This is a genomic window from Dactylosporangium thailandense (assembly GCF_059739745.1).
The window spans coordinates 2,107,030-2,164,700 of sequence record NZ_AP029195.1 but is presented as its reverse complement, the minus strand read 5'-3'; the positions used below and the strand labels follow the sequence as shown (position 1 = coordinate 2,164,700).

At 73.2% G+C, this 57,671-nt stretch carries 49 protein-coding genes (1 of these 49 running past the window's edge); 18 read left to right on the top strand and 31 right to left on the bottom strand.

Features of this window, described 5'->3' with window-relative positions:
* Positions 1-227 precede the first annotated feature (227 nt).
* From AC6JBM_RS09440 to AC6JBM_RS09430, 3 genes are read left to right on the top strand one after another with little or no spacing between them, the layout of a single operon-like run.
* Positions 228-1,352 carry an LCP family protein gene (locus tag AC6JBM_RS09440; protein WP_497983211.1) on the top strand — a complete coding sequence of 375 codons (1,125 nt, stop codon included), beginning with the start codon at positions 228-230 and terminating at the stop codon, positions 1,350-1,352.
* Positions 1,349-1,978 carry a polysaccharide deacetylase family protein gene (locus tag AC6JBM_RS09435; protein ID WP_497983210.1) on the top strand — a complete coding sequence of 210 codons (630 nt, stop codon included), beginning with the start codon at positions 1,349-1,351 and terminating at the stop codon, positions 1,976-1,978. Before AC6JBM_RS09440 ends, AC6JBM_RS09435 begins: the two co-directional genes overlap by 4 nt.
* 3 nt (positions 1,979-1,981) lie before the next feature.
* Positions 1,982-2,167 carry a hypothetical protein gene (locus AC6JBM_RS09430; protein ID WP_497983209.1) on the top strand — a complete coding sequence of 62 codons (186 nt, stop codon included), beginning with the start codon at positions 1,982-1,984 and terminating at the stop codon, positions 2,165-2,167.
* A gap of 51 nt (positions 2,168-2,218) precedes the next feature.
* Here AC6JBM_RS09430 and AC6JBM_RS09425 read toward each other — a convergent pair whose 3' ends face one another.
* Complete coding sequence (locus AC6JBM_RS09425; protein WP_497983208.1) at positions 2,219-2,341, bottom strand: hypothetical protein; 123 nt, start codon at positions 2,339-2,341, stop codon at positions 2,219-2,221.
* A 229-nt stretch (positions 2,342-2,570) separates the two neighbouring features.
* A complete protein-coding gene (locus AC6JBM_RS09420; protein ID WP_497983207.1) occupies positions 2,571-4,808 on the bottom strand; it encodes an FUSC family protein in 2,238 nt (745 codons plus the stop codon).
* 59 nt (positions 4,809-4,867) lie between these two features.
* Here AC6JBM_RS09420 and AC6JBM_RS09415 point away from each other — a divergent pair, with 59 nt between their 5' ends.
* From AC6JBM_RS09415 to AC6JBM_RS09405, 3 genes are all read left to right on the top strand, one after another.
* The gene (locus AC6JBM_RS09415; protein ID WP_497983206.1) at positions 4,868-5,512 is read left to right on the top strand and encodes a biliverdin-producing heme oxygenase; all 645 of its coding nucleotides are present in this window, start codon (positions 4,868-4,870) and stop codon (positions 5,510-5,512) included.
* Positions 5,513-5,528: 16 nt separating this feature from the next.
* Positions 5,529-5,834: a DUF2470 domain-containing protein gene (locus tag AC6JBM_RS09410; protein ID WP_497983205.1), complete on the top strand. Its 306-nt coding sequence runs from the start codon at positions 5,529-5,531 to the stop codon at positions 5,832-5,834.
* A 177-nt stretch (positions 5,835-6,011) separates the two neighbouring features.
* Positions 6,012-7,175: a site-2 protease family protein gene (locus tag AC6JBM_RS09405; protein WP_497983204.1), complete on the top strand. Its 1,164-nt coding sequence runs from the start codon at positions 6,012-6,014 to the stop codon at positions 7,173-7,175.
* A 73-nt stretch (positions 7,176-7,248) separates the two neighbouring features.
* Here AC6JBM_RS09405 and AC6JBM_RS09400 read toward each other — a convergent pair whose 3' ends face one another.
* The 3 genes from AC6JBM_RS09400 to AC6JBM_RS09390 are packed head-to-tail and all read right to left on the bottom strand — an operon-like array spanning position 7,249 to position 9,941.
* A complete protein-coding gene (locus tag AC6JBM_RS09400; protein ID WP_497983203.1) occupies positions 7,249-8,322 on the bottom strand; it encodes an ABC transporter permease in 1,074 nt (357 codons plus the stop codon).
* Complete coding sequence (locus AC6JBM_RS09395; protein WP_497983202.1) at positions 8,319-9,212, bottom strand: ABC transporter ATP-binding protein; 894 nt, start codon at positions 9,210-9,212, stop codon at positions 8,319-8,321. Before AC6JBM_RS09395 ends, AC6JBM_RS09400 begins: the two co-directional genes overlap by 4 nt.
* A 48-nt stretch (positions 9,213-9,260) precedes the next feature.
* Positions 9,261-9,941 carry a response regulator gene (locus AC6JBM_RS09390; RefSeq protein WP_497983201.1) on the bottom strand — a complete coding sequence of 227 codons (681 nt, stop codon included), beginning with the start codon at positions 9,939-9,941 and terminating at the stop codon, positions 9,261-9,263.
* Positions 9,942-9,969: 28 nt separating this feature from the next.
* Between AC6JBM_RS09390 and AC6JBM_RS09385 the strand changes: the two genes are divergently transcribed.
* From AC6JBM_RS09385 to AC6JBM_RS09375, 3 genes are all read left to right on the top strand, one after another.
* Positions 9,970-11,580 carry an amidohydrolase gene (locus AC6JBM_RS09385; RefSeq protein ID WP_497983200.1) on the top strand — a complete coding sequence of 537 codons (1,611 nt, stop codon included), beginning with the start codon at positions 9,970-9,972 and terminating at the stop codon, positions 11,578-11,580.
* A 74-nt stretch (positions 11,581-11,654) separates the two neighbouring features.
* A complete protein-coding gene (locus AC6JBM_RS09380) occupies positions 11,655-12,071 on the top strand; it encodes a cellulose binding domain-containing protein (RefSeq protein ID WP_497983199.1) in 417 nt (138 codons plus the stop codon).
* Positions 12,072-12,377: 306 nt separating this feature from the next.
* On the top strand, positions 12,378-14,453 hold the full coding sequence (locus AC6JBM_RS09375) for an ATP-binding protein (RefSeq protein WP_497983198.1): 2,076 nt from the start codon (positions 12,378-12,380) through the stop codon (positions 14,451-14,453).
* Between the two features lie 4 nt (positions 14,454-14,457).
* Here the strand turns inward: AC6JBM_RS09375 and AC6JBM_RS09370 are convergent, their stop codons facing one another.
* The gene (locus AC6JBM_RS09370) at positions 14,458-14,601 is read right to left on the bottom strand and encodes a hypothetical protein (RefSeq protein ID WP_497983197.1); all 144 of its coding nucleotides are present in this window, start codon (positions 14,599-14,601) and stop codon (positions 14,458-14,460) included.
* Here AC6JBM_RS09370 and AC6JBM_RS09365 point away from each other — a divergent pair.
* On the top strand, positions 14,585-14,866 hold the full coding sequence (locus AC6JBM_RS09365) for a hypothetical protein (protein ID WP_497983196.1): 282 nt from the start codon (positions 14,585-14,587) through the stop codon (positions 14,864-14,866). The genes AC6JBM_RS09370 and AC6JBM_RS09365 overlap by 17 nt on opposite strands.
* Before the next feature lie 46 nt (positions 14,867-14,912).
* Positions 14,913-17,510 (top strand): ATP-binding protein, encoded by a 2,598-nt coding sequence (locus AC6JBM_RS09360; protein ID WP_497983195.1) that lies wholly within the window; start codon positions 14,913-14,915, stop codon positions 17,508-17,510.
* A gap of 16 nt (positions 17,511-17,526) precedes the next feature.
* Here AC6JBM_RS09360 and AC6JBM_RS09355 read toward each other — a convergent pair whose 3' ends face one another.
* The 3 genes from AC6JBM_RS09355 to AC6JBM_RS09345 are packed head-to-tail and all read right to left on the bottom strand — an operon-like array spanning position 17,527 to position 20,620.
* Positions 17,527-17,844 (bottom strand): Rieske (2Fe-2S) protein, encoded by a 318-nt coding sequence (locus AC6JBM_RS09355; RefSeq protein WP_497983194.1) that lies wholly within the window; start codon positions 17,842-17,844, stop codon positions 17,527-17,529.
* A complete protein-coding gene (nirB, locus tag AC6JBM_RS09350) occupies positions 17,841-20,273 on the bottom strand; it encodes a nitrite reductase large subunit NirB (RefSeq protein ID WP_497983193.1) in 2,433 nt (810 codons plus the stop codon). The genes AC6JBM_RS09355 and nirB overlap by 4 nt, the downstream gene beginning before the upstream one ends.
* A complete protein-coding gene (locus tag AC6JBM_RS09345) occupies positions 20,270-20,620 on the bottom strand; it encodes a molybdopterin oxidoreductase (protein WP_350624109.1) in 351 nt (116 codons plus the stop codon). The genes nirB and AC6JBM_RS09345 overlap by 4 nt, the downstream gene beginning before the upstream one ends.
* A 110-nt stretch (positions 20,621-20,730) precedes the next feature.
* On the opposite strand from AC6JBM_RS09345, the gene asnB reads away from it, so the two are divergent.
* Positions 20,731-22,497 (top strand): asparagine synthase (glutamine-hydrolyzing), encoded by a 1,767-nt coding sequence (gene asnB / locus AC6JBM_RS09340; RefSeq protein ID WP_497983192.1) that lies wholly within the window; start codon positions 20,731-20,733, stop codon positions 22,495-22,497.
* Between the two features lie 214 nt (positions 22,498-22,711).
* Entirely contained in the window at positions 22,712-27,613 is a 4,902-nt protein-coding gene (locus AC6JBM_RS09335) for a WD40 domain-containing protein (RefSeq protein WP_497983191.1), read from the top strand.
* A gap of 6 nt (positions 27,614-27,619) precedes the next feature.
* On the opposite strand, the gene AC6JBM_RS09330 is transcribed toward AC6JBM_RS09335, so the two are convergent.
* A complete protein-coding gene (locus tag AC6JBM_RS09330; protein ID WP_497983190.1) occupies positions 27,620-28,387 on the bottom strand; it encodes a hypothetical protein in 768 nt (255 codons plus the stop codon).
* A gap of 89 nt (positions 28,388-28,476) precedes the next feature.
* The gene (locus AC6JBM_RS09325; protein ID WP_497983189.1) at positions 28,477-29,181 is read right to left on the bottom strand and encodes a GNAT family N-acetyltransferase; all 705 of its coding nucleotides are present in this window, start codon (positions 29,179-29,181) and stop codon (positions 28,477-28,479) included.
* A gap of 64 nt (positions 29,182-29,245) precedes the next feature.
* Between AC6JBM_RS09325 and AC6JBM_RS09320 the strand changes: the two genes are divergently transcribed.
* Positions 29,246-29,902: a flavodoxin family protein gene (locus AC6JBM_RS09320; RefSeq protein ID WP_497983188.1), complete on the top strand. Its 657-nt coding sequence runs from the start codon at positions 29,246-29,248 to the stop codon at positions 29,900-29,902.
* Here AC6JBM_RS09320 and AC6JBM_RS09315 read toward each other — a convergent pair.
* The 6 genes from AC6JBM_RS09315 to AC6JBM_RS09290 are packed head-to-tail and all read right to left on the bottom strand — an operon-like array spanning position 29,845 to position 34,943.
* Positions 29,845-30,381, bottom strand: coding sequence for a hypothetical protein (locus AC6JBM_RS09315; RefSeq protein ID WP_497983187.1), 537 nt, complete (start codon positions 30,379-30,381; stop codon positions 29,845-29,847). The genes AC6JBM_RS09320 and AC6JBM_RS09315 overlap by 58 nt on opposite strands.
* On the bottom strand, positions 30,371-30,763 hold the full coding sequence (locus tag AC6JBM_RS09310) for a carboxymuconolactone decarboxylase family protein (RefSeq protein WP_497983186.1): 393 nt from the start codon (positions 30,761-30,763) through the stop codon (positions 30,371-30,373). The genes AC6JBM_RS09315 and AC6JBM_RS09310 overlap by 11 nt, the downstream gene beginning before the upstream one ends.
* Positions 30,764-30,766: 3 nt before the next feature.
* Positions 30,767-31,975: an MFS transporter gene (locus AC6JBM_RS09305; protein ID WP_497983185.1), complete on the bottom strand. Its 1,209-nt coding sequence runs from the start codon at positions 31,973-31,975 to the stop codon at positions 30,767-30,769.
* A 7-nt stretch (positions 31,976-31,982) separates the two neighbouring features.
* Complete coding sequence (locus AC6JBM_RS09300; RefSeq protein ID WP_350624091.1) at positions 31,983-32,495, bottom strand: aromatic-ring-hydroxylating dioxygenase subunit beta; 513 nt, start codon at positions 32,493-32,495, stop codon at positions 31,983-31,985.
* Positions 32,492-33,781 (bottom strand): aromatic ring-hydroxylating oxygenase subunit alpha, encoded by a 1,290-nt coding sequence (locus AC6JBM_RS09295; RefSeq protein ID WP_497983184.1) that lies wholly within the window; start codon positions 33,779-33,781, stop codon positions 32,492-32,494. Before AC6JBM_RS09295 ends, AC6JBM_RS09300 begins: the two co-directional genes overlap by 4 nt.
* A complete protein-coding gene (locus tag AC6JBM_RS09290; RefSeq protein WP_497983183.1) occupies positions 33,753-34,943 on the bottom strand; it encodes a glycosyltransferase in 1,191 nt (396 codons plus the stop codon). Before AC6JBM_RS09290 ends, AC6JBM_RS09295 begins: the two co-directional genes overlap by 29 nt.
* Before the next feature lie 215 nt (positions 34,944-35,158).
* Here AC6JBM_RS09290 and AC6JBM_RS09285 point away from each other — a divergent pair, with 215 nt between their 5' ends.
* The 3 genes from AC6JBM_RS09285 (at position 35,159) to AC6JBM_RS09275 (ending at position 37,732) form a co-directional block, all read left to right on the top strand.
* A complete protein-coding gene (locus tag AC6JBM_RS09285; protein ID WP_497983182.1) occupies positions 35,159-36,433 on the top strand; it encodes a serine hydrolase domain-containing protein in 1,275 nt (424 codons plus the stop codon).
* Between the two features lie 83 nt (positions 36,434-36,516).
* On the top strand, positions 36,517-37,545 hold the full coding sequence (locus tag AC6JBM_RS09280) for a radical SAM protein (protein ID WP_497983181.1): 1,029 nt from the start codon (positions 36,517-36,519) through the stop codon (positions 37,543-37,545).
* The gene (locus AC6JBM_RS09275) at positions 37,523-37,732 is read left to right on the top strand and encodes a radical SAM-modified peptide, FtsH ternary system-associated (RefSeq protein WP_350624081.1); all 210 of its coding nucleotides are present in this window, start codon (positions 37,523-37,525) and stop codon (positions 37,730-37,732) included. The genes AC6JBM_RS09280 and AC6JBM_RS09275 overlap by 23 nt, the downstream gene beginning before the upstream one ends.
* A gap of 54 nt (positions 37,733-37,786) precedes the next feature.
* Here AC6JBM_RS09275 and AC6JBM_RS09270 read toward each other — a convergent pair whose 3' ends face one another.
* Genes AC6JBM_RS09270 through AC6JBM_RS09205 form a run of 14 tightly spaced genes read right to left on the bottom strand, consistent with a single transcriptional unit; the run spans position 37,787 to position 56,689 of the window.
* A complete protein-coding gene (locus AC6JBM_RS09270; RefSeq protein ID WP_497983180.1) occupies positions 37,787-41,137 on the bottom strand; it encodes a hypothetical protein in 3,351 nt (1,116 codons plus the stop codon).
* Positions 41,137-44,433, bottom strand: a complete 3,297-nt coding sequence (locus AC6JBM_RS09265) for a WD40 repeat domain-containing protein (protein WP_497983179.1) — start codon at positions 44,431-44,433, stop codon at positions 41,137-41,139. Before AC6JBM_RS09265 ends, AC6JBM_RS09270 begins: the two co-directional genes overlap by 1 nt.
* Positions 44,430-45,119 (bottom strand): hypothetical protein, encoded by a 690-nt coding sequence (locus AC6JBM_RS09260; protein WP_497983178.1) that lies wholly within the window; start codon positions 45,117-45,119, stop codon positions 44,430-44,432. The genes AC6JBM_RS09265 and AC6JBM_RS09260 overlap by 4 nt, the downstream gene beginning before the upstream one ends.
* Positions 45,120-45,136: 17 nt before the next feature.
* Positions 45,137-46,798 (bottom strand): DUF8588 domain-containing protein, encoded by a 1,662-nt coding sequence (locus AC6JBM_RS09255; RefSeq protein WP_497983177.1) that lies wholly within the window; start codon positions 46,796-46,798, stop codon positions 45,137-45,139.
* The gene (locus tag AC6JBM_RS09250) at positions 46,795-47,403 is read right to left on the bottom strand and encodes a hypothetical protein (RefSeq protein WP_497983176.1); all 609 of its coding nucleotides are present in this window, start codon (positions 47,401-47,403) and stop codon (positions 46,795-46,797) included. Before AC6JBM_RS09250 ends, AC6JBM_RS09255 begins: the two co-directional genes overlap by 4 nt.
* Positions 47,400-47,675: a hypothetical protein gene (locus tag AC6JBM_RS09245; protein ID WP_497983175.1), complete on the bottom strand. Its 276-nt coding sequence runs from the start codon at positions 47,673-47,675 to the stop codon at positions 47,400-47,402. Before AC6JBM_RS09245 ends, AC6JBM_RS09250 begins: the two co-directional genes overlap by 4 nt.
* Positions 47,676-47,695: 20 nt before the next feature.
* A complete protein-coding gene (locus tag AC6JBM_RS09240) occupies positions 47,696-48,469 on the bottom strand; it encodes a molecular chaperone DnaJ (RefSeq protein ID WP_497983174.1) in 774 nt (257 codons plus the stop codon).
* Between the two features lie 15 nt (positions 48,470-48,484).
* Positions 48,485-49,645 (bottom strand): AAA family ATPase, encoded by a 1,161-nt coding sequence (locus AC6JBM_RS09235; protein WP_497983173.1) that lies wholly within the window; start codon positions 49,643-49,645, stop codon positions 48,485-48,487.
* Positions 49,642-51,615, bottom strand: coding sequence for an ATP-binding protein (locus tag AC6JBM_RS09230; RefSeq protein WP_497983172.1), 1,974 nt, complete (start codon positions 51,613-51,615; stop codon positions 49,642-49,644). Before AC6JBM_RS09230 ends, AC6JBM_RS09235 begins: the two co-directional genes overlap by 4 nt.
* On the bottom strand, positions 51,615-52,571 hold the full coding sequence (locus AC6JBM_RS09225; protein ID WP_350624061.1) for a hypothetical protein: 957 nt from the start codon (positions 52,569-52,571) through the stop codon (positions 51,615-51,617). Before AC6JBM_RS09225 ends, AC6JBM_RS09230 begins: the two co-directional genes overlap by 1 nt.
* The gene (locus AC6JBM_RS09220) at positions 52,559-53,566 is read right to left on the bottom strand and encodes a JAB N-terminal domain-containing protein (RefSeq protein WP_497983171.1); all 1,008 of its coding nucleotides are present in this window, start codon (positions 53,564-53,566) and stop codon (positions 52,559-52,561) included. Before AC6JBM_RS09220 ends, AC6JBM_RS09225 begins: the two co-directional genes overlap by 13 nt.
* Positions 53,567-53,574: 8 nt before the next feature.
* On the bottom strand, positions 53,575-55,041 hold the full coding sequence (locus AC6JBM_RS09215) for an effector-associated domain EAD1-containing protein (protein ID WP_497983170.1): 1,467 nt from the start codon (positions 55,039-55,041) through the stop codon (positions 53,575-53,577).
* Positions 55,020-56,087 carry a ThiF family adenylyltransferase gene (locus tag AC6JBM_RS09210; protein WP_497983169.1) on the bottom strand — a complete coding sequence of 356 codons (1,068 nt, stop codon included), beginning with the start codon at positions 56,085-56,087 and terminating at the stop codon, positions 55,020-55,022. The genes AC6JBM_RS09215 and AC6JBM_RS09210 overlap by 22 nt, the downstream gene beginning before the upstream one ends.
* On the bottom strand, positions 56,084-56,689 hold the full coding sequence (locus AC6JBM_RS09205) for a hypothetical protein (RefSeq protein ID WP_497983168.1): 606 nt from the start codon (positions 56,687-56,689) through the stop codon (positions 56,084-56,086). The genes AC6JBM_RS09210 and AC6JBM_RS09205 overlap by 4 nt, the downstream gene beginning before the upstream one ends.
* 132 nt (positions 56,690-56,821) lie before the next feature.
* Between AC6JBM_RS09205 and AC6JBM_RS09200 the strand changes: the two genes are divergently transcribed.
* Positions 56,822-57,671: the 5' portion of an effector-associated domain EAD1-containing protein gene (locus AC6JBM_RS09200; protein WP_497983167.1), read on the top strand. It continues 101 nt past the right edge of the window; the window shows 850 of its 951 coding nt (coding positions 1-850); it begins with the start codon at positions 56,822-56,824; the stop codon falls past the right edge of the window.

Below are 57,671 nucleotides of genomic sequence, written 5' to 3'. Positions count from 1 at the left end.
GTCTGCGCAAATCGCGCCCGAATCGCGGCTGCGGCACAAAAGCGGCGGCCGACGAGCCACGGCTGCGGCGCAAGGCAGAGGCGCAAGGCAGAGGCGGCCGGCCGCGTCAAGGTCGGCCGACACCGGCTGAAGTGCGGGAAACCCGTAGCAACTGTGCGGCTTAGGGCGGTCACCCGAGCCCGCCGCTGCGGCGACGCTGGGACGTCGGTCGCGGCGAAGGGAGCGCAATGCGCGGCAGGAGCCCGTTGTGGGCGCGGCTGTGCCTGATCGCCGGTGCGCTGCTCCTCACGGCCAGCGCCGGCTCGCTCGTCGGCGGCAGCGTCCTGCTGGCGCACTACGGCGGCCAGGTCACCCACCCCGGCGGCCTCGGCTCGGCGGCGGCCGGTCACGACATCGACGGGCCGCTCGACCTGCTGCTCGTGGGCATCGACGAGCGTGACGGCAACGCGGCGATGGGCGCGCGAGCCGACTCGATCATCATCGCCCACGTGCCGGCGAGCCACGACATGGTGTACCTGACGAGCATTCCCCGCGACACCAGGGTCGTCATCCCGGCGGACGCCCGCACCCAGTACCGCGGCGGCACCGACAAGATCAATGCCGCCTTCGAGTTCGGCTACCAGCACGGCGGCGGCCGCGACGAGGGGCTGACGCTGCTCGCCGAGACGGTCAGCGGCCTCGCCGGGGGCCTGAAGTTCAGCGGGGCCGCGATCGTCAACTTCGACGGGTTCAAGGACCTCGTCGACGCGCTCGGCGGCGTGCACATGTGCGTGGACGAGCGCACCACGTCGATCCACACCGGATGGAACACGCGGACCGGGCAGGAGGGGGAGCCGTACAACTTCAACGCCGCCGGCATCCCGACCACCCTGAAGCCGAACATGCGCCCGCAGGTGTACGAGCCCGGCTGCTCGGACATGGCCAGCTGGCAGGCCCTCGACTACGTGCGGCAGCGCGACAAGCTCGCGGACAACGACGGCGACTACGGCCGGCAGCGCCACCAGCAGCAGTTCATCAAGGCGATGCTGACCAAGGCCACCAGCGCCGGCGTCCTCACCAACCCGCAGAAGGTCGACCACATGCTCAACTCGATCGGCAAGGCGGTCTCGTTCTACAACAACGACATCCCGCTCGCCGACTGGATCCTCACGCTGCACGGCATCACGCCGGAGCACCTGGTGACGCTGAAGGCCAACGGCGGCCACTTCAACAGCGAGGTCGTCGACGGCCAGTCGTACGAGGTCCTGGACGCCACCACCAAGGCGCTGCTCGCCGCCATCGGCCAGGACCGGGTCGCCGAGTTCGTCGCCGCCCACCCCGAGCTCGTCGGCGACGCCCCGGGCACCGCGTGAGCGCGAAGGTCTCCCGGCGCTCGCTGCTGCTCGCCCTGGGCGGGATCGGGCTGCTGGCCGGGTGCGGCGAGGACCACGCGAGCTGGCACGGCGGCGACATACCCGGCGACTCGCGCCCGGCCGACGCCGCCTCGCCGGACCCGTCCGGTTCGCCGCTGGTCATCCCGCCGGCGAACCCGCCGACGCCCGGGGTGTGCCCGTCGCCGGGCGGGCTCGGGCCCAAGGGCCCGCAGTACACCCTCCCCTGCCACGGCACCGAGATCGCCCTCACCGTGGACGACGGGCCCGACCCCGCCTACACCCCGAGGATGCTGGCGCTGCTCGCCCAGCAGGGGATCCGCGCCACGTTCTGCATGATCGGCCGCAGCGCCGCCGCGCACCCCGATCTCGTCCGGCGGGTCCTCGACGGCGGCCACCACATCGCCAACCACACGTTCAGCCACCCGATGAACATCGCGAAGCTGCCGGCGAGCGCCGTGCGCGCCGAGATGGCGAAGGCCACCGACGCGATCGCCAAGGCGTCGGGCAACGGATACCGGCCGACGCTGTTCCGCGCCCCCGGCGGCGCCTGGTCCCAGACCGTGCTGGCGCAGTGCGGCACCCAGGGACTGCGCGCGCTGGACTAGACCGTGGACCCGCGGGACTGGAGCCGCCCCGGCGTGCAGCACATCGTGTCCACGATCCTGAAGCAGACCCATCCGGGCTCGATCATCCTCGAGCACGACGGCGGCGGCAATCGCGAGCAGACTCTCACCGCGCTGGGTGTCGTCCTGCCCCGGCTCCGTGACGCTGGGTACACCTTCGCCCAGCCGTGAGGGGGACGTGCGGCCGGCACCGGCGTGCCGGCCGCACCCTTTCCCGGACGCCTAGAAGTGGAAGTCCTGCGTCGTCACCTTGCCCGAGCCCATCGACGCGACGGCCGGCGCCCCGACCGACATCATCACGGCGAGCAGCGCGGCGGCCGCGATCCGGACCAGCTTGCGTTGCACGTGTACCTCCTTCTCGTGCGCGTTGCCGAGCCCGCAGCGTGCGACGCCCCGCTTAGCGGCGAGTTGGAGGCCACTTGCAGCAGACCTGGCGCCGTGCTCCGGCCGGGGCCTCACCCGTCCGCCAGGTCGCGGCACCCGTCCCGGTCGTAGGGTGTGTATCCACGGCCCGCCCCAGGGCATGAAACAGCGTGGCGAACCGGTCCGCGTCGGCCTCGATCACGGCGCGAGCCTAGCTGTCCGCCGCCTGCATCGATTCGTCCTGGTCGAGGGCGGTCACGGTCAGGCCGAGCTGTTCGGCGATCACCGCGAGCGAACCGTCGATCAGCTGCAGGTCGCGCAGGGCCAGCTGCGGCGCCGCGGTGTCGGGCAGGGGCAGGGCCGCGGCGAGGGCGGCGAAGCGCGACGCCGAGCGCACGTACGGGCCCGGCGAGTCCCGCCGCAGCGCGGCGACGAGCGCCTCGATCGAGGCCTGCAGCGTGTCCGCCGCGAGCCGCAGGGCCTCGGGCGGCAGGGCGGCGGGAGTCGCGTCGGCCAGGAGGTTGCGGGCGTAGTTGCGCGAGGCCGAGAGGCTGTTGGCGAACAGGATGCGCGCCGACGGGACCGGCAGCAGCGGCACGCCGAGCGCCGCCAGGGTCGCCGTCAGCGCCTGGTAGGCGGCGTCCAGGCGGCGCACCCCGGCCCGCAGGTCGGAGCCGGTGCTGAGCACTCGCGCGTCGGAGCCGGTGCTGAGCACCCGTGCGTCGGAGCCCGTGCCGAGGAGCTGCGGGTCGGAGCCGGTGCCGAGGAGCTGCCGCACCGCGGAGTCGACCACGCCGGACAGCGCGGTCAGGTACTCGCGCGTCGCGACCCGCACGACCCGGCCGGTGCGCAGGGGCATCACGGCGAGCACGGTGAGCAGCGCCACCGCGGCGCCGATGGCCGTCTCGCCGAGGCGCAGCAGGAGCAGGTCGTCGGAGTACTCGCCCAGCTCGACGTAGAGCTGGGAGACCGCGATCGTCACGGCCATGACGAACCACGCGTAGCTGGAGCGCATCAGGTAGAGGCCGAGGAACAGCGCCGCCACGATGACCGCCAGGGCGGCGTACACGTGCGGGCCGATCGCGTGCGCGAGCAGGGCGCCGACGAGGACGCCGGCCACGGTGCCGATCACGCGCAACGAGCCCTTGCGCAGCTGCTCGCCGGCGTTGTGCGCGCCCATGAACGTGACGAAGGCGGCGATGACGGCCCAGTACCACCGCCTATGGTCGACCGCGTAGCCCAGGACGAGCGCGACGGTCGCGGCCACGGCCATCTGCCCGGCGACCCGCACGTTCGGGGGGATTCCAGACCGGCCGATGCGCCGGACGGTCTGCGGCTCCTCGGAGGCGGTCTGGCTGACCCCGGCCGAGCCCGGCAGGAAGCCGCCCGCGAGCTCGGCGGCGGCGGCGAAGAGCACGTCGGGCTCGTCGGAGGGGAGCCCGCGCAGGCCGTACAACGCCTCCGCCACGGCGCGCAGACAGCCGCCGAACCGGTGCGCGACGATGCGCTGCGGCCCCTCGGGCAGCTCCTCCAGCACGGCGCGGCCGGCGGCGTCGGCGCGGGCGGCGTCGAGCTCGCCGACGGCCGCGAGCCCCTCCCGCACCAGGTCCCGCAGCGCGGGCGGCAGGTCGGCGCCGGCGAGGGTGACGGCGAAGCGGGCCAGGTTGGTGACGGCGAGCTCGAGGTCGAACAGGCGCTGGTGCACGATGCCGGGGCTGGTCCCGGCCGGCAGCGCGCCGGGGCGCTCGAGGTAGGCGTCGGCCATGAGCGCGGCCTCGTTGAACGCCAGGGTGCGCCGGCGCAGGCGCCGGACGAGCCGCTCCCGGCGGCGGGGGGCCGGGGACTCGGTGAGCGCGAGCGCGGCAGCCGCCACCGCGCGGGAGCGGGCGCCGAAGGAGCGGCGCAGCCGGGCCAGGGTGCGGTCGTTGCGGATGCGGAACAGGGTGAGCTGCAGGCCGACGGTGACGGTGACGGCGAGGACGACCTCGACGGCCAGCCAGCCGAGGGACCGCAGCGTGATCACGCCGTGCAGGAAGAGCCCGAAGAAGGTCCCGATGAACGCGAAGCTGCCCCCGAAGAAGCCGCGGGGGCCGAACCGCCGCAGGTAGGCGCCACCGGTGAGCACGACGATCACGGCGACGAAGCCCCAGAGCTGGTACGGGGCCAGGGCCAGGCCGAGCGCCATGCCGCCGAGCACCGGGATCGGGATGAGCGCGAGGTTCAGCGCCTGCTGCCGCGGGGTGTCGAACATCGGCGCGGCGAACACGCCGCAGAGGGCGATGACCGCGCCGAGCATGAGCGGGACGACGGGCACCGGATCGTGCCGGGCCTGGACCAGCAGCCACTCGGCGGCCATGGCGGCGGTCATGGTCACGGCGACCTGGGCCGCGAGGCGCACTCGGATTCCGCCCGGATCGTACGCCCGCAGGCGATCGATGAGCGGGTTCACCACCCGAACCTACCATCGCGGATCTTCACCGGAGCCAATGATTAGGTTAGCCTAACCTCGTGGATGAGGCGTTCTCGGCGGTCGTGCGGCGCAGCACCGAGGGTCGGCACCGCGAGGCCGAGCGGGCGGCGTTCCTCGGGGACCTCGTGCGCGGGCGGCTGCCGCTGGCCGCCTACACCGCGATGGTCGCCCAGCACCTGCACATCTATGCGGTACTGGAATCAGCCGCGACGGTCATGCGCGACGACCCGGTCGCGGCCGCGTTCATCCACGACGGACTGACACGGCGACCGGCGCTCGAGGCCGACCTGCACGCGCTGCTCGGCGACGGCTGGCGGGACCGGACGCCGGCGAGCCCCGCGACGCAGCGGTACACGGCCCGCCTCCGCGAGGTGTGCTTCGACTGGCCGGGCGGGTTCGTGGCGCACCACTACACGCGGTACCTCGGCGACCTCTCCGGCGGGCAGTACATCGCCGCCGCCGTGCGCGCGGGCTACGGCACGACCGCGACGAGCTTCTACGCGTTCGACGGCCTCGGCCAGCCGGCCGCGTTCAAGACCAGCTACCGCGCGGCCCTCGACGCCGCGCCGTGGACGGCCGCGGAGCGCACCCGGATCGTGGAGGAGATCCACATCGCGTACGAGCTCAACATCGCCGTCCTCGTGGACCTCGGCCGCGAGTACGCCGCGGACCAGGCCGCCTGACCGGATGAGGAGCGCCATGGCACAGCCGTTCACCCCGGAGGTCGTCGAGGCCGTCAGCCGGCACATGAACGCCGACCACGCCGCCGACAGCCTGCTCATCGTGCGGGCGCTGGGCGGGCGGCCGTCGGCGACCGCGGCGGCGATGACCGGCCTGGACGGCGACGGGATCGACTTCACGGCCGTGGTCGACGGGGCCGAGGTGGCGGCCCGGGTGCCGTTCGGCCGCCCGCTGACCGAGCGCGCCGAGGTCCGCCCGGAGGTCGTGCGCCTCTACCGCGAGGCCTGCGAGGCCCTCGGGGTCGCCCCGCGCGCGAAGGAGTGACATCCGGCGGCTCGCGGCGCCGAGCGGTGGGCCGGCGGGGGCGAAGAAAACCGTGACGATCTCGCCGCCCGGTGGTTCGAGGCCACCGGCCGGTGGGTAGCGCTCGGGCGATGCCGCCGGCCCGTGTCCGCCGCGCGCGGATGGGTGAGGCGCTGCTTCGGGAGGGCGGTGGTGGCAATGGGGCAGACCGCGCGTCTGGGCCGGATCGCCGGCATCCCGGTCGGCGTGCACTGGTCCGTCTTCGTGATCATGCTGCTGCTCGTGCAGGGGCTGGCGGTGGTGATCCTGCCCGGCGGCGCGCCGGGGCACGCGACGGCCGTGTACTGGTCCGTCGCGGTGCTCGTGGCGGTGGTGTTCCTCACCGCCCTGCTGGCCCACGAGCTCGGCCACTCGCTCGTCGCCCGGCACTACGGGGTGCGGGTCCGGGCCATCACCCTGTGGCTGCTCGGTGGCGTCTCGCAGCTGGACGGCGAGGCCCCGCACGCACGCGCCGACCTGCTGATCGCGCTCGCCGGGCCGCTGGTCAGCCTGGCCGGGGCCGGGGTGTTCGCCGCCGCCGCGGCGGTGGTGCGCGCCCTGGGCGGCGGTGCGCTGGCGGTGACCGGGCTGGTCTGGCTGACCGTCGTCAACGTCCTGCTCGGGCTGTTCAACCTGCTGCCCGGCGCGCCGCTGGACGGTGGCCGGGTCCTGGCCGCCGTCCTGTGGTGGGTCCGGGGCGACCGGGCGTCCGCCCGCCGCGCCGCGGCCCGCGCGGGGATCGTGCTCGGCGGCGTGCTGATCGCCGCGGGCTTCCTCCAGGTGCTGCTGACCGCCAACTTCCGCGGGTTGTGGCCGGTGTTGCTGGGCTGGTTCCTCGTCCTGGCCGCCCGGGCGGAGGCCGTCGACGCGGTCGTGCGCACCACGCTGGCCGGGGTTCGGGTCGGTGACGTCATGACGACCCCGGCCGTGTGCGGCTACACGAGCCAGTCCGTCGCCGACTTCGTCGCCACGGTGGCCCGACGCCATCCGCACCGCACCTTCCCGGTCCTGGACCTCGACGGCCACGTGGCCGGCCTGGTCAGCCTCACCCGGCTGGTCAAGGTGCCCAGCGCCGACCGGGAACGGGTGCGCCTGGCCGACGTGTCGGCGCCGGTCGACCCCGCTCGCCTGCTGAACCCGGCCACGACGCTGGTCGACGCGGCCGCGGCGCTGCCGGCCGGCGGGCACCGGCTGGCCCCGGTCGTGACCGAGGGCCGGCTGACCGGGATCGTGACCCACGGCGACGTGGCCCGCGCCACCGAGCTGGCCGAGCTGGGCATCGCGCCGCACCGCGACGGCCCGGCCGAGCAAGATCGCCCGTAGGGGCATCCTGAGCCGTCGAGCCCGGGTCCAGCTCGATCCCGCCGAGGAGCCCCACCGGGAGCGGGCGACACGGTCAGATGCTGCGCAGCTCGCGGTCGCGCCACGCGGCCGACCAGGAGGTGCGGCCGTTGGTGCGCAGCAGCGAGCCCTCGTAGATGCGCGCGCCCAGCAGCAGCGCCCCGGCCGCCGCCGCGGCGAGGATCACCAGGGCCACGAACGGCTCCCAGGTGGCCGCGGAGCCGTCGAAGAGGCGGACGGGCATCGCGGTGGGGGCGGAGAACGGGACGTACGACAGGATGTGCATCGCCGTCGGGTTGTCGCCGAGGAAGATGACCGCGAAGAACGGCAGCATCACGAGCAGCTGCACGGGCATGCCGGCGTTCGACACGTCCTCGAGGCGGTTCACGAGCGCGCCGACGGCGGCCCAGAGCGCGGCCAGCATGATGAAGCCCAGCACGAAGAACGGGATGAACCAGCTCATCGCGGGGGCGAGCAGCGGCAGCAGGTCGCCGGCGTCGTCGGAGAACTGGGAGCCGACGATGCTCACGACCGCGATCAGGGCGACCTGGGCGAGGGCCAGGAGGCCGCCGGCCGCGACCTTGCCGATGAGCAGGGCCCGGACCGGCACCGCCGCGACCAGGATCTCCACCATGCGCGTCTGCTTCTCCTCGACCACGCTCTGCGCGATCTGGATGCCGAAGGTCAGCGAGGTGAAGAAGAACACCAGGGCGAACATGAACGGGACCAGGAACTTGGCGAGCTCGTCAACCGCATCAGGATCCAGCAGGTGTACGTCGGGAGCCACCGACAACGACCGCACGACATCGCCGGGCGCGTCCTGCATCGCGACGACCTGAGGCTTGCCGCCCTGGTCCACGACGGCGGCGTCGGCGTCCCCGTCGCGGACGGTCTTCTCGGGATCGGCGACGACCTTCACCTCCAGCCCCGCGTCGCGCAGCCGGCTCTCGTACGGCGAGGCCTGCGCCACCGCGACCGACGACGGCCCGCCCGCGAACAGCGCCGGCAGCACCGACGAGCCGAGCGCGAACACCAGGAAGAACAGCGTGCTGAACAGGAACGTCTTGTCGCGCAGCTTCACCTTGAGCTCGCGCGCGGCGACGAGCCGGACGGCCTCCAGCAGGTTCATCGGGTCACCTCTCGGAAGATCTCGGCCAGCGAGGGTACGACGGGACCGAACGAGCGCACCGGGCCGCGGGCGAGCGCGGCCTGCAGTACCACCTGATCGTCCGCGGTTTCGGCGAGGTCGAAGACGGCCCGGTCGCCGTCGAGGTCGACGACGGTCACCCCGGCCTGGTCGCGCAGCCAGCCCGTGTCGCCGTCGACGCGCAGCTCGTAGCGGGGCTCGGCGAACTGCGCGCGCAGCTGGTCGCGGGTGCCGGTGGCGCGGATGTGCCCACCGGCGATGATGACCAGGTCGTCGCAGAGCCGTTCGACGACGTCGAGCTGGTGGCTGGAGAACAGCACCGGCACACCGGCCGCGGTCCGCTCGCGCAGCACCCCGACGACGGTGTCGACCGCGTGCGGGTCGAGGCCGGAGAACGGCTCGTCGAGCACGAGCAGCACCGGGTCGTGCACGAGGGCGGCGGCGATCTGGGCGCGCTGCTGGTTGCCCAGCGACAGCTGCTGCAGCGGGTCGTCGGCGCGCTCGCCGAGGCCGAGGCGGTCGAGCAGGTCGGCGGCGTTGCGCTTCACCTGCTCCAGCGACAGGCCGTGCAGCCGGCCGAGGTAGACGAGCTGCTCGCGGACGCTCATCTTCGGGTACAGGCCGCGCTCTTCGGGCATGTAGCCGACCTGCCGCCGGATCTGCGTGCTCAGCGGCGTGCCCTGCCACGTGACCGAGCCGGAGTCGGCCGCGAGGACCCCGAGGATGATGCGCATCGTCGTGGTCTTCCCGGCGCCGTTGGCCCCGACGAAGCCGGTCATGCGACCGGCCCCGACGTCGAACGTGACGTCCGAGAGCACCTGCCGGTCGCCGAAGCGCCGGTTGACCCCCTCCACCCGCAGTGCGTCGCTCATGACCATCACGGTAGGCGCCGGGCGGCCCCGGCGAATCCGGCTGGCGATTTACCCCCGGAGTCCGTCGCGCGACGGACCCGGCCTCACCACGCCGTGCTCGTAGGCGAAGACGACCGCGGCGGTGCGGTCCCGGAGCTGCAGTTTCGTCAGGACCCGGCTCACGTGCGTCTTCACGGTGGCCTCGCCCAGGTGCAGGCGCGCGGCGATCTCGGCGTTCGTGGCGCCCCCGGCCAGCTCGACCAGCACCTCGCGCTCGCGCGGCGTCAGCTCCTCCAGCCGCGCGTCGGCGCCACCCGCGGGCCGCCGCCCGGGCCGCGCGAACGCCGCGATGACCCGCCGCGTCAGCTCCGGCGCGAGCAGCGCGTCCCCGCGCGCGACGATCCGCACCGCGTCGATGAGCGCCTCGGGCGTGCCGTTCTTGAGCAGGAACCCGCTGGCCCCGGCCTCGAGCGCGGCGAAGAGATAGTCGTCACGGTCGAACGTGGTGAGCATGAGCACCGCCGGTGCCGGCCCGGCCGCGGTGATCTCCCGGGTCGCGGCGAGCCCGTCGACGCCGGGCATCTCGACGTCCATGAGCAGCACGTCGGCGGGGGTGCTGCGGGCCAGCTCGACGGCCTGGCGGCCGTCGGCCGCCTCCCCGACCACGCTCAGGTCGTCCTCCGTCTCGAGGATGACCCGGAATCCCGTGCGGACGAGCTGGTGGTCGTCGGCGAGCAGCACCCGAATCATGCCCGCGACCTTAGTATCCTCTCGCCTCATGGGTGCGATGGTGTTCACGGGCGGGCCGATCTGGACCGGCGACGGCTCCCGGCCACAGGCGCTGGCCACTGCTGGTGACCGCATCATCGCCGTCGGCGATCTTGCGGACGTGCGCGCGGCGGTGCCGGGGGCGCACGAGCGCGTCGACCTCGCGGGCCGAGCGCTCATCCCCGGCCTGTACGACGCCCACGTGCACCCGGTGCAGGGCGCCCTCGAGCGGCTGCGCTGTGACCTGTCCCACCTGCACGACCGGGCGGGCTACCTGGACGCCGTGGCCGCGTACGCCGCGTCGCACCCCGGCCGCGCGTGGATCACCGGCGGCGGCTGGTCCATGTCCGCGTTCCCGGGCGGGCTGCCGGTGCGCGAGGACCTCGACGCCGTCGCGGCCGACCGCCCCGTGTTCCTGCCCAACCGCGACCACCACTCCGCGTGGGTCAACTCGGCCGCCCTGCGCGCGGCGGGCATCGACGCGTCCACCCCGGACCCGCGCAGCGGCCGGATCGAGCGCTCGGCCGACGGCTCCCCGTCCGGCGTCCTGCACGAGGCCGCGATGGACCTCGTGACCCCGCTGCTGCCGCCGGACACCGCGGCCGACTACGACCACGCGCTCATGGAGGCGCAGCGGTACCTCTTCTCGCTCGGCGTCACCGGCTGGCAGGACGCGATCGTGGGCTCGTACGCGGGCTCCCGCGACCAGTTCGGCACCTACGTGTCCGCGGCCGAGTCGGGCCGGCTGCGCGCGCGGGTCGCCGGGGCGCTGTGGTGGGACCGCGACCGCGGCCTCGACCAGCTCGAGGACCTTCGCGCCCGGCGCCGGCTCGAGGGCCGGTTCGTCACCCGCACCGTGAAGATCATGCAGGACGGCGTGGCCGAGAACTTCACCGCCGCGATGCTCGAACCCTATGTCGGCAAGGATTTCTGCGGTACGTCCAATGTGGACCCGAGCCGCCTTTCGTCCTATGTGGACGCGCTGGACGCCGCGGGGTTCGCGGTGCACTTCCACGCCATCGGCGACCGGGCCGTCCGCGAGTGCCTCGACGCGGTGGCGGCGAGCGGCAACACCCAGCGCCACCACATCGCCCACCTGCACGTGGTGGACCCGGCGGACGTGCCCCGCTTCGCGGCGCTGGACGTGACCGCGAACATCCAGTCCCTGTGGGCCACGCACCACGAGCAGAACGACACCCTGTGCGCGCCGTTCTTCGGGCCGGGGCGGGTCGGGCACCAGTATCCGTTCGGGGACATCGCGCGGGCGGGCGGCCGGTTGGCGGCGGGGAGCGACTGGCCCGTGTCCACGCCCGACCCGTGGCCGGCCATGCACGTGGCGGTACACCGGACGGAACCTCCGGGCTCGGCGGAGTCCGCGTGGCCGATGGCGCAGACGCCGATGCTGCCGGAGCAGGCCCTGACGCTGGAGCAGGCGCTGCGGGCCTACACCGCCGGCTCGGCGTACGTGAGCCACCTGGACGCGCGGATCGGCACCCTGGAGCCGGGCAAGGCCGCGGACCTGGTCGTGCTGGACCGCGACCCGTTCGCGCCGGGCACCACCCTGCACGACACCCGGGCCGACCTGGTCTTCGTGGACGGCTCACCGGTCCACGAGCGCTGAGGCGGCGTCCGATCCTGTCCGGCCGTGTCCGAGATCGCGGGCGGGACGGCCCGGTCATCGTCCACGATCCCGCCATGACCAGACATCGCCTCGCCCGGGGCCTCGCGTGCGTGCTGGCGTCCGCCGCCGTGCTCGCCGCCGCCCCGGCCCCCGCGTCCGCCGACCCCACGCCCGCCCCGTCCTGCCAGGTCCAGCTGATCGCGTTCCCGCCCGGCTTCGAGGCCGTGATGACCGTCAAGAACACCACCGCGACCCCGCTCACCGGCTGGCGGCTCGCCTTCCGGGTGGACCCCGCGGTGACGATCTACAGCGGCTTCGGCGGCACCATCACCCGCGACGGCGCCTCCGCGACCGTCACGCCCGCCCCGTGGTTCACGACCCTCCAGCCCGGCGTCCAGGCGAACATCGGCTTCGGCGGCTCGGCTGTACCTTTCACGCCGCCCACCGCCTTCACGCTCAACGGGGTGCCCTGCACCCCCTCCGGCTGGTAGCCTGCCCGTCCCCACGCCGGGTACCGTCCCGGCATCGGTCCCCACGCCGCACCGGCCGCCGGCATCGCAACGCTCGCCGACCTGGGCCGGGCCCTCCGCGACCTGCGCCGCCGGCACGCCCGGGCCGGCGGCGCCGGCGAGCTGACCTACCGCGAGCTGGCCGCCGCGACGGGCTGGTCCCGCGGCGTCATCGGCGGCTACCTCTCCGGCCAGGTCCTGCCGCCGACGGACCGCTTCGACGCGCTCGTCCGGCTGCTCGGCGCGACCCCGGCCGAGCAGGGCGCCCTGGCCACGGCCCGGGACCGGGTGGCCGACGCCCGCCGCCGGGCGCCGGTGCGGCCCGGCGTGCCCCGGCAGCTCCCCCTCGACTGTGCCGGCTTCAGCGGCCGCGAGGCACCGCTCGCGGCGCTGTCGGAGGCCGGCGGCGGCGTCGCGCTCATCGTGGGCACCGCCGGGGTGGGCAAGACCGCGCTGGCGGTGCACTGGGCCCACCGGTCGGCCGGCCGCTTCCCCGACGGCCAGCTCCACGCCGACCTGCGCGGCTACGACCCGGACCGGCCGCTCCCGGCCGCCGACGTCCTGGCCGGCTTCCTGCGCGCCCTGGGCGTCGACGGCCCCGGCATCCCCCGCGACGAGGCCGAACGCGCCGCGCTCTACCGCACCCTGATCGCCGGGCGCCGCCTGCTCGTGCTGCTCGACAACGCGGCGGGCGCCGACCACGTGCGCCCCCTGCTCCCGGGCACCGGGTCGTGCCTGACGCTCGTCACGAGCCGCGACGACCTGACGGGCCTGGTGGTCCGCGAGGGCGCCCGCCGCATCCGTCTGGACCCGCTCGCCGCCCCCGAGGCGACCCGGCTCCTGCGGACCCTGCTGGGCGCGCGGGTCGACGCCGAGCTCGAGGCCGCCCACGCCCTCGCCCGCCGGTGCGCCGGCCTGCCGCTGGCGCTGCGCATCGCCGCCGAGTTCGCCGCGGCCCACCCCGGCCTGGGCCTGGACGAGGTGGTCGCCGACCTGGACCGCCTGGACACCGGCGACGCCCGCAGCGCCGTGCGGACCGTGTTCTCGTGGTCGTACCGCCACCTGACCGCGCCCGCCCGCCGCCTCTTCGCGCTGCTGGGCCTGCACCCCGGCCCGTCCCTGAGCGCCGCCGCCGTGGCCGCCCTGGCCCCGGACGCGCCCATCGCCGAACTGGTCCGAGCCCACCTGGTCACAAGGGTCGGCGCCGACCGCTACGGCATGCACGACCTGCTGCGCGCGTACGCCGCCGAGTCCGCCCGGGCCGCCCTCTCCCCCGGCGAGCGCCGCCGCGCGCTGACCCGGCTGCTGGACCACCACGTCGTCGCCGCGCGGGCCGCCGCCGCGACGCTGTTCCCGCACGACCTTCCCGAAGTCCCGCCCATGCCCGGCGGCGCGGGCACCGCCCGGCGGGTCCTGGACCAGGATCGGGCCGGCCTCGTCGCCCTGGCCGGGCACGCCGACGCCGAGCACGCCATCGCCCTGTCCGAGGCCCTGTGGCGCTACTTCGAGGTCGGCGGCCACGCCCGGGACGCCCTGGCCGTGCACGGCGCCGCCGCGCGCGCGGCCCTGCGCACGGCCCCGGGGGGCGCGCCGGAGCGGATCGCCCGGGTCCTGACCAACCTGGGCGGCACGTTCTGGTGGCTCGGCGAATACGCGAGGGCCCGCACCTGGTACGTGCACGCGCTGGCCTGGCACGACCGCGGGACCGACGTCGCCGGCCGGGCCCGCACCCGGGCCCGGCTGGGGCTGGCCCACGAGCGGCTGGGCGAGTACCCGCAGGCCCGGGCGTGCCTGATCGGCGCCCTGGCCGGGTACCGCGCCGCCGCCGACCCCCACGGCGAGGCCTCGCAGCTGCTCAACCTGGGCGGCCTGCACCGCCGCCTGGCCCGCTACGGGCTCGCGCGCCGCCACCTGCGCCGGGCCGCGGCCCTCTTCGCCGCGCTCGGCGACGTCCGGCTGGAGGGCTACGCCCTGGGCAACCTCGGCGTGGTGGAGAGCCTGGCCGGCCGGCACGAGGAGGCCCTGCGCCACCTGCGGCGCGCCCTGACGGCCTGCCGCGCGGCCCGCGACCGCGGCGGGGAGGGCAGCGCGCTGGCCGCCCTGGCCGCGGCCCAGCTGCGCCTGGAACGGGGGCCGGAGGCGCTGGACGCGTTCGAGCGGGCCCTGTCCATCGCCCGCGAGACGGGCGAGCGCAGCCTGCACATCGAGGCGCTCAACGGCCTCGGCGCGACGCTGCACGCCCTGGGCCGCCCCGGCGCCGCGGCCGCCCGCTACCGAGCCGCCCTGGATCTGGCCCGCCGGGCCGGCGACCCCGACGAGACCGCCCGCGCGCTGGCCGGCCTGGCCGGCCTCGGCGAGCGCTGAGGCGTCACATGCCGGTGCGGGTCCAGCGGCGGACGGTGTAGTGGATGCGCGCCTCGCCGGCGAGCGTGCGCGCGGCCACGCCCGCGAGGGAGCCGAGCAACCACACGCAGGGCACGAGCGCCAGCCCGGCCGTGACCGACAACACCACGTCGACTCCTGTTCGCAAGCTTCTGGGCACCACCATCGTCGCGCCGACGCGTGACCATACCGGGTGCCGGCCGGTCGCCTCCAGGGTGCGATCGATCACTGCAAGATCTGGCCTCGGCGGCACGGCCTCCTGGGACGACGACCTGGGCATGCTCACCGTCCAGCTCGGCAAGAACGTGCTGTGGCTGCAGGTCGGCCACATCAAGGCCGACGACAAGCTGGAGCGGGCCAAGAAGCTGGTCGGCATCGTGCGCAAGCGGATCTGACCCGTCGGCGCGCCGGCGGCGCCGGGCTGGACCGTACGATCGGCGGATGGAGCTGTGGGAGCGGTCCGCGGCCCTCGACCGGCTCGATGACCTGCTGCGCCGGGCCGGCGACGGCGGGCGGGTCGCGGTCGTGTCCGGCGAGGCCGGGCTCGGCAAGTCCGCCGTCGTCGCCGAGTTCGCCCGGCGCTGCGGCAGCCGCGCCCGAATCCTGTGGGGCGCGTGCGACCGGCTGGTCACGCCGCGGGTCCTCGGGCCGCTGCGGGACATCGGCCGGCAGACCGGCGGCGCCCTCGCCGCCCGGCTGGACGCGGGCGCGGCCCCGGGCGAGGTGTTCGCCGCGTTCCTCGACGAGCTGTCGGGGCCGCGGCAGCGGGCGCGGCCGGTCGTCGTGGTCGAGGACGCGCACTGGGCCGACGAGGCGACGCTGGACTGGCTGATGTTCCTCGGCCGGCGCGTCGACCGGGTCGCGGCGTTGCTCGTGCTGACGTACCGCGACGACGAGCTCGGCCCGGAGCACCCGCTGCGCGGCGCGCTCGCCGCCCTGCCGAGCCGGGCCGTCGACCGGATCGCGCTCGCCCCGCTGTCGCCGGAGACGGTCGCCGAGCAGGCCCGCCGCGCCGGGCGCGATCCGGTCGTGGTGCACCGGCTCACCGGGGGCAATCCGCTGCTCGTCACGGAGCTGCTCAAGACCGGGGCGGCCGAGGTGCCGGCGGCGGTACAGGATCTGATTCTGGATCGGATGCGGGCACTGCCCGCGGCCGCCCGCGAGCTGGCGCAGCTGGTGTCCGTGGTCCCGACCCGCGCCGACGGGGCGCTCGTCGCGGACGCGCCCGACCCGGTGGACGAGGCGATCGCGGGCGGAGTGCTGGTGCCGTCCGGCGACGGCGTGGCGTTCCGGCACGAGCTGCTGCGCGGCGCCGTCGAGGACGCGCTGTCGCCGGCGCGGCGGGCGGCGCTGCATCGGCGGGTGCTCGAGGTGCTGGCCGGGGTGGCGGGCGTCGACCCGGGCCGGCTGGTGCACCACGCCGTCAACGCGGGCGACAGCGGGGCGGTGCTGCGCTACGGCCGGATCGCCGGGGCCGGCGCCGCGCGGCAGGGCGCGCACCGCGAGGCCGCCGCGCACTACCGGGCCGCCGTCGAGCACGCCGAACGGCTCGCCCCGCCCGAGCGGGCCGCGCTGCTGGAGGAGTACGCCGGGCAGGCCTACCTCGCCGGGCCGCACGACGAGGGCCTGCGCGCCCGCCACGCCGCGCTCGCCCTGCGCGAGTCCCTGGGGCAGCCGGACCGCGTCGGCGAGAACCTGCGCTGGATCTCCCGGCTGGCCTGGTGGACCGGCGACGCGCAGCTGGCCCGGCGGGCGGCCGGCCGGGCGGTGACCGTGGCCGCCGAGCTGGGCGGGGAGCAGCAGCTCGCGACGGCGTACGGGAACCTGGCGCAGCTGTCCTGCCTGACGTACGAGCTCGACGAGGCCGTCGCCTGGGGCGAACGCGCCCGCGCCGTCGCCGAGCGGCTCGGCGACCTCGACACCGCGCTGTCGGCCACGATCAGCGTCGAGACGGCCCGGCTCGCCCTCGGCGTCCCCGGCGCGCGGGAGGCCCTGGAGACCGCGCACCGCACCGCCGCCGACCACGGGCTCACCGAGCACGCCTCCCGGGCGCTGGGCAACATCGCCGGCGTCCTCGCCGACGAGCTGGCGCAGTACACCGACGCGGTGGCGGCCACCGAGGCGGTCGACGCGTACGCGGCCACGCAGAACCTCGACGGCTGGGCCCTCTTCGGGCTGGGCGTCCGGTCCCGGCTCCGGCTGGAGCGCGCCGAGTGGGACGACGCGCTCACCGACGCCGACGAGGTCATCGCGCGCTGCGGCGGGACCGGCATCAACGCCGTGCTGCCGCTGGCCGTGAAGGGCCGTATCCTGGCCGCCCGCGGGCACCCCGACGCGTCGGCGACGCTCGACGCCGGGCTGCGAGAGGCGCTGCGCGTCAACGCCGTGCAGTTCGTCGCGCCGGTCGCCGACGGCCGCTCGGAGTACTTCCTGTGGGCCGGCGACCCGCAGGCGGCCCAGCGGGAGGCGCTGCGCGGGCTGGAGCTCGCCGCGACCGTCGACGGCCAGCCCTTCGTCACCGGCCGGCTCGCCTACCGCTACCGGCGCGCCGGCGGGACCGGCCCGCTGCCGGAGAGCATCGCCCGCCCGTACCGCCTGATGATCGACGGCGAGTGGCGCGCGGCCGCCGACGAGTGGGCGAGCCGCGGCGCGACGTACCTGCGGGCCGAGGCCCTCGCCGCCGGGGACGAACCGGCCGCGCTGGAGGCGCTGCGCCTCTACGACGCCCTCGGCGCCGCGAAGCCCGCCGACCTCCTGCGGGCCGAGCTGCGCCGGCGCGGCGTCGCCAGGGTGCCGCGCGGCCCGCGCCGGGCGACCGCCGCCCACGCCGCCGGCCTGACCCCGCGCCAGGCCGACGTCCTCGGCCTGCTCATCGAGGGCCTGACCAACGCCGAGATCGCCGCCCGGCTCACGCTGTCGGCGAAGACCGTCGACCACCACATCTCGGCGGTGCTGGCCAAGCTCGGGGTGACCAGCCGCGCCCAGGCCGTCGCGGTCGCACACCGCCGCAACCTGGGCGGCGCCGGGCGCCTCCCCTGACCCGCTACCCGCCGCATCAACCGGCGGGGATGTCGATGACCACCTGTCCCCGCGGGTCGACGGTCGCGGGGTAGACGGTCAGGTTCGGCTGGCCCGTGGTCGAGCACCCCGTCGCCAGGTCGAACGCGTGCTGGTGCAGGGGGCACACCACCTGCCGCAGGTCGGTCAGGCCGTCGGCCAGCGGGCCGCCCCGGTGCGTGCAGATCGCGGACACGGCCCGCACCGAGCCGTCGCGCAGGTGGAAGACCGCGACCAGCGCGCCGTCCACGTCGTAGGCGCGGCCCTCGCCCGGCGGGATCGACGTCAGCGGGCCGAGCACCGTCCGCACGATCACGGCCGCCTCACCGACTCGAACTGGCCGGGCGTGGCCGTCGCGTGGCGTTCGAGCCACGGGTCGCGGTAGGCCGCGACCGAGTCGGCGATGGCGGCGTCGAGGCGCTCGGCCCAGCCGAAGGCGTCGTCGACGATCGCGAGGCGGAGGTGGTCGATGCCGAGCCGCGGGACCCACGCGTAGGTGCGCTCCAGCCAGTTCGCGCTCTCCCGGTAGTACTGGATGAAGCGCCCGGTCAAGGTGAGCACCTCGGCGGGGGTGGACACCGTGGCGAGCAGGTCGCCCTTGCGCACGTGCGCGCCGGCCGCGCCGCCGACGTAGATCTCCCAGCGGCCGCCCTCGATGGCGACCACGCCGAGGTCCTTGACGTAGGCCTCGGCGCAGTTGCGCGGGCAGCCGGTCACCGCGAGCTTCAGCTTGCCCGGGCCCTCGATGCCCTGGTACCGCTCCTCGATCGCGATGCCGAGGGCCGTGGAGTCGCCGAGGCCGAAGCGGCAGAACTCGGCGCCGACACAGGTCTTCACGGTGCGGAAGGATTTGCCGTACGCCCACCCCGACGGCATCCCGAGGTCCTCCCACATCGCCGGGAGGTCCTCCTTGCGCACCCCCAGCAGGTCGATGCGCTGCCCGCCGGTGAGCTTCACCATCGGCACCTCGTACTTCTCCGCGACCTCGGCGATGCGCCGCAGCTGGGCGGGGGTGGTGACGCCGCCCTTGAGCTGCGGCACGACCGAGAAGGTGCCGTCGCGCTGGATGTTGGCGTGCACGCGGTCGTTGATGAACCGCGCGTCGCGCTCGTCGACGTAGTCCGCGCCCCACATCATGCGCAGCAGCGAGGCGAGCCCCATCTTGCTCTTCGCGTCCTCGGCCCCGCCGGGCGCGAGCGCCGCGAACACGGCCGACACCGACCGCAGCCCGTGCGCACGGATCGCCGCCATCAGCGATGCCTTGTCCATCGGTACGCCCGGCACGTACCACGACGCCGAAGGATCCTCCTGCGCCGCGCCGCCCGCGGCCCACTCGACGATCTGGGCCACCAGCGTCTTGCACGAGCCGCAGCCCTTGCCGGCGCGGGTGGCCTCCATCGCGGCGCCGACCGACCGGGCGCCCGATGAGACGGCGTCGCCCAGCGCGCGCTTGGTGACCCCGTTGCAGTTGCACACCTGCAGGTCGTCCGGGAGCCCGGCCACGTCGTCCGGGGCCGAGCCGAGGTCGAACAGCAGCTCGGCGCGCTCGGGCGGCAGGGGCAGGCCCTCGTGGTACGCCTGCGTCAGGGAGGCCGCCTTGCGCACGTCGCCGACGAGGGTCGCGCCCACGAGCCGGCCGTCGCGGATCACGACGCTGCGGTAGACACCGCGGCGCGGCTCGGCGAACACCACCGTCTCGTCGTCGTCGCGCTCGCCCTCGCGCAGGCCCATCGAGGCCACGTCGACGCCGGCCACCTTGAGCCGGGTGGCGGTGCGGGTGCCGTGGTACTCGGCGGCCGGGTCGGCCCCGGTGATCTGGTCGGCGAGGACGCGGGCCTGCTCCCACAGCGGCGCCACGAGGCCGTAGGTCTCGCCCCGGTGCTGGACGCACTCGCCGACGGCGTAGATGTCGGGCTCGTCGAGGGCGCGCATCCGGTCGTCGACGACGATCCCGCGCTCGACCACGAGCCCGCTCGCGGCGGCGAGGTCCGCGTTGGGGCGGATGCCGGCCGCGACCACCACCACGTCGCAGGGGATGTCCCGCCCGTCGCGCAGCCGGACGCCGGTGACCGCGTCGCGGCCGAGGATCTCGGTGGTGCGGGCGCCGGTGACGACCTCGATGCCGAGCGCCTCGACGCTGCGGCGCAGGATCGCCCCGCCCTGCGCGTCGAGCTGGGCGTGCATGAGGTGGCCGCCGGAGTGCACGAGCGTCACGTGCGGCAGGTGCGCCTGCAGGCCGCGGGCCGCCTCGAGGCCGAGCAGCCCGCCGCCGATGACGACCGCGCGCTCGTGCTGCCGCGCGTACCGGATCATGGCGCGGGTGTCGTCCAGCGTGCGGAACGCGAAGACGCCCTGGTGGTAGCCGCGGCCCGGGTGCCGGATGCCGGGGATCGCGGGCACGTGGGCGCTGCTGCCGGTGGCGATGACCAGCTTGTCGTACGCCCGCGCGGTCCCGTCCTCGGCGAGCACCACGCGGGCGAAGCGGTCGATGCGGGTCACGCGGACGCCGGTGCGCAGCTCGATGCCGTGCTCGCGGTACCACTCCAGGTCGTTGAGGAAGATCCCGGCCTCGTCCTCGGCGCCGCTGAGCACGTTGGACAGCAGGATGCGGTTGTAGTTGCCGTAGGGCTCCGCACCGAACATCGTGATGTCGAACAGCTCCGCGCCCCCGCGCCGGAGGATCTCCTCGACCGTGCGCGCGCCGGCCATCCCGTTGCCGACCACCACCAGCCTCTGTCTGTTCATGACACCTCCACCAGCCCCAGGTCCACGACGACGGTCGCGCAGACCCCGGCGGGCGCGGCGGCGTGCAGCTCGATGCCGGAGCCGGGCTCGAGGTCCTCCACGACCCGCAGGGCCACGTGGGTGTCCGCCTTCGCGCCGACCGGGAAGTACCGCATCGGGTGCCCGTCCCGCATGAGCACGAGGCACACGAGCTCGGCGGCGGCGTTGCCGGCGCGCAGGTACACCGGCTGCGTGACGGCCCCGTCCGGCACCACGTAGGTGAGTGCCGCGTCGAGCGGCGACGGCGCGTCCAGACCCTTGCCCTCGAAGGTGTAGACGCCTTGCAGGAAGCGGGGAGTGCTGCGCATGCCGCCCATGCTCGCCACCCGGTGTTGCCGGGCCGTCGCCCGTTTGTTACCGCACCTGCCCGGTCTGCTCACAACGGCGGATCCGCCTCGGAGAGGGCCGCGGATGTGCTGTGCTGAGGGAGTGCGGAATCGTCGGCTGGGTCGGCTTCGACCATGACGTTCGCGCACACCGGCCGACGCTGCGCGCCATGACGGCCACCATGGCGCTGCGCGGGCCGGACGGCGAAGGGGTGTGGCTCGGGCGGCATGCCGGGCTCGGGCACCGGCGGCTGTCGGTGCTCGACCCCGGAACCGGGGCGCAGCCGATGCTCGCCGTGCGCGACGGGCGGGTGCTGGCGGCGGTGACGTACAGCGGGTTCGTGCACAGCCTCGGCGGCCCGCGCACCGACACCGAGGAGGTGCTGCGCGCCTACCTGCGCTGGGGTGAGGACTTCGCCGGGCACCTGGAGGGCATGTTCGCGCTCGCGGTGTGGGACGAGCGGCGCGAGTGCCTGCTGCTGGTCCGCGACCGGCTCGGGGTCAAGCCGCTGTACTACCAGCCCGTCCCCGGCGGCGTGCTGTTCGCGTCGGAGCCCAAGGGCATCGCCGCGCACCCGCTGGGCCGGCTGCGGGTCGGGCTCGACGGGCTGCGCGAGCTGCTCGCGAGCGTCCGGACGCCCGGGCATGCGGTGTACGCCGGCCTGCGCGAGGTCCGCCCCGGCGAGCTCGTGCGGGTCGACCGCGACGGGGTGCGCGCGCGGCGGTACTGGCGCCTGGCCGCGGCCGCGCACACCGACGGACCCGAGTCCACTGTGGACACGGTGCGGGGGTTGGTGGAGCGGGCGGTACAGGCGAATCTGCACACGGCCGTCCCGCGGTGCGCGCTGCTGTCCGGCGGCCTCGACTCCACCGTGGTCGCCGGCCTGGCCGCGCGGGAGCTGGGCTCGCTGCGCACGGTCGCGGTCGAGGTGCCCGGCTCCACCGACGGCCCGCACGCCCGTGCTGCCGCCGAGGCGCTCGGCACCCGCCACGAGTCGGTGGTCCTGGACGCGGCGGCGATCGCCGACCCGCTCCCCCGGGCCGAGGCCCTCGCCGCTCTGGAGTTCCCGACCGGCCTCGGCGATTTCCACACGTCCTTGTACCTGCTGTTCCGCGCCGTCGCCGAGCACTCGACGGTGGCCCTGTCCGGCGAGGGCGCGGACGAGCTGTTCGGCGGCTACCCGTGGTGCCACGACGAGCGGGCGCGCGACGCCGGCACGTTCCCGTGGCTCGTCCCGCCCTACCTGGTCCGCGCCGACCCCGACGGCCCGCCGGCGGACGTGCTGGATCCCGGCCTGAGCACCGCGCTGGACCTCGTCGAGTACCGCGACGCCGCCTACCGGGACGCACTGTCCGAAGTGGACCACGTGGACGACGAGCCGCAGCCGGACCGGCGCATGCGGGAGGTGCGCCACCTCCAGCTGACCCGGCTCCTGCCGATCCTGCTGGACCGCACCGATCGGATGAGCGCCGCGTGCGGGGTCGAGGTCCGCGTGCCGTTCTGCGACCACCGGCTGGTCGAGTACGTGCACAACGTCCCGTGGTCGCTGCACACCGCCGACGGCCACGAGAAGAGCCTCCTGCGCGCGGCCCTGCCCGCGCTGGCGCCGCAACGCCGCAAGAGCCCCTACCCGACGGTGGCGGATCCGGCGTACGAGCTGGCCCTGCGCGCCCAGCTCATGCACGTCCTCGAGGACTCGTCCAGCCCGGTGCTGCCGCTGCTCGACCGGACGCGGGCCTGGCACCTAATCGTGGCGCCCATCGCGCCGCCCGGCCACGACGCGGGCCGCCGGGCCCTGGAGCTCGTCCTCGGCCTGGACCTCTGGCTGCGCCGCCTTCCGGTGACCCTCTCCCTCTGAGCGCCGCTCGCCTTCGCCCGGGCCCGGTCCCCCCGCACGGCACCCGATGCGGAATCGATGATTTTCGGTGGAATCGACCCCGTCCCATCGGCCGACCCGAGGGGTCCGTTTGCGCGCTGTGCCCGCAAAGTCGCGTGCGGTATCACTGAGGAGTGGCGACTAGGGCGGGAGGTCCTTGGTGACGCCGACGGGACCAGAGTGGTCGATTGCCCGCGTGCTGGGCAAGAACGGCCCGGTGGGGCTGGCGTTTCCGGTCGACGACGTCCATCTCGTCACCTGCGCTCACGTGATCAACGCGGTGCTGAACCGTCCGGCCCGGGAGCCCGGGAAGCCGGACTCCGCCGACGTGGTCGTCACGTTCCCGTTCGCCGACGAGGACGGCGCCCCCGCGCAGCGGATCGCCAAGGTCGTCGGCTGGCTGCCGGGCAACGGCACCTTCGACCTCTTCGACCTCGCGCTGATCGAGGTCGTCGGGGGCTTGCCGGCCGGGGCCGCCCCGCTGCCCCTCGCCGCGGCCAGCACCGCCGGGCCCGTGCGCATGTGGGGGCCCACGCCCGGGCGCGCGAACGAGGGGCACGTCGGCGGCCAGATCATGGGCAGCACCGACCGGAGCCGCCTGCAGGTCGACCAGCCGACGGCCGGCACGTTCCGGGTCGGCCGCGGCTTCAGCGGCGGCCCCGCGTGGGACCCGGGGACCGGGCAGGTGGTCGGCGTCGTGCAGGCGGCCGGGGCCGAGGACACCGCCAACGACGTGTACATGATCAGCGCCGATGTCGTGCGCGGCCTCGTGGAGCGCTGCCTCGACCGGCCGGTGGCGGCCGGCCCGGCGGCCGCCGCGCCGTACATGGTCCGCCCGCGAAGCGGGCACGTGGTCGAGCGGATCGAGCTGCTCAACAGCGTGATCGACCTGCTGGAGCAGCAGGGGCCGGGCACCGTCGGCCTGACCACGGCGCTGCAGGGCGCGGGCGGGTTCGGCAAGACGACGACGGCCGAGGAGGTGTGCCGGTCACCGGCCGCGCAGCGGATGTTCCCGGGCGGCATCCTGTGGATCACCATCGGTGAGAGCGCCACCGGCGTCGAGCTCTCCGCGAAGATCAACGACCTCAGCGAGGCGCTGAGCGGCGTCCGGCCGGCGCTCACGGATCCGGAGCAGGCCGGCTTCCGGCTCGGGCAGCTGCTGGCCGACGAGCGCCGGCTCCTGGTGATCGACGACGTCTGGCAGGCCACCCAGCTCACGCCGTTCATGTTCGGCGGGCCCAACTGCTCGCGGCTCGTCACGACGAGGATCCACGCGGTCCTGCCGGACAACGCCCGCACCATCGTGGTCGACGCGATGCGCAACGCCGAGGCCCGCGAGATGCTGCAGGCCGGTGTCGGCAGCATTCCGCACCTGCTCCTCGACGACCTGCTCGCCGTGACCGGCCAGTGGCCCGTGCTGATGGGCCTGGTCAACGCCACCATCAGGAGCCTGATCCGCGGCGGCCGATCCCCGGCCGAGGCGGCCGACGTCACCGCCCGGCGCATCCGCGACCGCGGCCCGACCTCGCTCGATCTCACGAACCCGCGCCGCCGGGCCGAGGCGGTCGCCGCGACGCTCGAGGTCAGCCTGTCCGGCCTGTCGTCGGAGTACCTCGACCGCTACCTCGAGCTGGCGGTCTTCCCGGAGGACGTCGACATCACGCGAGCCACGCTCGTGTCGTTCTGGAAGGCGACCGGCGGACTGGCCGACTTCGACGTCGATCTCGTCTCGGCCCGGCTCGTCGACCTCTCGCTCGCACTGCCCGGCCGCGAGGACCGATCCGCGCTGCGGCTGCACGACGTGATCCGGACCTACCTGCGCCAGCGCGCCGGTGCCCGGCTCACGCAGATGAACCGGTTGCTGCTGGAGGGCGCCTGGAGCGAGATCCCGGCCGATCCGGTCTCGGGCGAGACCGGCTGGTGGCTGATTCCGGCCGCGAACCGCTACCTGTGGGATCAGCTCATCTACCACATGCGCGAGGCCGCACTGCCGCAGCTCGCCGTGTCGGTGCTGTGCGACCTGCGGTACGTGATGGCCAAGCTCGAGCACCGGGGCCCGGTGGCGCTCGAGTCGGACCTCACCGACTCCGGCGACCGGACGGTGGAGACCATGCGCCTGTGCGTGAGCCGCAACACGCACCTGCTCGTCGACGTGGAGCCGCGCAGCGCCCTCGTGTCGACGCTGCTGAGCCGGATGGCCGTGTACTCGGACCTGCGCAGCTTCGTCGCGGCCTACCAGGAGGACCGGGTCGAGCCGCTGACCCTGCCGAGCTGGCCCCTGCCGGACGAGCCCCATCCCGCCCTCGCGCGCACGATCCAGATCCAGGCCGACGTCGTCTCGCGGTGCTTCGCGGACCCGAGCCTGGCCTGGTTCGGGGTGCTCGCCTCGGACTCCGTCGTGCGGCTCTTCGACATGTCCACCGGCCAGCTCATCCACGCCCTCGTCGGGCACGACGCCGCCGTGCTCGACGTGGCCGCCAGCTTCGACGGCGCGCTGCTGGTGACGGCGAGCGCCGACGGCACGGCGAAGCTCTGGTCGACGCGGACCGGCGAGGCCCTGTGGACGGCCACGCAGAACGGCGTCGTCCCGTGCTGCGCCATCGCGCCCAACGGGCGCTGGTGCGTGACCGGCACCGACGACGGCGACGTCATCGTCCGCGACGCCGGCACCGGCATGCCGATGCAGCAGCTGAGCGCCTCGTTCCGGCGCATCACGAGCGTCGCCATCGCCCCGGACATGAGCTGGATCGTCACGGCCGCGGACTCGCGGGCGCGCATCTGGGACGTCGCGACCGGCGAGTGCCTCGCGACGCTGACCGACCACGAGGACGAGGTGTACCTCGCCGTCGTCTCCTCCGACGGGCGCTGGCTGGCCACGGCCTGCGCGGACGGCCGGGTCCGGCTGTGGGACGCGGAGACCTGGGAGCTGCGGCACGTCTTCAACGTGTTCCCGGCGACCTCCCGGTTCAGCGCGACGGTGGGCCGGCGCGGCGCGACGCTGGCGATCGCCAACGACTGCTCATGGCTGCTGACCGGATCGTCCGAGGGGACGGTCAGCATGTGGGACCTGACCGGCGGCACCGGCAAGGAGATCGCGACGCACCACGTCAGCACCATCAACACCTGCGCGATCAGCCCGGACGACACGTGGTTCCTCACCGCCGACGCCAACGGGCTGATCCAGATCACCGACGTGGAGACCGGCCACGCCGAGGAGCTGCTGCGCGGGCACCGCGCCGCGGTGAGCAGCTGCGTGATCACGGCCGACGGCGGTTCGGTGATCAGCGTCGGCGAGGACCGTTCGGCGCGCGTGTGGAAGGTCAAGTCGAGCCGCTCCCACGTCGTGCTCGCCGGCCACACCCGCGGCGTGCTCAGCTGCGGCTTCTCGCCGTCGGGCGCGACCCTGGTGTCGTCCGACAGCATGGGTACCGTCGCCGTGTGGGACCTGGGCACCATGCGCCGGACCAGGACGCTCACCAACGCCGGTGAGCGCGCCTCCTGCTGCCGCGTCTCCCCGTCGGGCGCGCTCGTCGTCGCCGCGTTCGACAGCGGGGCCGTGCGGGTGTGGTCCGCCGACACCGCGGAGCCGGTGCTGCAGCTGAACGTCAAGCACCACGGCGCCGTCACCTGCGCGGTGTCGGCGGACGACGCGCTCCTCGCGATCGGCTGCGCCGACGGTGTCACGCTCGTCTATACCCTTCCCGGCGGCCGGCTGCGCCACACGCTGAAGGGCCACGACGCCACCGTCAACGACTGCGCGTTCTCCCCCGACGCGGACCTGCTGGTGACGGCCTCGAGCGACGGGACGGCCCGGATCTGGAACGTCGAGCGCGGCAAGCGGATGCACGTCCTGAGCCACCACCAGGGCTGGGTGAGCTCGTGCGCGATCTCCGCCACCGGGCGGTGGCTGTTCACCGCCGGCGCCGACCACAAGGTCCGGTGCTACGACCTGAAGACGGGCGAGTACCAGCGCACGTACACCGGGCCGATCGGCCGGATCAACTCGTGTGACGTCAGCGTCGACATGCGGCTGTGCGCGGTCGGCGACGACGGCACGATGGTCGTGTGGAACGCCCGGACCGGCGTCATCATGCGGGCCCTGGAGGCGCACAGCGTCGCGGCGTACGCGTGCCGGTTCAGTCCCGACGGGCTGCAGGTGGCGACCGCGAGCCAGGACCACACGGTCCGGATCTGGGATGTCAGCAACGTGGGCGCGGGCGAGCACTCGCTCGGTCACGTGGGCGGCATCCGGGACTGCGCCAGCGGACCGGACGGCGCCTGGCTCGTCACGGCCGGCTCGGACCGGACGCTGCGGATGTGGAACACCGAGACCGCCGAGCAGCTGGTCAACCGCGAGTCCGGGCCGAGCGCCCTGCACTCGTGCGCGGTGTCGGCGGACGGCTCGGTCGTGCTCAGCGGCGGCGAGGACCGCAAGGGGCGGCTGTGGCAGGCCCGCGGGCTGCGGTTCGCCTCCGGGCTGGCCGGTCACAGCAGCCGCGTCACCGCGACGGCGGTGAGCGCCGACGGCCGGTTCGCGGCCACCGGGAGCGCCGATCACACGACCATCCTCTGGCGCGTCTCGGACCGCTCGCAGGTGCGCCGCCTGTTCGGGCACCGGGGTCCGATCAACGCGTGCGCCTTCACGGCCAGCGGCCGGTGGATCGCCACCGTCAGCGGTGACCGGACCGCGCGCATCTGGGACCCGAAGACGGGCGAGGAGCGGCACGTGCTGACCGGGCACGGGGCATCCGTGCTCGACTGCGCGGTCAGCCCCGGCGGAACGCTGCTGCTGACCAGCAGCGCCGACGGCACGGTGCTGGTCTGGGAGACGACGACGTTCACGCCCCTGGTCCAGCTGGTCGGTCACCTCGGCCCGGTCACCGGCTGCGACATCAGCGTGGACGGCCGCTGGGCGCTGACGTGCAGCGCCGACAGCACCATCCGCATCTGGGACGTGTTCACCGGCGAGTGCGTGAGCGGGCTGCGGGTCGAGCAGCCGCTGAGCGCCTGCTGCTGGCTGGACACCGAGCCGTATCCGCAGCTGTGCGCCGTGGGCGGAGCCGACCTCTACGTCTGCCGGTTCCGCCCCGCGGCGTGAGCGCGATCAGCAGCCCGGCAGGGTCCCGGCGCAGCGCTTGGCCGCCGCCGGGGCCAGGCTCCCGGCCAGGCCCGAGGAGTCGGTGCCGATGCTGGTGTCGTTGAGCCAGATCACGTAGTCGCCGCGGCGGGCGGCCACGATGTCGGCGGTCACCGAGATGCCGATGTCCGTGCTGCCGGTCATGCGCAGGCCCACCGACTCCTCGCCCAGGCCGGCCGGTGGCTGGGTCGCGGCGAGGGTGAACTTCACGCTGATGCCGGCGAGCTGCTGCTCGAAGCTCTTGCAGCCCTCGACCGTGCTCGCCAGCGCCTTGACGGCCTCGGTGGCCTGCCCGGCCGGGAAGCGGACGACGGCGTGGGTGAGGTACGGGCCCATCGCGCCCTTCGCGTACGTCACCGCGGCCGACACGGTCTCGTCGGTCGTCATCGGCTCCAGGGCGGGGCAGCCGGGGAAGCTGCCGCCGCCGATGCTCACCTTGCCGTTGTGGCTGCTCGCCACGGCCACGGGGGTGAACCCGCCGCCGGGGATGTCGGCGTCGGTGAGCAGCGCCGCGCGCAGGTCGTCGGCCGCGTTCGAGGTGTCGGCCGAAGCGCCGGGCGATGCGCCGGTGCCCGGGGCGCTGGGCGCCACCATCACGGGCTCGACCGAGGACGCCGCGGCCAGGCGGGCCATGCCGGTCAGGCGCACCGCCGTCTCCGCGCTCACGTGCTCGGAACAGCCGGTCAGGGCCAGGGCGCCGAGGAGCAGCAGCGCCGCCCCCTTCGTGCGATTCACCGCTCGTCTCCCTCCGGTCGGGGGCCTGTCAAGCCCGACCTTACGGAACCGACGAATGCGATGTGTCCGCAATTTCGGATTTGCGCGCCTTATGAGGGAATTCGATAGCCGTGGAACCGGACGGGACCGCGCACCACGAAGCCGAGCCGCTCGTAGACCCGGATCGCGCCGGCGTTCGCGGCGGCGACGTGCAGGAACACCCGCTCGCCCCGCGCGGCGATCCGGTCGGCGGCCGCCCGCACCAGGCGCGCGGCGAGCCCCCGGCCGCGGGCCTCCTCGGCGGTGCACACGCTGCTGATCTCGGTCCAGCCGGGCGGTCGCAGCCGCTCACCGGCCATCGCCACCAGCTCGCCCCGCGAGCGCACGCCGTAGAAGGCGCCCAGCTCGATGGTCCGCGGCCAGAAGGGCCCGGGACGGGTCCGCGCCGTGAGCGCCAGCATGTCCGGCACGTCGGCCGGTCCCAGCTCCACGACGCCGGGGTCCGGCCCCGGTGCGACCCGGTCGAGGATCATCTGGAAGCCGTCCAGCTCGAACACGGGCTCCCAGCCGCCGGGCGGTGTGACGGAGGCGCTGAAGAGGTCGGCGAACCCTCCGGGGCCGAGCAGCCGCGCCAGGTCCTCCCAGTCGGCCGCGCTCGGCTCGGGCGGCACGGAAGCGAAGGTGGCGACGCCGTCCGCGTAGGTCGCGGCCCGGCCCCGGCGGCGAGCGAGGTGCGCGTGCCGGCCCCGCAGCGACTCCCCGACCGGATCGTCGAGGACCGCGATGTCGTTGTGTCCGATACCGCGATGGTACACGTATCCGTGATGCTCGATTCCCGGTAGGTTGAGGCGCACCGAGCGGACAGGGGAGGCCCTTCGCGTGAAGATCGTTGCGTTGTCCTGCACCCAGAAGCGTCTTCCGTCGCTGACCGACGCGCTGCTCGAGGCGGCGATCACCGGCGTCGTCCGGGAGGTCGGCGACGCGGAGATCCAGCGGATTCGGCTGATCGACCACCGCATCGCGATGTGCGAGGGCGAGGACACCTGCCTTGATCCCGAGGTGGGCCGGTGCACGCTCGACGACGACTTCGAGCACGTGGTCGATCTGGCCGAGGGCGCGCAGGCGATGCTGCTCGCCATGCCGGTGTACGCGGGAAACGTCCCCGCGGTGCTGAAGATCTTCCAGGAGCGGCTGAAGAGCTTCATGAACGCCGGGCAGCGCCCGTTCGGCAACCTGCTGGTGGGGACGATCGTCCACTCGCGCACCATGCTGACCGAGCCCGCGCTGGGATCGTTGTTCCCATGGTACTTGCGCCTGCGGAACAAGAACGTGGCGTCGGCGTGCTTCACCCAGCACGAGCACCAGGACCTGACCCGCACCGCGGCGCACGATCTGTGCGTGGCCGTCGGCCGGCAACTCGGCATGACGCTCGACGGCAGCCGGTCGCCGGCCGCCAACCGCACGGCGCTGCCGCTGGTTCAGTCGCCGGCTCGTCCGAGATGCGGCGACCCGGCCCCGTCCGCTCCGGGATCGTGAGGGGATTCCGCGCGCCAGGTGCAGCCGTCGCCCGCCTGCTCGCAGGACACCGTGACCTCCGGCTCCACGTAGCGGGCGGCGATGGCGGTGTTGAGCTCCTGGCAGTACGGGCACGGTGAGGTGAACGTGAGCACGACGCCGGCGCGGGCGGCCCGTTTGCGGTACCGGAGAATCCCGCAGTCGGCGTTGCGCAGGACGGCGCCCGAGGGCCGGGGCTCGCTGGTCACCGCCGAGTCGTACAGCAACAGCTGATGCCGCAGCCGGGTCATGAAGTGATCCGTGGCGGACACCCCGGCGGGCCGCTGCGCCTCCAGCAGCTCCGCGGTGATGCGGGAGTTCGCCTGGATCCACGCGGCCAGGCCTTCTTCGCCGTGCTCGCCCAGGATGAACTCCTCCGCGGCCGCCTGGGCCTCGAAGAACCGCTGGCGCCACAGGTCGACCTTCTCGGCCGGGTCGAGGGGAGACGGCTCACCGGTCATGGTCCGCGTCCGTCCCGGTGGCGCCGTCGAGCTCGGCGAAGACCTCCTGGGCGACGCGCAGCCCGTTGTTGGCGACCGGCCAGCCACCGTAGTAGGCGAGCTGGATGATGACCTCGACGATCTTCTCCCGCGACATCCCGAGGTGCAGGGCGGCGCCGATGTGGCCGCGCAGCTCCCAGTCCGTCCGCGCCAGCGCGACCGCGCTCAGCGCGACCAGCTCGCGCTCCTCGACGCTCAGGTGCGGGCGGGTCCAGATCTCGCCGAACAGGTGGTCGACGGTGATCCGCAGGAACTCCGGGTAGGAGCCCGGGCGGGGTTCGCGGCCGAAGACCTGCTGGAACATGGCCTCCCCCCGCTCGTGCCGGGCAGACGGCTGCATCATCGATCAGCTCCTTCGCGTTGGCCGAACAGTTGTCAACGTCCACGACGCCACGAAGGCGACGGCCAGCAGCGCGGCGCCGCTGCCGAAGGCGGCCGGAACACTCATCCGCTCGGCGATGAGCCCGACGACGACCGGTCCGGCGACGGCGCCGACATCGGTACACATCGAGAAGACGGCGACGCCACTGCCGGCCCGGCCGGCGACGACGTCGCCGACCAGCGCGGCCGGTGCGGCGTTGAGCAGCGCCGATCCCGCCGCGTACACACTGAGCAGGGCGACGAGCCAGGCGTAGCTGTCCACGAGCGCCAAGGCGGTGATCGCCGCCGCGGCCACACCGGTCCCGGCGACCATGGCGGGCCGGCGACCGGCCCGATCGACCACCCGGCCGGCCGGCATGATCAGCAGCGCCTGCACGACGGCGGATATCGTGAACGCCCACCCGACCCACGTCACATCGTGCCGCCACGCCACGACCACGATGGGGACCAGCGCGCTGCGCAGCCCGAACAGGACCCATCCCTGCGCCAGCGCCGCGAGGCAGGCGACCAGGTAGCGCCGATCCCGCAGCAGGACCGGGAGCCGGGCCACGTCACGGCCGGGCTCCGCGCCGGCGGCCCGGCCGGTGCGCAGCACCGCCAGGGTCAGCACCGCGGCGGCCAGCAACAGCACGGTGTACACCACGAACGGCGCGGACAGGGCGATGAGCGCGAGGAGCCCGCCCAGTGCCGGTCCACAGACCCCGCCGAGCAGGAAACCCACTTCGAACACGGCGCTGGCCCGGCCCCGCTGGCCGGCCGGCGCGATCGCCAGGAGGGTCGCCAGCGCAGACACGGAGAACAGCACCGAGCCGACGCCGCCGAGGCTGCGGAACACGAGCAGCTGCCAGTAGGACCCGGCGAACGCCGTCAGGGCCGAGGAGACGGCACAGAGCAGCAGGCCGGCGACCAGGACACGCCGCTCCCCGAAACGCGTTGCCAGCCGGCCGCAGAACGGGCTGGTGACCAGGCGCATCAACGCGAACAGAGCGACCAGCGCGCCGATCTGCGTGGGCCCGGCCCCGAACGTCGCCGCGTACACCGGGAGCACCGGGAGCACCAGGCCCAGGCCCAGCATCACGCAGCCACCGACGACGCTGAGGACGTAGACCTCACGAGGAAGACCCGGCTGGGGGGCGGCAACGGGTGCAACGCTGCCGGGGACGGCCGTCGTCACTGCGCGGTCACAGGATGATGCTGAGCTTTCCGTGCTCGTACAACGTTTCGTGGTCGAGCACCACGACCCGTCGCCGAACCCGGAACGACTCGCCGTCGACGACGAGCTCGAGCCGGCACTTCCCGACGTAGGCGTCGGAGCGCCCGTGCCCGAACCGGTACACGATGAAGTTCGCCGCCACGTCGAGGTGCGTGCCCCGATCGGTCAGGATCTCCACGTTGCTGATCATCCGATTCGTCCGCGACCGAGGGTTCTCGCACCACACCTCGCCGTTGAGGAGCTGCTCGATCCGCTGGCGGAGCCGGGCGGCGTCGTCGTCGATGAGCCCGAGCGCATCGGCCGTCTCGCCGCGCACGTCGGTGGCCGGCACCCAGTAGCGGATGTCGTCGGTCAGCATCTCGTCGTACCACTCCCGCAGCCGCCACTCGTCCAGCAGCCGCGCCTCACGGAACAGGAACTGGCTCACCCGGTGCCACAACCGGACCCGGGCCGCCTCGTCGACCGTCAGCTCGATGGTCATCGTGCGACCTCGAGGTGACCGTCGTCGCCGTGCATCAGCCGGTCCCACTGCCGCCAGAACTCGCGGGCGGGCAGCTCGTCGGTCGTCTCCGGGACCGCCTTGTTCATCCCGCGCGACAGGTCCGAGTAGCGGACCGTGCGGTTGCGGTAGCCCCGCTGGCACGACTCGATGATCTCGATGTCGTCGGGGGTGGCGAAGCCGGCGGGGCCGAGGAACGTCAGGTAGTGGCTCTTGCGCAGTTCCCGGATGTCCGGATCCTCGTCCTTGGGGGCCAGGGCGACCGAGGTGATGGCCATCCGGCCGGCGTCCACCGGGTCGATCTTGCGGATGGTGATCGCGATCGCGTCGATGATCATCAGGTTGGGGAAGATCAGCAACGCGCGGTTGGTGCCGGTGATCCGCTCGGCGCGCTCGGGGCCGAACCGGTCGACGAACCGTGCGGCCGTCGCCTCGATCCGCGGCCGGACCTCGGTGCCGAACATCGGCGTCCAGTAGGCGAGCGGGCGGGCCGCGGCCGGCGGCAGCTCGTTGGCTCCATGGCCCAGTCCGAGGGCGCGGCCGAAGCCGCCTCGTCGTCGTGGTGGCACCGACCCCAGCGACTCCATGTAGCCGACGTAACGCTTGTGCAGGGCCCGGAAGTGGTAGATGTCGACGCTGTTCTCCATCATGAGCTTCCAGTTGGCCTGGGCCCCGTGCAGTTGCGCGCCCTGGATCACCTCCATCCCGGCCTCCGACTGGTCGTCGATCAGATCGAGGTACTCCGTCGCACCCGCCAGGTACTCGGTCAGGGTGCGCGGCTGCTCGGGATCGAAGGTGGCGAACACGAACCCGCGGTAGCTGTCACTGCGGTGCCGCGCCAGGCCGAAGTCCGCCTTGCGGAAGCCCGGCCCGTACCCGTCCGGGATCGGGACCCCGACCAGGTCGCCCTGGTTGGAGAACGTCCAGTCGTGATACGGGCACCGGAACGACCTGGCCTGCCCGGCCGGCTGCGAGCAGATCAGCGCCCCGCGGTGCGGGCAGCTGTTGGCGAACACCCGGATCGCCCCGTCGGACCCGCGCGCCATGACCACCGGGCGCCCGCCGACGTCGCGGGCCACGTAGGAACCCGGCGCGGGCACCTCCGACTCGTGCCCGACGTACAACCAGCAGCGATCGAAGATCCTGGTCATCTCCCGTGCGGCAAGGTCGTCGTCGGTGTAGGCGCGGCGATCCACCCGGAACGAGAGGCGCTCGAGATCATCGACCACGATCGGGTCGTCAACCGGCCGTTGCAGCTCGATCGTCACTGCTTCCCTTTCGCTGGAGCGTCTCGACCGTGCCGATGACCAGCTCGGCCGTGCGCACGGCGGAGTCGCCGCACTCCGGCTGCGCGGCCCGCAGCCGGGCCCGGTAGTCCCGGGCGGGATCGAGCAGATCGGCGACGGCGTCGGCGACCGCCTGCTCGGTGACGCCGGCCGGCTCCAACGCCGTGCCGAAGCCCGCGCTGCTCACGAAGTACGCCTGGACGGGCTGGTCCACCGCCAGCGGGATCACCAGCATCGGTGTCGCCGCCCGGATCGACTCCGCCACGGAGTTGTACCCGCCGTGGGTGACGAACACGTCGGCCCGCTCGAGCACCTCACGCTGCGGCAGGTAGGGGGCGGTGAGCACTTCGCCGGGCAGCGCGAGCTCCTCGGCGAGATCTCCCACCGCGGCGATCACCTGCGCGCCGGTCGCCGCCGCTCCGGTGATCACCGTGCGCAGCAGGTCCGGCCGCCGATAGAAGATCGTGCCGAAGGAGACGTACACCACCGGCCGGTCGGGGTCGATCCGGTCCAGGCCCGCGAAGGCGACCTCGTCGCCGCGGGTCCCCGCCGCACCCGGCAACCCGACCAGCTGCACACCGTCGTCGGTGACCCCGTCGTCTCCGACGAGGGCGGGAATCGTCGGCATCATGTTGAGGATCGGCGAACGCGCCGAATGGGTCCGAGTCGACCACAGCACCCCGTGCCTGGTCAGGTAGTCGCCGACCTGCTCGTCGTATGCCCAGCGGCCCCGTCGGTGCTCGCTCGGGCACACTCCGCCCAGGTTGGCCCAGATCATCCCGTACGGCACGCCGGAGGCCTGCACCCCGGCCATCGCCGACGCCGTGACCGGCAGCGAGTCGACGAGCACGAAGTCCGGCGCCGTCGCACGGATGGCGTCGGCCGTCTGGCCCGCCACCGGCGACGACTGGAGCATCGGGCCGATCTTCGCCGGGTCGCCGCTCCAGGGCGCCATCTCGACCTGCCCGATCGCGTGGACCTCCGTCGCGCCCAGGGCCCGGCGGCGCTGCTCGTCGAGCGAGCCACCGTCCGCGGACAACAGCAGCAGCGCGACCTCACTGCCGGCGGCTCGCAGCGCATTGACCACCGGAATGTACGGATTCAGGTGCCCGTGCTGAGTCGTGGTGAGGAGCGCGACGCGCATCGGATCTCCGATTCATCGAGAGAAGACGGCCAGCAACGAGTCGAGACGCGGCGCACGAATGGGCGCAGCGCCCCGCACGACGGCTCTACGCATTCGTCAGCATCAAAGCGTGCCGGGATGCGCACTCGATGTCAACGCCCCGCGACTGTCAGCTACGACAACCCCCGCTGAACGCGGCTCCGGCCGCGTCCAGTTTGGACGGCTAGGCTTCCGGCATGAGTGTGCGGTCCTTCATCGCCGCGGTCGAGCGCGACGTCGACGCGCTGCACAGCCTGGTGTTCCGCCGCGGCGGCGAGGTGGTGGCCGAGGGCGCCTGGCATCCGTACACCCTGGACACGCCCCACCGCCTGTTCTCGCTCAGCAAGAGCTTCACGAGCACCGCGGCCGGGTACGCGGTCGCCGAGGGGCTCCTCGACATCGACGAGCCGGTGGCGAAGTACTGCGACGGCCGCGGCGACCCGCGAATGCTCGTGCGGCACCTGCTCACGATGACGACCGGGCACGTGGTCGAGCCGCAGCCGTCCGGCGAGGACTGGCTCGAAACGTTCCTCGCCGCGCCGGTCGAGCGGGAGCCGGGCACCCACTGGCTCTACAACACTGCCGCCACCTACGCCCTGGGCGCGATCGTGCAGCGGCTCACGGGGCAGCGGCTGGTCGACTACCTGCGCCCGCGCCTGCTCGACCCGCTCGGCTTCGGGCCCGTCACGTGGGAGCGGTGCCCCCAGGGCCGCGACGTCGCCGGGTGGGGCCTGTCCGCACGGACCCACGAGGTCGCGCGATTCGGGCAGCTGTACCTGCACGATCCCGACGGCATCCTCCCGCCCGGCTGGGCCGAGCAGGCGACCCGGGCCCAGGCCGACAACGACGACGGCGGCGACCTGCCCGACTGGAACCAGGGTTACGGCTTCCAGTTCTGGCGCTGCCGCCACGACGCGTTCCGCGGCGACGGCGCGTTCGGCCAGTTCTGCGTCGTCATCCCCGAGCGCGACGCGGTGCTGGCGATGACCGGCGGCACGACGGACATGCAGCGCGTGCTCGACCTCGCGTGGGAGCACCTGCTCGACGACCTCGAGCCGTGCGACATCGGGCCCCTCGCGCTGCCGACCGTCCCCGGTGGACCGTCGACTGTGGAGGGACGGTTCGTGGTCGCCGAGCCGCGCCGGCACCGCTCGGGCGACTGGCGGCCCAGCCACGAGCACACGCCGACGATCCGCGCGGTGACGCTCGCCCCGGGCCGGGTCGTCATCGAGGACGCCTTCGGCACCCACGAGCACCCCTATGCCCACGACGCCTGGGTGCCCAACGGCGCCACGGCCGCGACGGGAGCCTGGAACGGCGACGCCTTCACGCTGCGGGTAGCCTATGTGGACGGACCGTTCATCCGGACGTACACCTGCGAACTCCACGGGGACGAGCTCGTCATCGACCCGAGCGACAACGTCTCCTTCGGCCCGACCGGCTATCCACGGGTGCGCGCCACCCGGGCGTGAGGGCCGGAACCTCCCGTACTTTCGGCTTGTTCGGACGCTCGACGCTGGAGCTGATCTCGGCGTTCGCCCTAGCATGACCGGTGATGAGCGAGTGGACCCCGGCCGTGCTGTCCACGGCCGAAGCGGGACGGCAGCGGTGCGACCTGTGTCCGCACCGATGCCGGCTCGGGCCCGGCCAGGTCGGCTACTGCCAGGTTCGCCGCGGCGCCGAGGCGGGGCTGGAGACGCTCACCTTCGCCAGCTCCGTCGAGCACCTCGACGCGGTCGAGCGTAAGCCGCTGTACCACTGGCATCCGGGCCGCCGCGTGCTGACCCTGGCCGCGCCGGGCTGCTCGTTCCGCTGCGACTACTGCATCAACTTCCGCATCTCGCAGTACGGGCGCCCCGGCGGCCAGGACTGGGACGCCACGCCCGTCGACCCGGCCGCGGCCGCCCGCAAGGTGGCCGAGACCGGTGCGGCGGGCATCGCGCTGTCCTACACCGAGCCCTCGCTGGCCATCGAGCTGACGCTGGCGCTGGCCGCCACCGGCACGCCCGTGGTCTGGAAGAGCAACGGCTACCTGACCCCGGAGGCGCTGGCGCTGGCCGCCCCCGCGGTCGCCGCCCTGAACATCGACCTCAAGGCGGTGCACGACGACGACCACCGCCGCCTCACCGGCGGGGAGGTCGCCCCGGTGCTCGCCGCGATCGCGGGCTTCCGGGCCGCCGGCGCCTGGGTCGAGGTGTCCACGCCGCTCATTCCCGGCTTCAACGACCGCCCGGACCAGGTCGCCGCCATCGCCGCCGCGGTCGCCGCCATCGACCCGGCGATGCCGTGGCACCTGCTGCGGTTCAGCCCGGCGTACCGCATGACCGACCGCAATCCGACCTCCCCGACGGCCCTGGAGGACGCCGCGGCCATCGGGCGCGCCGCGGGCCTGCACTACGTCTACGTGGAGCGGGCGCTCGGCCCGGCCGGCCGGGAGACCCGCTGCCCGGGCTGCGCCGCGGTGGTCGCACGCCGCGACATCTGGTCCGCGGAACCACCTCTGCTGCACGCCGGCCGCTGCCCGGCGTGCCGAACCCGTGTCGCCGGAGTCTGGGGGAACGATGACCGAGCATCGGTACGTTGAGAGCCTGCCCGACCTGATCTCGCCCGACGAGTACGCGGACCACCCGGACGGCGCACTGGTCAGGCTCCGCATCACGGTCACCGGCAACGGTGTCGAGGTGCTCGGTGACGCCATGCGCCCGGAGCACGTCGAGGCGCTGCTGGCCGCCGCCGGGCTCCGCAACATCCAGCAGATGCTCTGCGGCTGAGCCTACCGGCCCTGCCTACCAACTCTGCCTACCGGCTCTGGCTACCGGCTCTGGCTACCGGCCCTCGCCGCCGGTCAGGACCGCGACGACGGCCCGTCCGACGTCGGCGGCCGTCGGGCGCGGCGGCACCCGCACGAGGTAGGACGAAGCGGCGTCCCGCCCGGCGCTCTCGCCGGGCGCATGGGTCGTCACGACGCGCAGCCCGGGCCGCCCCGTGAGCCCGTGGTCCTCCGCGGCGTGCCGCATGGTCAGTACCACGGTCACGGCCATCCCGGCCCCGCTCGCCGTGTGCATCGCCGTGGCCAGGTCGGGCGGCTCGAGCGTCCGGGTCGTCCACAGCGCCATGAGATCCGCGGTCCTCCGCAGCGGCGTGACCTGCCCCGGCCGGTCGAGCGTGACGACGGCCGCTTCCTGCCCCTCCTTGAGCAACAGCTGCGCGATGCCGTGCGCGACGAGCCGCAGGGCGATCTCCATCGGACCGAACGCGGGCGGAGTGTTGTCGAGGACGAGCACCGTCCGCTCCAGCACCAGCCGCGGCTCGCCCTCGTGCAGCCGGTACAGCAGACTTCCGCGCGCCTGTTCGAGCCGGAACAGCTCCGGCGGCAGCGCCAGCTGGGTGCGCAGCAGGTTGCGCGGCTCTCCGCGGCGCCGCAGCCCGACGGTCCCCGCACTGGACCGGGCGGACGCGGCCCGGGCGTCGAGCTGAGCGCTGACCTGCCGCGGAATGTCGGTGATGGCGGCGTGCGCCCGCGGATCGAGCACGGGCAACGCCGCCGCGAGATGCCGGGTGCGCACCGGCAGCGTCGGGTCGGCCTGGACCGCCTCCGGCCCGAGCAGCGCGAGCAGCGTCACCGTCTGCTCGCTCACCTCCTCCGCGGCCGCCACGAGCGCACCGACGGGCACGGTGACCGACCGGTGCGTGGCCGGCGCCGCCCGCAGCGCACCGTCCAGTGCTTGACGCAGCTGCGGCACGGTCGCCTCGGGCGCGGCGAAGGCCGGGTCGAACTCGGCCTGTTCGGCGAGGAGGGCGGCAAAGCCGACGCGAGCGGCGGATGGCCACCCCAGTGCCCGGAGCCGGGCCACGCCACGGTGCTCGGCCAGCATCGCGAGCCGCTCGCCCACGCCGTGGCCGCCGGTCAGCTGCACGAGATCGGCAACGACCGAGAGCGGGGCCGCGATACCCGCGGAGGCGAGCGCGGGCACCCCGTCGACGGCGGCCCGGATTACATGGGGCGCAGCCTGCCGCCGCTCCCCCGCGAACGGCTCATCCCCGACCTCGATGTCAACCGTGGTGAGCATCGCCGCGTCGACGCCGGAATACCCGAACAGGTATCTGCCGTTCCCAATTTCGGCAAAGGCGAGATACTCGGTCGAGTAGGTACTGTGAAGGACCGACGGAGCGAGTTCGGCCAAGCGCTCGCCGGTATCAATGTCCCACAGAATGACCGGACCGACCTGATGGTTTGCAGCCATGTCACGGTGCCCCAGTCCCTGCAGTGAAGCAGCGACGACTATTCCTCCATCGGCGAGCCGGAGCGGGCGAATGGAGCGAATTACGTCGCCAGCTTCTATTGACATGTAACATGCTCCGGAATTCAGGTCCCAAGCTTTTACGGCTCCGTCCAGGCCGCCACTGACTAGCACATCAGAATCACCTCCGGGCGCCACGAACGCAATACTGTAGATTCCCTGCGAATGACCGACGAGCCGGTGCATCAGGCTACCGTCGGCATAATTCCAAACAAAGATTGTCGACTCAGCTCCCGCCGCTGCAATAACCATGCGGCCATCCCTGAGAACCGCTACCGCGATCGAGAACGTAATATTGGTCATGCCCTCGAATCGCCGGATCAACGCATCGGAGTTCGCGTCTCGCGATTCAACTCCATCCTCACCCGGTCCGCCCGATAGAAGAACTTCGGTGCCATCCGGATCGCGTGCCAATCGAGCCACGAAGCTCGGCTCGGCAATATATCGCAAGAATGTTCCGGAAATCGGATCCCAAAGCTGCACCGCCTCCCCGCTCTTCGATACCGCAAGGAGCGCCGACCCGTCCGACCGCACCAGGGTGGACAGATACCATGAAACGCCGCCCGGTATGTCGATCTCGTGCAGACAGTCATGGGTCAATGCGTCCCAAACGCGGACCACATCGCCGCCGGTCATAAGCAACGGCGAAGAACCCGGGCGCTCCATGAATTCCATCGCCCTCGAGTCGCGCCCAGAACGCAGGCTAACCGGGTCGGCTCCGACAGCAACCCGCCTAGGACCGCTACGCGAAGGAGTTTGCTTCGGCCGCGGCCCGGTCAGTTCCCATATCCGCACGGCGCCGGATACATCCCCCGCCGCCAGCAGTAGGCGACCGTCACGAGCCTGACCGATCTCGCTGCTCCAGATCGTTTCCGATGCCGGCACCAGAGTGCGAATCTTCACGCGATCGTGAAAGTCCCAAACACCTATTTCTCCGTCTTCACCAGTAACGACGGCGACTCTCGGGCAGTTTGGCACGATTGTCGCAGCCTCAACGATAGAGCCCACCCAAACAGTGGGCGCCATGACGGCATCCCCCTCAAGCCGCAATACGCTGGAGAAGCCATCCGTGCCGGCAACCAGGATCGCGGACAGGCCATCTGATCCTTGCTCGAGCCTCAGTCGGAATATTTCACCGATCGGAGCCTCCAGGCTATGCCTGACCTGACCCGTTTCACAATCCCACACCCGCACCCGACCTTCTTGATCTCCGGTGACCACGAGCCGAGCGCCACGCTCTGAGATCATATAATCGATCCCCTTCACATCGCCGTGATGCTGGTCGAAAACAAGGCGGAGTTCATTCGACCGCAAATCGAAGACCCTGACCTCGCCAACACAACCGGCAACCAGAGAAAGGCTGCCGTCGGCCATCGAGACAAAGCGCACCGAGCTGGCCTGAGCACGCGACGGAAAGGTCTGAAGCAATTCGCCGGACAGCGCGTCCCATAGCCGCACCGATTCGTCGAACGACGCGGTCGCGAGTAGCACTGAACCATCTTCGGCGGCGTGTAATGCCACGTCGTACACGCCATCGGAATGGCCCTCAAAAAACATTTGACACGATCCCGATTCCGGATCCCAGAGACGCACTGCGCCGCGATGAGAGCCGGTGGCGAGCAGCGATCCCCCGCCGGGAAGACCTACCATCGCGAGTGCGCGAACGCCGGGGCGACCATCACGGCCGCCTTGCGGCTCGAAACTGTCCCGCAGGTTTGCGTCGAGGGTGTGCAGCAAGACCGGATTCAGGTCATCGGCGCTCAGGACCGGCGCGGTCGTGTGAGCCGCCGACAGAGATGACCGGCGGACGGTCGCCGCATGGCTGGCCGCCCACCTCGCCAGCGGGCTCGGTTCGACGCCATCGTGCGTATCCATCAGCGTTCTCCGTCTCCGGTCCCGGCGATCAGCAACTCGGCAATTGCTCGCGCCACGTCCGGCACCGCCGCCCGAGGCGCCAGATGCACGCCATACGGGCCGGACATCGCCGGCCGCGGTCGTTCGCCCGGCGCGTGCGTCGTCGCGACGCGAAGGCTCCGGCTGGGGGCCAGGCGATGGTGACGCGCCACGTGATGCGTGGTGAGCACCACCGTCGCGGCCAGGCCCGCGCTCGCGGCGGTGGCGAGCGCCTCGCGGAGATCCGGCGGGTCGTAGCACCGCGTCGTCCACAGGCCCACGAGATCCTCGGCGCCGCGTAGCGGTGCGAGCCGTGCCGGGCGGTCCAGCGTGACCATCGCAACCTCCTGCCGCGCCCGCAGCACCGCGCCGGCCAGGCCGAATGCCAGCAGCCGCAGCGTGGCCTCGACCGGGCCGAACGTCGGCGGGGTGGTGTCCAGGACGATCACGAGCGGTTCGACGAGGATCTGCGGTTCGCCTTCGTGGAGGCGGTACAACAGGCCGCCGCGCGCCTGGAGCCAGGCGTACAGCCGGGGCGGCAGGGCCAGTTGGCTGCGCAGCAGGTCGCGTTGCGGGCCGTGCCGCCGCAGGCCGACGGTGGCGGAGCCGGCTCGCGCGGAGACCGCGTGCGCATCCAGTTCGGCCTCCACCCGACGCGGAAGGTCGGTGATCGCCGTCGGGGCAACGGACCCGATCTCCGGCAGGTTGTCCGCCTGACGGCGCAGGCGCAGCGGCATCATCGGATCCGCGGCGACGGCCTCCGGCCCGAGCAGGGTGAGGAGCGTGAGCGTCCGGTCGGTCACGGCCTGCGCGCCGGCTATCAGGGCCGCGATCGGCGGGGGTGCGGGGCGTGCGCCGGCCGGCGGGCGCTCCAGCGCGGCGAGCAGTTCGCTCCGGAGCCGCGACAGGTCCGCGCCCGGCGGCGCGGGGCGCACGCTCGGCGGCGCCTCCTCCAGCAGCACCGCGGCGAGCCCCACCCGCGCGGCCAGGGGCCAGTCGAGCGCACGCAACCGCCGGAACCCGGGGTGTCCGACGAGCCCTTCGAGCGCACCGGAACCCTCGCCCGCGCCGATGAGGTGCGCGAGATCCTCGACCAGCCCGAACGCCGCGTCGAGCCCGGCGCCGGCCAGCAGCGCGAACCGCTGGGCCACGACTTCGCGATCGCGGCCTCGGCGCCGCCCGCGCTCATGCTCCGGCGTCGACCCGGCGGCAGGACCGGCCAGCACGGTCACGACCACGTCCTCGCCGCGCGGATGCGATGCCCAGATCGTGCCGTCGTGCCGGACGGAGAGCCCGAACGGTTCCATCGAGTTGTACCGCTGCCATGAGGCTGCCCCGAGGGAATACAGCCGGTCGCCGGTGATCGCGTCGTACAGGAGCGTTTCCTCCAGCGGTCCTGTCAGCAGCAGCGCCCCGCCGTCCGGAAGTGCCGCAAGGCGCAGCGCTCCCTTCGGCTGCCCTTCGAACGCGATACGCACCCGGGTCCCGCGTTCGACGTTCCAGACGCTGATGCCTTCCGCTTCGAACACGCCGAGCAATGATGTGCCGTCGCGCAACTCGCACAACGCGACGGAGCTGACGTTCCTCGCCTCGAATCGCTGCAGTTCCTCACCCGTCGGCAGCTCGTAGAGCACGACGGCATGCTGACCGCCGACGGCCAGCACGGAGGACCCGTCGCTCAGGCGGCCCACCGCAATCGAGAAGACGGTGCCGTTGCCGGAAAACCCTATGTGCGGATCAAGCTCGCGGTTCGCCCCGATTTCGGCGATCCTCCAGCGTGACACGCCGGAGGAAGTGGTGACATAGAGCGAGCCCGCACCATCCGTTTCGGTGACGAAGGATGCGGAATACCCGGTAACGTAGGTTTCTTCGGGACCGACCCTGTGTACGTGCTCACCGGTTACCGGATTCCGGACATACACCGCATTTGCGTTCGCGCTCACGATCACCGCGTCGGAACCGTCCGGCAGGGGCGTGGCCGAGACGCCCAGAAACCAGCCACTTGGTGTGAGCGTGTGCAGCAATCGCGCTTCGTGGTCGAGGTCCCAGATGCGAACGGCGTCGGGGGTACCCGTGGCCAGGAGCAGCGCGTCGTCTCGCCCGTGCAGGAATACCGTTTGCGTCTCGCCGTCGACGTGACCGGGAATGCTGAACTGCCTGAGGACTTCGAGTCGGCGGTCCGCGACGGCATCCTGCTCCGCCGGTTCCAGCAGCGACCAGACGTCGACGGAGCCGTCGATGCGCCCGGCGACGAGCAGCAGCCGGCCGTCGTCGAGTTCCGCGAGGCGGGCCGACCAGTAGGCCTCCGTCGGCCCGTCGACGTGGCGGATGGGCTCGGCGGTGATCGGATCGATGAGGTCGATCCGGCCGTTGTCGCCGACGGCGGCCAGGAACGACGGATTCCGCCGATTGTGGGGGAAGTCGGCTCCGGTCACGAATCCGCCCGAGACGAACCGTTGCAGCCGTTCCCCGGTCTGAGGGTTGAATATCAGAAGATCCGGATCGCGCCCGCCGGTCACCAGCCTGAGCACTCCGTCATCGGTCATGACGAATCGGACGATCCCCGAGGCGTCGACCTCAACCGCACATCGTGGTTGATCGGCCGAGGCGTCCCAGACCTGGGCCTGCATCGAGGAGCCCACGGCGAGCAGGATCGTTCCATCGGCCGCTACGTTCACGTCGACTCGGGACAGGTCGGCCGAACCAGCCTGCAAGGAGCGGACGATGGTGGCGGTGGCCACGTCCCAGAGCTTGGCGTCGCCGTCCTCAGAGACCGTAGCCAGCAGGAGCGCGCCGTCCGCGGCGACCGCGAACCGCGCGTCGGCCACCTCGTCCTCATGCGCTCCGATGGTCCGCAGCGGCGCCCCGGTAGCGGGATCGTGAAGCCGAACGCGTCCCTGCCGATCGCCGAGGGCCACCACCGATCGCCCGTCCGCGGTCGTGATCGCCTCCACGGCGTCGACCCCATGATCGTCCAGCGAGAAGTCGTACTGCTGGTATCCGGTCAGCGGATCCCACATGCGAACCGTGCCGTCGCGGCATCCGGTGACGATGGCAACGCCCGCGTCCGCGGACCGGAGGACGGCCAGCCCGCGCACACCGAAATCCGAGTCCGAGTCTTCTTCGCCCCGGGCCGCCCGGAACGTGTGCAGCAGCCGCGGGGCGAGGTCGGCGACCGAACGCGCGGCCCGGGCCACCCGTGGCCGGGTGGAAACGGTCGCGGCGTGAGCCTCCGCCCAGGCCCGCACCGCGTCGCCCGGATCCGGCGCTGCGCTCATACGGTCGTGGCGAACACGGTCGGGGGCAATTCGCGGCTGCGGTACCACAGCAGCCTCCGCTCGCGCACGGTCGCGCTCACCGAGACCAAAGCCTGCGGCGTCACCCCCACCGGGCATCGCAGCACCAACCGGAACGCGAACACGCCGGCGAGCGGGTTGTGCGTCGTCGCGTAGAGGTGCCAGGCCGGATCGGACGTGAGCAGGTTGTGTGCCCTGATGTGGGGATCGCTGGTGGTGACCGTGCGCTGGCGCACGGCACTGCCCAGCGACACCGAGATCGGCTCCATCTTGAGCTCGGGCGCGAACTTGAAGGTGTCGGTGGCCTTCTGGGCGTCCACGACCCGCTCCGGTGCCATCGACCACGCGACCGGCGGATCGCCCGGGGTGCCCGCCGACGACAGCAGGAGCGTCAGCACCGCCTGCGTGAATGGCGGGTCGTCGGCACCGGTGGTGAGGGAGAGCGCCAGGCGCGCCATGTGGTACGTGTACCGGCTCGCCTCCGCGAGGGCGAACGTGCGCAGCTCGCCCTCGAGCGAGTCCGGCGCGATGGGCACCGCGATCGGGCCGCCGACGCTCACCCGCCCGCCGAGGTCCGCCGCGGCGGGGCCCTCGTCGCCGGGCGCGCGAACCTCGATCTTCTCGAGTTCCATCGTGACCGGGCGCAGGTCCAGGGCCGGCTCATCCATGCTGTCTCCTTCGAGCGTCATCGTTCCCGTTCGGCCGCGCGTTCGTAGAGCTCGCCGGCGCGGTAGGCGTCGCCGCGGCGGCGATGGAGTTCCGCCGCCGTGGGCAGGTCACCGGCGGCTTCGGCCGCGAGCGCCTGCTGCAGGAGCTCCTCCACCGGTATCGGGGTCGCCATGCGGTCCAGGAGACGGCGGAACGGAGTCTGCGGGCGCGGCGCCTGCGGCTGGGGGTCCAGGTCGCGCAGGGCGGCGACCGTGGCGTTGGGCAGCTGCTCCACGATCGGTGGCCCCGCCGAGGCCCAGAGGGTCCACACCGGACGCTGCTCGTCGAGGCGGAACCGCAGGCCGCGGTCGCCGAGCAGGACCACCGCGTGGCCCGGATCGGGTGCGAACAGGCGGCGGCGCGCCGTGGGCGGCAGGTCCGGGTCGAGGCGGCGGCCGCGGCCGATGTAGAGCAGGCCGGGGCCGATACAGGTCAACGGGCGGCCGACGGCGAAGGTCTCCAGCAGGCCGCCCGGGGCGAGCATCAGGTGGGCGTCGGCGCCCGGGACGATCAGGGCGAGCTCGGCCAGCGGGTGGCCCTCCAGGAGCAGGCGCAGCTCGCCGAGTTCGGCATCGTCGAGGAGCAGGGCGTCGCAGCGGCGGTTGGCGGCCGGATCGGCGATCACCCGCACGGTCGGGGACGTCGGGGCCTCGTCGAGCCGAGCGGGGGGTGCCGTCTGGTCGCGCAGCTGAAAGCCGGGCGCGGTCATCACCAGCCCCGTGGCGTCCTCCGCCGGGGCGAGCGGCTCCAGCCACCAGCACCCGAACGCGGCGTCGGCGAGCACCCAGAGCCTGTCCTCGCCGGCCAGGGCGGCCAGGTGCTGGTCCGGCATCGGCGTGGCCCGGCCGTGCTGCAGGAGCAGGTTGCCCTCGCGGCCGCAGGCGCGGGCCACGAGGGTCACCGGCAGGCGGGCGAACGCCTGCAGGAGGGTCGACGCGATCGCACCCTGCGCGGCGGTCAGGTCGAGCCGGACGTTCGCCGGGCTCGCCGCGCTCGCTTCGCCCCAGAGCGGTCGCAGCCGGACCGGCTGGTGCCGGACGTTCAGCCCGGCGTCGAGGGCACGGCGCACGGCGTCGGCGGTCACGGTGCCGGGCAGGATGAGCGTCGACGACTGGGCCGGATGGGATCGGACCGGGTGAAGGCCGGCCGCGCGGACCAGGTCGAGCAGCGGGCACTCCACCAGGGTCGACGGCTCGACCGCGTCAGCCGGCCCGGCCGATGGATGCTGGCCGAAGCCGCGGTCCCGGACGAAGCGGCCCTCGACGAGGACGAACAGCGTGCCGCCCGTGGCGGGGACCACCGAGCGGGCCAGATCGAGCTCGACGCTCGCGTGCAGCCACCACTCGTCGGGACGGGTGTAGGCGCGCACGTCGCCGTCGCGATGTGCGCCGACGAGACGGCCGGCGCAGCCGAGCGCGGCGGTGGCCGTGCCGAAGCGGGCATAGATCTCCGACCGCCGGGGCGCCGGGACCGGCGCCGGTCGGCGCCCGGGCGGCGGCTTGGGCGCGTCGGGCGAGGGGCGCTCGGCGGCCTGCCGGGCCGGCTCGGGGATGCGCTCGATGTCGAGCGCCGGGCGCCGATCACGCCGGGCGGGTGGCGGGTTCTCGGGCGGGTTTCCGCGCCGCCGCCGCCCGGTCACGCGGCCCGCCCGGCGACGGCCGGCTCGGGATCGGGCGGCAGCACGATCGGGGTACCGAACTCCGCGGCGGCCCAGCTGATGAACCGCTGCCGGGCGCCGGGACGCCGACCGCGGACGGCCGCCGCGTGCACGAGCGCGGCCTGATCCATCCGGCCCATGCCCTTGGCGACGCTCGTCGCCCACTCCGTGACGCGCACGTCGCTGACCGGGTCCGGCCCGGCCAGTGCCTCCTGAACGTTCAGCAGCGTGGCGAGGGCGGCGGTGTCGCGGGCTCGCTCGGCGATGTCGCACCGGGCCTCGACCAGCTGCCGCAGCAGGATCGGGGCCGACCAGACCGCCGGTGGCGCCGGTGCGGGTGGCGGAGTGTGGCGGGCGAGGCAGGCGCGGGCGTCCGCCGGGCGGTCCAGGACGTGCACGAGCAGCCAGCCGGCCTGGTGCTGCTCGGTGGCGCGCTCGAACATGGGCACCGCGCTGGCCGGATCGCCGATCTCCAGGTACAGGTCGGCGGCCTGCCGGAAAAGTCCGGCGCGCCCGTAGCAGCGGGCGGCTTCGGCGTGCGCGCCGGCATCCCGGTAGCACTGGGCGGCCTGTTCCCAGAGGCTCACCGGGCGCCGCCCTCCCGCAGCGGAGCCTGCCGTGCCGCCGCCGGCGTCTCCTCGACCGGGGCGGCGATGGTGCGCTCGGGTTCGGGCTCGACGTCCGCGAGCTCCTCGACGACCCGCCCATGGGGGTCGACGACCTCGGCCAGCCTGCGCGCCGCGCGCTCGTGGCGCGCGTCGTGGTCGGCGGTGCGCGGCCCGTCGGGCACGTCCTCGACCTGGAAAACCTCCACCTCGCCGGTCTCCACGCGATACCGGAACTGCACCCTCAGTTGCATGGTCGGTCTCCTCGGTGGTCTCAGACACGCATCGTGAACTGGATGTCGACGACGCCGTCGCGCTCGCTGAACGTCAGCCCCTCGGCGTTGTTCGCGCGCGCGTAGGCGAAGAGCGCCTCGCGAATCGCCTCGCCGAGCGCGCGGTAGAAGATGGTGCGAGCGTGGATGCCCGCGGCCGCGAGCTGCTCCATGGCCTGTGCCCGCAGGGCCTCGGTCCGCTCGGCGATCCGCTGCCGCAGCAGTTCCTCGGCCCGGCGGCGGGCCTCCGCGGTCAGCTGCGGATCGTTGGCCGCCTCGGCCGCGGCGGCCTCGGCCTCGAGCCGCTCGCGCCGTCCGCCGTCGAGCTGCTGCTGGGCGTTGTGCTCGGCGGCGCGCGCGGCGTCGTCCTCGGTGATGCCGCCCCACAGATCGTCGTAGTACGTGCCGGTGCCGGTGGCCGTGAGCGTGCCGTCGAGCCGGCCACGGGCCGTGGCCACCGCCTCCGCCTCGGCGCGCACCTCGTCGGAGAGCCGGACCGTGATCTCCAGCTCCTGTTCGGCGATGTGGTAGGCGAGGTAGCCGTCGTCGAGCGCGAACCGGAACACGTTGCCGTCGCGCTCCCAGCCCTCGGTGCGGTCGAGCACCTCGATGAGGGCGGCGAGGGTCGGGGCGCCGATACTGTCGTCGAGCGCCTCCCGCACGGTGGCCTCGCCCACCGCGGTCGCGGACACCGACGCCAGCCGGCGCATCTCGTGCTCCCACGCCTCGTCCAGCTGCCGGCTGGCCGTGACCTCGACACGTCTGGGGTTGCACATTGGCATGACCTCCGGTCAGTCCTGGAAACGCTGCTGACGTTGCTGAAGCGCCGCGGCCTGCAGGCGCCCGATGGTTTCGAGCAGGTCGGCACGGTCGGGATGGAAGTCGCGCACGTCGGCGAGCCAGCGGCTGAGGCGACGCTGCAGCTCCCGCAGCTCCTCCAGCGACTCGACGCCCTCGATCTCGTTCTCGGTCTTGGTCAGGAGGGCCTGCAGCTCCGCGAGGTCCGTGACCGAGCCCGCCCGTTCGGGCTCGCGCACATCGTGGTCGCGCAGGATCTGGCTGATCGTCTGCTCGTCGCCGGGCAGCGCCCACAGGTGCGCGAGCACGGAGAGGTCCTCGGGCTCGGCCCGCTTGCGTGCGTGCAGCAGGGCAGTGGCCGCGATCGCCTTCTGCGCCTTCACGGCCCGCCGGTCGGAGAACACGACCTCGCCGGCGCGGAAGGCCCGCAGAATCGAGATGAGCTGATACCGTACCGGCTGAAGATCGACGGCGGCGACGGCGTGCTGCAGCCGCTCGAGACTGGCGAGCGGGAAGTCGGGGCGGTCGGGCAGCTCGGCCGGACCCTCCAACGCGGCCTGCTCGTGGGCCCAGCCCAGGTCCAGCACCGTGCCGATCGCCTCCTCGGAGACCGGCCGCACGGTGTACCGGAACAGGAACCGATCGCAGAAGGCGCGCAGCATCGGATCGTCCGGGATGTCGTTGGCCGCGCCGAACAGCGAGATGAGTGGCGCGTCCTCCTGCAGCGGCCCGTTCTGGAAGTGCCGCTCGTTGATCAGCGTCAGCAGCGTGTTGAGAATCGCGCTGCTGCCGTTGAACACCTCGTCCAGGAACGCGATGTGGGCCTTGGGCAGCATGCCCTCGGTGTTCAGCACGAGGTCGCCCTTGTGGAAGCTCGGCACGTGGATGGTGCCGAAGAGCTCGTCGGGCTCGGTGAACTTCGTCAGCAGGTACCGGAAGTACTTCGCCCGCAGCATGGCGCTGAACCGCTCCAGCACGCCGGTCTTCGCGGTGCCCGGAGGGCCGATCAGCAGCACGTGCTCGCGGCACAGGGCGGCGAGCGCAACGATGTCCACCGCGGCGTCACGCTCCACGAAGTGGTCCTTGATGCGCCGCAGCTGCATGTTGAACGCGAGGACGAGCTTGCGTACCTCAGGATCGAGCTCGGTCGTCACGCGCTGGTCTCCAGTTCTGGCTCAGCGGCCGCCTCGGCCGGCGGCACGTAGAGCACCACCGTCACGTCGTCACCGGTGCTCCCGGCAGCGGGGCCCGGACGAACCGGCGGCGGCGCGGCGGTGCTCTGGTCCTTGGTGTGCTCGCCCCGGCGCAGCCGCCCGACAACGGTCCCGAGATCGGCCGGCCGGACCACGCCGTGCGGGTCGTTGAGCAGCTGATGGGCCCGGGCGTCGCGGAAGATCGAGCGGATCTGGTCGCCGTTCATGCCGTGGGTGACATCGCCGATCCGGTCGAGCAGCATCGGCGAGACGTCGATCTCGAAATGGTCGGCGTGCTTCGTGGCGATCTCGCGCCGGGCCTCCGGATTGGGCATGCCGATGGCGATGGGCCGGAAGCGGCTGGGGCGCAGGAGTGCGTCGTCGATGATGTCGAGGCGGTTCGTGGTGCCGATGATCAGCACCGGTACGTCGGGCCGGAACCCGTCCATCTCGGTCAGCAGCTGCGCCACGATCGCGTTGCCGGCCCGGGATCCGCCGTCCTGGCCGCCGGAGCGGCGCCCCGCGATCGAGTCGATCTCGTCGAAGACGATGACGGAGGGGGCGTTGCGACGAGCCTCGGCGAAGATCTCGCGAATCTTGCGTTCGCTCTCGCCGACGTACATGTCGGTCACCTCGGGCCCGGAGACCACGAGGATCGTGGCGTTCATCTTGGTGGCCACCGCCTTGGCGAACAGCGTCTTGCCGGTGCCGGGCGGGCCGAAGAAGATGAACCCCTTCGGCACCAGCTCGGAGCGGTACTTCTTGGGGATCTTGTCGGGCTCGTTCAGCAGCGTGATCGCGGCCACCAGCTCCTCCCGGACCTCCCGGTAGCCGCCGATGTCGTCGAGTGAGACGTTCGGTACCTCGAACGAGCTGGCCGTCGTGCTGGCCTTGAACCGCCGCAGGACGTTGAGCAGATCCTGGAAGTCGCCGCCGCTCGGATGGGCGCGGCCGGCGTAGATCATCGCGTGCCGGAGCCGGACGGCGCTGAGCCCGGCGATGTGCTTGTGCAACTGGATCGCGTCGAACCGGTCGAACCGCTCGGCCTCCGCCCGGGTCACCAGCGCCATGCCGGTCGGCATCGGCTTGCCCGTCTCGGACATGACGTCCTTGGGCAGGATCTCGACGTCGATGCGCACCGCGAAACGGTTCGCCAGCACCTCCGGGATCACCAGCGACGGGTCGACGAAGGCGAGCAGCACGACCTTGCTGCGTTCGTACAGCACATCGATGAGCTCCCGCGCCTCGGCGCCGAGCGTCGCGTCGCTGCCGCCGGCCAGCAGGTCGAGGTGCGCGACGAGGATCATGTCGCGCTTGCCGCAGTCCCGCACCGCCGCCTGCAGCTCGATCAGGATCTGCTGACGGCGGCCGCCGGTCGCGTCGGCCGGACGGCGAGCGGTGGCCGCCTCCGCGGGCACGGTGTACACCTGCCGCCCGCAGCGCCCGGCCACCTCCAGCGCGAGGTGCTCGACCAGCAGCTTCTCGCAGCGAACCAGCACCGAGAGGTCGGCCTGCAGGAACTGCACGGCGTTCTGGATCTCTTCGTCGTAGGCGATCCGGACCGCGGTGGCATCGTCGATGACCTCCGGGTGCCGGTGCTCCGGGCGCGGCGGCTCCCCGGCCGCGGGTGATGTCAGGGCCTCCTCGGTCGCGGCCGGCTCGGCGGCTGCCCCCGCCGGGGCGCTCGCGGCCGGCAGGACGCCCGGCGGCAGGTACACCGCCTGGTCGGGTGCGGCCCGGCCGACCTGGACGCTGAGGTGCACCACCGGCGTGTCGAGCAGCGGCTGCAGCGGCTGCAGGCCCAGGGCCGGCTGCTCGCGCAGCAGCTCGGCGAGCGTGGTGCGGCCGTCGTGCTCGGCCTCGGCGAGCCGGTCGTTGAACGCGTCCGCGTCGCCCATCGGCACCACGGTCACGGTGGTCCGTGCGGCCATCAGCCACCTCCTGGGATCGTCAAGCTGGCTCGGTGCCGGCGGACGAGGTCGAGCACCGGCCGGTACCACGTCCGGTCGAGCAGGATTCGACCGGCGATCGTGGTGCCCGGCGCCGCCGGATCACCCGAGCCGCTGGCGATCCGCTCCTCGATGCGGAGCCCGAGCCCGTGGCGGCGCTGCTCGTCGTCATCGGCACGCAGCATCGGCAGCCAATAGAGCAGCACCGCGACCGTGTGCGGGCTCGGCCGGCCCGTCAGGTCCCGGCGGGCCGCCTCGACGGCGGCGTCCCACCCGGATCGGTGCCAGAGGAACGCCCCGACGTACACGTCGAGCAGCACGGCCGGCCGCTCCTGGCGCAGCTGATCCAGCACCTGGGCCCGCCAGCGCAGCACGAGCGCGTCGGCGCTGGGGGCCGCGCAGGCGCGGACGAGCACGGCGGCGCCGCCCGGACGGGTCAGTAACCGGTTCAACGCGTTGCGGCCCGCGGCGACCCCGTCCGGCGCGGCGGGACGGTGCAGCACCATCGTCAGCGGCGATGCGGTGAGCAGCTTCTCCACGAGCTCGGGCGCGGCACCGCCCGCGGGCGGCTCGGCGCTCATCGCCGGCCCGGCGACGGCGTGCCGGGCCACGCACTCGGCCCAGCCGGCATCGCGGCGGGTGAGCCGGACCGGTGGTACCGCGTCCAGCAGCCGCCCGCTGAGCTCGGGCTGTGCTCGGCCCCCGATGGCGGCGGCCAGCATCAGCGCCGCCGGGCTCGCCCCACCGGCGTCGCCCAGGGGTGGCTCGCCCGCGCCGATGCGCGCGGACGCGGCGCCGGTCGCCCAGCGCAGCGTGTGCACGGTCACGGGATCCGGTGCGCCGAGCGCGGCCAGACCGGTGAGCGTGCCGGTCGGCGGCGGCCCGTCGGGCTCGGCCGACCATCGCAGCACCCGGCGAGCGGTCGTCAGGGCGTCCACGACGCCCCCGGGTGGTAGACGGCGGGCTGCATCGCCTTGCCGTTCCAGGTGTAGGCGCGCAGCACGCGCTTGCCCGTCTCGTCGATGTTGATGAGCGCGGCGAGGTGCCACGCACGACGAAACGTGCTGGCGTGCAGGTCGACATCGATCGACGAGAGGCCGATGCCCTTCGTCGCCGGGAAGAGATGGGTGTGGTACCAGCCGACCAGCCGCACGTCGCCACCCGTCCGCGCCACCATCTCGTTGATGCGCAGGAAGCTCTCGCCGGTGAAGGTGAAGTGCAGCAGGGAGGCACCGGTGCGCTCGGCGGGAATGGCCGAGGTGACCTGCACCAGCTGGCCGCCGCCGACGCGGTCGCGCAGGAGCCGGCCGACGAGGAACCCGCCCTCCTCGACCTCGTTCGACAACGGCATGTCGTGCAGCATCAGCGGCTCGACCGGGGCGGCCAGCACGGCGGTGACCGCCCCGGGCTCGGCCTTGACGGCCGGCTCGACGCCGAGCTGGTCGAGATCGGCCAGCGGCGGTTCGGGATCGGGCAGCTCCTCGATGTGCAGCACGCGCGGGCCGGTCCGGCGCGTGTCGACATCGACCGCGCCGTGCAGGCGCGGTGCGGGCCGCTCCATGGTGATCGCCTCGAGCCCCGGGCCGGAGACGCCGAAGCCCCACTGCCGCTCGTCGGGGTGCTGAGCGGCGAGCAGCCGCTGCAGCGGGCGGCCGATGACCTCGCGGACCGAGTGCGGATGACGGTAGATGAGCCGGCCGTTGCGGACGATCTGCACGGTCACATAGCCATGGCCGGAGCGCAGGTTCACGAGCGCCGGCTCGCCGCTCAGCTCGTGCAGGTCGGTGATGGGGTGGAAGTTCAGGATGAACGTGACGTCGCGCAGCGGCTGGCCGAGCGCGGACTCGAAGACCGGCACGAGGATCGAGAGCAGATCAATCCGGCTGTCCCGCACGTAGTCGTCGGTGCGGTACAGGTCAATCCCGAGACTCATTGCCGGCCTCAGCCGATTCGCTGCATCGTCGTGCGGAACACGGTCGGCAGTTCCCGCCGCACCGGGATGACCGGCGAGCCGCCCATGGCTTCGATCTCCTCCTGGTGGTAAACGGCCCACATCGCGGCGTCCGGGTCGTAGAAGTTGACCCGTGGCACGGTTGTGTCGTCCGGCGCCGCGTCGAGGCCGAACACGTCGTAGTTGCGGTAGGCGGCGATGTCGAGGATGACGCGGCAGATCTCGCCGAAGTCCTTCGCCGGATACCACGAGTCGGCGAGCTGGCCGAGACACACCAGGCCGCGCGGCGCGCCCGGTGCGGCGGTGCGTTCGCAGTCGTACGTCGGAAACACGTTCGGGTGGTAGTACGGCGTGAGCCAGAAGACCTTCGGCGCCGTCGCCGGAAAGCCGGGCACGAGCAGGATGCGGACCCGGTGCCGTTCGACGGTCGTCGGCGTTCCCCCCGGTTCCGGCGGCGGCCCGAAGCTGCGCTGGTTGAAGGCGAGGTCGTAGCGCGTGGGCAGGAAGTCGGTGTCGGCGCGCACCTCGATGCCGTGGGAGCGCCCGAATCCGACGATCTGACGACGCACCCGGCCCAGTGCCGCCTCGCGGTCGTCCGGACCGGAACTGCCGGCCCGGCTCTCGAAGCCGATCTGCAGGCGTGCGCCGTCCTGGATATTGGCATCGGCGAGGGTCTGCTCGGGGTTGAGCCGCTGCTGCTCGCCGTCTTCCCCGACGTTGTTGATGACCGTGCCGCGCGTCGCGACCGCCGGGTCCTTCCCCGTGTACCCGCTCGCCACCACCTCGCTGGCGAGCGTCGTGAGCGAGACGGCGGCCGGCGTGTCCTGCAGCCGGAAGCGACTGCCGTCGGGGCCCTGGACGACGAGATCGCGCAGCAGGTAGTGGGCGCCCTCCGGACCGGCCACGGTCCACGGCAGCTGCGAACGCTCCAGCTGCGACCGGACGTACGTCACGTCGGAGGACGAGACCGTGTAGGCGACAACGTGCTCGGTGGCCAGCTCCATCTGAGGATTCAGCCCGAGCGCGGTGAGCTCGGCGGCGGCCTGCTGCGCGGTCTGGGGATCGCGTGTCGAGAAGAAGACGTGGCAGGTTCGCGCGGTTTCGGGGGGCTCCTCGCTGATGTAGCGCTGGTAGAGCCGGTAGAACCCCTCATTGCCCTGATAGAGCCGGGTGGCCCGCGACAACAGGCGACGGTAGCCCTGCTCCACCAACCCGGGATCCAGCCGCGCGAAGATGCCCTCCCACCAATCGATGGCGGACCCCTCGGCCGGCCAGCCGGGCAGCATCGCGGCAGGGTACTGGATGGCGGTGAGCAGGCGCCGTGACGATGGCAGGTCGCTGAACGCACCGGCGATGAGATCCAGCAGGTCGGCGCGATCCTCGGGGTCGAGGCGGATGTCAGGCCGCGGACGCTCCGGCTCGGAGCCTTGACCTGCTAACTGGCCAGTCGTAACCAACGGTACCCTCCATCGGGCTCCCGGACCGAGATGAACTCTGCCGGCGCGACGCCGATGGCTGCCAGCGTTGCGTCCGGCGGCGCCACCCGGATGCGCTGGGTCACGTCCGGCCTGACCGGCCGGCCGCAGTGGGGACAGTCGATGACATCGGCGGCGGGTGCGTCGATGGTGTAGTCGCCGCCGCAGTGGTAGCAGCTGCCCGGAACGGGAAACATCCCCCGGGCGAGCGGCTCGGCGCCGGCGGGAAGCGCGGCGAGCAGCGTGGCGACCGTCGCCGCGCTGCCGACCGCGACCCGATCGGCGACGATGGGCGTGCCGTGGAAGGGGCAGGAAGGGTCGCGGCGGGCGGCGAAGGGCTGGGTCCGCCCGGTGAGCGTGGCGATCTCCAGGAACCGCCAGTCGACTTCGTGGCCGAGCATCAGCCGGACCGCGGCGACCGTCATCCAGCCGGCCACCAGCGTCGTCGTGATGATGGACGCGCCGTACGGACTCGCGCCGCACCGTTCGGCGTCATCGTTCTCGGCGCGTTCCTGGGCGGTGAGCGTGCAGCCGTAACAGGACTCCTCGGGGCTGAGCCGCAGCCGGACCTCGCCGCCCCACGGGTTCGTGCCACCGTCCACGAGGAGTGCGCCGGCGTCGGCGCATCGCGCGAGCAGCGTCATCCGGGCATGGCGGGAGTCGAGGCACCCGAGCACGACGGCGGCGTCGGCGAGCTCGCCGACGCCGACCCCGGCGGTCAGCTCCGCGTTGCGCGCCTCGACCGCGACGTCCGGAGCGAGCCGCCGCAGCCTCCGGGCGGCGACATCGGCCTTCGCCGAGCCCACGTCGCCCGGCTCGAACAGCACCGTCCGGCTGAGGTTCGACGCGGCGACGACGTCCCGGTCGCACAGCACCAGCCGGCCGACGCCGAGCAGCGCGAGATTCTTGGCGACCTCGTTGCCGAGCGCGCCGACGCCGGCCAGCACGGCGGTCGATCGGCGCAGGCGGGCCTGGTCCCAGCCCGGAATGAGGCCGTGCCGGGCATGGCGGTCCTCGTCGCCGCTCACGCGGAGCCCGTCGGCGCCGGGGCCGTCAGCCGCCGCTGCGTGACCGGGCAGACCTCCAGCACGCCGGTGGGCCGCCACTTCTCCCAGCAGACCAGGCCGCGGCCGGGATCGCGGTGCACGGCGTAGTGGCACTCGGGCGCCTGCGGGTGGCACGGGCACACGACGACGAGCTCGCCCGGCCGGAACGAGTGGGCGCAGTGCAGGCAGACCTGGCGGGCCAGGCCGCCCAGCGGCGGCTCGAGCAGGGCAGCGTCCTCGTCGGCGGCGATGACCGGCATGTTGCCCGCGACCCGCCAGGTGTCGTCGATCCCGTCGAGGAACGCCTTGAGGTCATCGACGTCGGTCGCCGACGGCGGCGTGGGACGGCCCTCCGATCCGGTCCAGCAGCCCAGGACCGGGTCGAGATGCCGGACCCGGCCCGTCGCACGCTCGAAGCGGACCCGGTCGCCGACACGGAACGTGTGCCCGCAGGTGGTGCAGGTATGTGGATGCCACCACGAGGTCTCCTGGATGAATCGCTCGACGACGTCCGCGCCGACCGGCTCCCGCTGGGGGTCCATGGCGGCGTGCATCGCGGCGTCGAATTCGCCGACGTCATCCATGTGCGTTTGTGTATCACGGCCGTCGCACTGCGTCGTATCCTCAATACCGATGGTCTTCTCGGCCCTCCTGAACCCGGTTTTGACCGAATGCCTGAACCGTTCCGGCAACCGAGCCCGGCTAGGGTGACCGCGATGCGTGACGACCCGCCCCAGGCCGATCTCCCGCTGACTCCCGAGAGCCGGGCCGAGCTGCTGGAGCTCATCGCCGCCGCGTTCACCGACCTCGGCTCGTCCCGCCGGCTGCTGTCGGTGATCGGGTTTCCCGCCGCGATGCTGCCCGGCTGGCCGGCCGCGACGTCCGCCCTCGCATGGTGGGACGGCATCTTCACGAGCCTCGACAGCGGACTGGTGCCCGAGGGCTACCGGCGCCTGCTGCTCCGGGCGCGGCGCGAACGGCCGGGCAACGTCGCGCTGCACGCCCTGCAGGGCCGGCTCGAGGGCTCCCGGCCGGAGCCGGCGCAACCCCGGGTCCGCCGGATCCTCCTGCTCGGCGCCAGCCCGACCATCGGGGCCGGCGGCGATCCGATCGGCGGCCTCGACCCGCAGGCCGAGTTCCACGCCGTCGCCGCCGCGGTGCGCCCCGCGATCGAGGTGGACTACCGGCCGTACGCCGGGGTCGACGACATCCGCGGCATGCTCGGCGAGGCCACGGACGTGCTGCATCTGGCCTGCCACGGCAGCGGCGCCATGCTCACGTTCCACGACGATGCCGCGCCGGGGGCCGCCGCCCGCCGCCCGGCCCGGGTCATCCACGCGGCGGACCTCGCCGCGGTGCTGCTGGCCTACGAACACGCGCCGCGGGGGCACCGCCTGCACGGCATCATGCTCAACGCCTGCCGGAGCCTGGCCGCCGCCGCGGCGCTGCGGCCCTGCGCCGACGTCGTGGTCGCGCACGAGGCCGAGCTCCCGGACGAGGCGGCGCCGATCGTCGCCGGGGCCGTGTACCGGGCGCTGCGCGGCGTCGGGCGCCTCGACGCGGCCG

What these genes read in the sequence shown, in the direction of transcription:
- AC6JBM_RS09315 (WP_497983187.1), bottom strand. Translation starts at nt 30,381, where the DNA reads ATGACCGGTGAGCCGTCTCCCCTCGACCCGGCCGAGAAGGTCGACCTG.
- AC6JBM_RS09275 (WP_350624081.1), top strand. Translation starts at nt 37,523, where the DNA reads ATGACCGAGCATCGGTACGTTGAGAGCCTGCCCGACCTGATCTCGCCC.
- AC6JBM_RS09380 (WP_497983199.1), top strand. Translation starts at nt 11,655, where the DNA reads ATGACCAGACATCGCCTCGCCCGGGGCCTCGCGTGCGTGCTGGCGTCC.
- AC6JBM_RS09400 (WP_497983203.1), bottom strand. Translation starts at nt 8,322, where the DNA reads ATGAACCTGCTGGAGGCCGTCCGGCTCGTCGCCGCGCGCGAGCTCAAG.
- AC6JBM_RS09270 (WP_497983180.1), bottom strand. Translation starts at nt 41,137, where the DNA reads ATGGATACGCACGATGGCGTCGAACCGAGCCCGCTGGCGAGGTGGGCG.
- AC6JBM_RS09285 (WP_497983182.1), top strand. Translation starts at nt 35,159, where the DNA reads ATGAGTGTGCGGTCCTTCATCGCCGCGGTCGAGCGCGACGTCGACGCG.
- AC6JBM_RS09405 (WP_497983204.1), top strand. Translation starts at nt 6,012, where the DNA reads ATGGGGCAGACCGCGCGTCTGGGCCGGATCGCCGGCATCCCGGTCGGC.
- AC6JBM_RS09280 (WP_497983181.1), top strand. Translation starts at nt 36,517, where the DNA reads ATGAGCGAGTGGACCCCGGCCGTGCTGTCCACGGCCGAAGCGGGACGG.
- AC6JBM_RS09440 (WP_497983211.1), top strand. Translation starts at nt 228, where the DNA reads ATGCGCGGCAGGAGCCCGTTGTGGGCGCGGCTGTGCCTGATCGCCGGT.
- AC6JBM_RS09220 (WP_497983171.1), bottom strand. Translation starts at nt 53,566, where the DNA reads ATGAGTCTCGGGATTGACCTGTACCGCACCGACGACTACGTGCGGGAC.
- AC6JBM_RS09395 (WP_497983202.1), bottom strand. Translation starts at nt 9,212, where the DNA reads ATGAGCGACGCACTGCGGGTGGAGGGGGTCAACCGGCGCTTCGGCGAC.
- AC6JBM_RS09205 (WP_497983168.1), bottom strand. Translation starts at nt 56,689, where the DNA reads ATGGATGACGTCGGCGAATTCGACGCCGCGATGCACGCCGCCATGGAC.
- AC6JBM_RS09360 (WP_497983195.1), top strand. Translation starts at nt 14,913, where the DNA reads ATGGAGCTGTGGGAGCGGTCCGCGGCCCTCGACCGGCTCGATGACCTG.
- AC6JBM_RS09410 (WP_497983205.1), top strand. Translation starts at nt 5,529, where the DNA reads ATGGCACAGCCGTTCACCCCGGAGGTCGTCGAGGCCGTCAGCCGGCAC.
- AC6JBM_RS09300 (WP_350624091.1), bottom strand. Translation starts at nt 32,495, where the DNA reads ATGACCATCGAGCTGACGGTCGACGAGGCGGCCCGGGTCCGGTTGTGG.
- AC6JBM_RS09265 (WP_497983179.1), bottom strand. Translation starts at nt 44,433, where the DNA reads ATGAGCGCAGCGCCGGATCCGGGCGACGCGGTGCGGGCCTGGGCGGAG.
- AC6JBM_RS09310 (WP_497983186.1), bottom strand. Translation starts at nt 30,763, where the DNA reads ATGATGCAGCCGTCTGCCCGGCACGAGCGGGGGGAGGCCATGTTCCAG.
- AC6JBM_RS09240 (WP_497983174.1), bottom strand. Translation starts at nt 48,469, where the DNA reads ATGTGCAACCCCAGACGTGTCGAGGTCACGGCCAGCCGGCAGCTGGAC.
- AC6JBM_RS09245 (WP_497983175.1), bottom strand. Translation starts at nt 47,675, where the DNA reads ATGCAACTGAGGGTGCAGTTCCGGTATCGCGTGGAGACCGGCGAGGTG.
- AC6JBM_RS09290 (WP_497983183.1), bottom strand. Translation starts at nt 34,943, where the DNA reads ATGCGCGTCGCGCTCCTCACCACGACTCAGCACGGGCACCTGAATCCG.
- AC6JBM_RS09230 (WP_497983172.1), bottom strand. Translation starts at nt 51,615, where the DNA reads ATGGCCGCACGGACCACCGTGACCGTGGTGCCGATGGGCGACGCGGAC.
- AC6JBM_RS09260 (WP_497983178.1), bottom strand. Translation starts at nt 45,119, where the DNA reads ATGGATGAGCCGGCCCTGGACCTGCGCCCGGTCACGATGGAACTCGAG.
- nirB (WP_497983193.1), bottom strand. Translation starts at nt 20,273, where the DNA reads ATGAACAGACAGAGGCTGGTGGTGGTCGGCAACGGGATGGCCGGCGCG.
- AC6JBM_RS09385 (WP_497983200.1), top strand. Translation starts at nt 9,970, where the DNA reads ATGGGTGCGATGGTGTTCACGGGCGGGCCGATCTGGACCGGCGACGGC.
- AC6JBM_RS09390 (WP_497983201.1), bottom strand. Translation starts at nt 9,941, where the DNA reads ATGATTCGGGTGCTGCTCGCCGACGACCACCAGCTCGTCCGCACGGGA.
- AC6JBM_RS09345 (WP_350624109.1), bottom strand. Translation starts at nt 20,620, where the DNA reads ATGCGCAGCACTCCCCGCTTCCTGCAAGGCGTCTACACCTTCGAGGGC.